Origin of the sequence: Streptomyces sp. NPDC005794 (assembly GCF_042871445.1) — a bacterium.
Taxonomy (GTDB): Bacteria; Actinomycetota; Actinomycetes; order Streptomycetales; family Streptomycetaceae; genus Streptomyces.
In genome coordinates this window covers 115111-172488 of the sequence record NZ_JBIAIN010000005.1, presented here as the reverse complement: position 1 = coordinate 172488, position 57378 = coordinate 115111, and the positions used below count along the sequence as shown (strand labels likewise).

Here is a 57378-nt window from a genome sequence, read left to right as displayed (position 1 = left end):
CGGCGGGCTCACCGGTAGAGGGCGTCGACCTCGGCCGAGTAGGCCGTCTCGATCGCCTTCCGCTTCAGCTTCAGTGACGGGGTCAGCAGGCCGTGCTCCTCGGTGAACTGGTGCGCCAGGATGCGGAAGGTGCGGATGGACTCCGCCTGGGAGACCGCCGTGTTCGCGGCCACCACCGCCCGGCGCACCTCCATCTCCAGATCGGGGTCGCGCACCAGGTCCGCGGCGGACATCGGCGTACGGCCCTGCATGGCGAGCCAGTGCTCCACCGCCTCGTGGTCCACGGTGACCAGCGCCGCGATGTAGGGGCGGTCGTTCCCCACGGCGATGCACTGCGCGACCAGCGGATGCGCGCGTACCCGTTCCTCCAGGCCGGTCGGGGCCACGCTCTTGCCCCCGGAGGTCACCAGGATCTCCTTCTTGCGTCCGGTGATGGTCAGATAGCCGTCCTCGTCGAGCGCGCCCAGGTCGCCGGTGGCGAGCCATCCGTCGTGCAGGACGGAGTCCGTGGCCTTGGGATCGCCCAGGTACCCGGAGAACACGTTGGCGCCGTGCACCCAGATCTCGCCGTCCCGGGCGATGTGCACCGAGGTTCCGGGGATCGGCTGGCCGACGGTGCCGTAGCGGGTGCGCTCGGGCGGATTGGCCGTGGCGGCGGCGGTCGTCTCGGTGAGTCCGTAGCCCTCGTAGACCGTGACGCCCGCACCCGCGAAGAACAGCCCGAGCTGCCGGTTCATGCCGGAGCCGCCCGTCATGGCGTGCCGCACCCGGCCGCCCATCGCGTCCCGGAGCTTGCGGTAGACGACCTTGTCGAAGAACTGGTGCTGCATGCGCAGCCCTGCGGACGGTCCGGGGCCGGTCCCGAAGGCCCGTTCCTCCGTCGCCTCCGCGTACTTCACCGCGATCTCGACGGCCTTGTCGAACGCCCCGACGCGGCCTTCCGCCTCCGCCTTGCGCCGCGCGCCGTTGAAGACCTTCTCGAAGATGTACGGCACCGCCAGGATGAAGGTGGGCCGGAAGGACACCAGGTCCGGCATCAGCGCCTTCGCGGACAGCTCCGGCTGGTGCCCCAGCTTCACCTGGCCGCGGAGCGCCGCGACCTCCACCATGCGGCCGAAGACATGCGCGAGGGGCAGGAAGAGCAGCGTCGCCGTCTCCTCGCCGGGTTTGGAGAGGAACACCGGACGCCAGCGGCTGACCATCGTGTCGGCCTCGAACATGAAGTTGGCATGGGTGATCACACAGCCCTTGGGGCGCCCCGTCGTGCCTGAGGTGTAGATCAGGGTGGCCACCGAATCGGGAGTGACCGCGCGGCGGTGCCGGTGGACGACCTCGTCGTCGACCGGTGCCCCGGCGTGGACGAGTTCGGACACCGCGTCGGCGTCCAGCTGCCAGAGCCGGTGCAGATGCGGCAGCCGGTCGATCACCGAACCGATCGTCATCGCGTGGTCCTCGTGCTCGACCATGACGGCCGCGACCTCGGCGTCGTGCAGCATCCACAGGACCTGCTCGGCCGACGACGTCGGGTAGATCGGCACGGACTGGGCGCCCACGGACCAGAGGGCGTAGTCGAAGAGGGTCCACTCGTAGCGCGTACGGGACATCAGGGCCACCCGGTCGCCGAAACGCACCCCCTGCGCGATGAGTCCCTTGGCGAGAGCGAGCACCTCGTCGCGGAAGGTGGCTGCGGACACGTCCTGCCACCGCCCCTCCGCGTCCTTGCGGCCGAGGGCGATCCGGTGGGGATCCTCCTCCGCGAAGTCGAACACGGTATCGGCAAGACCGCCGACTTGAGGGGCAGCGGCCAGGGGTGGGACAGTGAACTCGCGCAATGACCTGCTCCTTGTGGCGCTCCGCACGGCGCCGCGACGCTACCTCACCGCACGACACCGCGGGAGGGCCCGAAGTCTCCGGAAAACGCGGCATCTGGCCGGACAGACCGGGGAAACCGGGCCAGATGGGCAAGGCTCGGGCGAACTTCTGACCGCCGGGTAAGTAGGCCGGGCGGGAATCTCCACCGAATCTGTACGCTGCGGTTACGCGGTGATCCGCTCGCTGCGGCGCCCCTGGCCGTTACGCCGGATCCGGGTGCGCGGGCATGACCGGGCCGCGGTGCAGCCGGTCGCCGCCCGCCAGGATCGCCGCCGCCAAGGCGTCCGCCGCCTCCTGGGCGGTGTCCCTGCGGCGCCCGTGCAGCAACACGAAGTCCACGTCTCCGAGCTCCGGCAGACCCGCCCGGGACGGCACCGGCACGAGCCCCGGCGGGATGAGCCCACGGGTGTGCGCCATCACCCCCAGGCCCGCACGGGCTGCTGCGACGAGTGCGCTCAGGCTCGCACTCGTGCACGCGAAGCGCCAGGACCTGCCGTGCTCCTCCAGCACCTCCAGGGCGCGTGCCCGGGTGATGCCGGGAGGTGGGAAGGCGATCAGCGGGAGGGGACGCTCGGGATCGATCCGCAGCTGCGGGGCCCCGATCCAGGTCAGGGTGTCGTGCCAGACCAGCTCCCCGTGGGTGTCCCCGGCACGGCGCTTGGCCAGCACCAGGTCGAGCCGGCCCGCCGCGAGCTGCCGGTGCAGCGCCCCGGACAGCTCCACCGTCAGCTCCAGCTCGACCTCCGGATGCTCCCGCCGGAAGGACTCCAGGATCTCCGGCAGCCGGGTCAGCACGAAGTCCTCGGACGCCCCGAAGCGCAGCCGCCCACGTAGCCGGGTGCCCGTGAAGAACGCCGCCGCCCGCTCGTTGGCCTGCAGGATCGTCCGGGCGAAGCCCAGCATGGCCTCGCCGTCCTCGGTGAGATCGACCCGGTGCGTGTCCCGGCTGAACAACTGCCGGCCGGCTTCGGACTCCAGTCGGCGGACGTGCTGGCTGACCGTGGACTGCCGGACACCGAGCCGGCGTGCCGCCTGGGTGAAGCTCAGGGTCTGCGCGACGGCCAGGAAGGTGCGGAGCTGGACGGGGTCGTACATGAGCCGAGGCTATCGCGAATCGTGATGACAGTCAGTTCGGTATACCGGATTCCCGATCGCGGTGATCAGGAGCACGATAAGGAGGGCACGATTCCACCGAGAGAGCACGGAGCACATGAACCACCGCACCAGCCGCCGTACCCCCACGCTGCCGTCCTGGCTGCGGGTCGACCCCTACATCCTGGCGCTGATCGGCACGGTGGTACTCGCGGCGCTGCTGCCCGTGTCCGGGACCGGCGCCGAGGTGGCGGGCGGCGCCTCGACCGGAGCGGTGGCCCTGCTCTTCTTCCTCTACGGAGCGCGACTCTCGACCGCCGAGGCGCTCGACGGCCTGAAGCACTGGCGGCTCCACCTCACCGTCCTGGCCTGCACCTTCCTGGTGTTCCCGCTGTTCGGGCTCGCCAGCCACGGCCTGGTGCCGTACGTGCTGACCCCACAGCTCCAGGACGGCTTCCTCTTCCTGTGCCTGGTGCCCTCCACCATCCAGTCGTCGATCGCCTTCACCTCGATGGCCCGTGGCAACGTGCCGGCCGCCATCTGCGCCGGTTCCTTCTCCAGCATCGCCGGGATCCTGATGACCCCGCTGCTGGCCGCCGTACTGCTCGGCGGCAGCGGGGGAGGGTTCTCCGCCGACTCCCTGCTGAAGATCGTCCTCCAGCTGCTGGCGCCCTTCCTCGCCGGTCAGCTGCTGCGCCGCTGGGTCGGAGGTTTCATCGGTCGCCACCGCAAGGCGCTGGGCTACGTCGACCGAGGCTCCATCCTGCTCGTCGTCTACACGGCGTTCAGCGAGGGCATGGTGGCCGGGATCTGGCACCAGATCACCCCGCTCCGGTTCGGAGCGCTGCTCGGCGCCGAGGCCGTGCTGCTGGCCCTCATGCTCGCGGTGAGCTGGTACGGCGCGAAGCGGCTGGGCTTCGGTCGGGAGGACCGGATCGCGATCCAGTTCGCCGGGTCGAAGAAGAGCCTGGCGGCGGGGCTGCCGATGGCGACCGTCCTCTTCGGCGCGCACGCGAGCCTCGCGGTGCTGCCGCTGATGCTCTTCCACCAGATGCAACTGATGGTCTGCGCGGTGATCGCCAAGCGCCGCTCCCGGGACCCGCTGCCGGGTGATGCCCCGGTCAGGCCTGCTCCGGCGGAGGCGCTGAACTGACGTTCCGCTGAGGCCTGCGAGCCCTCGTCCGGCGGCTTCGGTCCGTGGCCGCGGCCCGACGCTCGGAGGCGACGTCCGGTTCGACGTCTTCCGAATGGCTGCCGGGCTTGCCCTCAAGTCGATGTAACAATTAGAGTTACATCCAGCGAACGGCAGGTAGGGAGTGGCATGAGCGCGAACAGCAGGCTGACCATCGCGGCGCATGCCCTGACGTGGATCGGGCTGTACCAGCGTCGAGGGCATGAGGTCGCGACGTCCGGGCAGATCGCGACGAGCGCCAACACCAACCCGGTCGTCATCCGCCGCCTGCTGGCGGAGCTGCGTGCCGGGGGCCTCGTCGAATCCCGGCGGGGCGCCGGGGCGGGATGGGTGCTCTCGCGGGGCCTGGGGGAGATCACCTTGCTCGACGTCCATGAGGCGATCGGGTCGGGCCCGATGTTCGCTCTTCACCGTTCCGATCCGGACCCCGAGTGTGTCGTGGGGCAGGGAATCGGCCCCGCGATGGCCGCTGCGTACGGCGGAGTCGAGGCCGCCCTTCGCGAGGAACTCGCGAAGACCACCCTTGAGCAGATCCTTCAGGACGTGCTCAGGGCATCCTGATTTCGCCGCTGATGGCGACTAGGTGCTCTTTCGGGCCCTCAATGTAACCGAAAATGTTACTTCAAGATTCGGAGAATCCCATGGGACAGCTTGACGAGAAGGTCGCGCTCGTGACCGGAGCGTCTACCGGCATCGGCCTGGCGATCGCCCGCCGGTTCGCGGCCGAAGGTGCGACGGTCTACCTGACCGGTCGGCGTAAGCCCGAGCTGGACGCCGCTGTGGCGCAGGTCGGAGAGCGCGGCATCGGCATCCAGGGCGACGCGTCGAACCTCCCGGACCTCGATCGGCTCTTCGCCGAGATCGCCGAGCGGAGCGGGCGTCTCGATGTCGTCGTGGCGAACGCCGGAGTCGGCGACTACGAGCCGCTGGGGGAGATCACGGAGGAGGGGTACGAGCGCGTCACCTCCATCAATCTGAAGGGCACCGTGTTCACCGTGCAAAAGGCGCTCCCTCTGCTGAGGCAAGGGGCCTCGGTGATCCTGCTGTCCTCCAGTGCGGCCTCGCGGGCCGTCCCGGGGCTCAGCGTCTACGCCGCGACCAAGGCCGCGATCCGCAGCCTTGCCCGCACCTGGGCTGCTGAGCTGTCCGGCCGGGGCATCCGTGTCAACGCCCTGACTCCGGGCCCCGTCGAGACCCCGGGCGCTGAAGAACTCCTGGCATCGTTCCCCGGGGCTGACCAGCCGCCGACAGCGGGGACGGCCGCGCCGACTCCGCTCGGCCGCGCCGGCCGCCCCGAAGAGGTTGCGGCCACTGCGCTCCATCTGGCCGGGAACCAGAGCTCCTTCACCACCGGCGCTGAACTCTTCGTCGACGGCGGAGTCACCCAGCTGTGAGCGAGCCGCGCGGCGAGCGGGTGCTGCGTCACCAGGCGGGCAGTTCCTTCGCCGTCCGTGGCTGAGGGCAAGTCGGACCGGATACGTCACGAAGGGCGGGGCAGCGGGTCCCGCCCTTCGGGCACTTATCGTGCCCCGTCGCTTCCTTACTCGGCGCGATTGATGCGTTTGGATCTCGGAGTGAGCCTCTGGACTTCCCTCGAGGCATGGTGGCCGGAATCTGACACCAGGTCACCCCGCTCCGGGCTTCGGCTGGGCGCGCTCCTCGGCGTGCACGCGAGTCTCGCAGTGCTGCCGTGAGCCGGCCGATGGGGTGAGGCTGGTGCGGTCGAACGGGCCACCGTGCGCGGCGGCGTACGCGATGGCGTCGTTGACGGCATCCAGGCGGAACGACCGGACTCGTTCGGGGCCGAGATCCACAGCACCCGATGCGAGGAGCCGGATGATGCCGACATTGGCCGTGCGCGGGTACATCCACTGCCCGCGCACAGTGATCGAGTTGCGCATGATCCATGGGTACGGGAGTGAGAGGTCGTCGCCGCCGAGCATGCCGACGCCGCCCATGAGGACGACGCGGCCGTACTCGCGCACGGTCATGGCCGCCGCGCGCGACGCCGAGCTGGGTGCGCTCGGCGGGAGCAAGTCGATCACCATGTCGATCGGACCGTCGGCCGCCGCGGACATCGCCGCGCGGTCGGTGGCCTCGTCTCCGGTCAGCGGGACCGGGCGCAGACGCGGACCGAACCGGTCGGCGAGGAGGTCGAGCGCGCTCTGGTTGCGGCCCGGGGCGACCACGCGGCCCGCTCCCATCGCGAGTGCGACCGCGACCGTGCTGCTGCCGAGGTTGCCGGTGGCCCCGCTGACGAGCAGCGTCTCGCCGGCTGCGAGCCCACCTGCCAGCAGCCCGCCGTAGGAGATGGCGTGCACGGTGAGTGCGGCCCAGCGGGCCGGATCGTCCGCTGCCGCGACGGGCAGCAGGAAGACGTTCTCCGTCGGGATCCGCATGAGCTCGGCGAACGAACCGTCGTGCAGATACCGGGCGAGCCGCGCGCCGCCCTCACCGCGCGAGCTCCAGCCCTGGAGCGTGATGTCGGGCGTCAGGGCGTCGTCCCGCGAGCGCACCGTCGAGTCGCACCACACCAGGTCGCCGACGCGCAGCCGGGTGGCGTCCGGGCCGACGTGGACGATCCGTCCCACACCGCCGACACCCGGCACGACAGGAGGAACAAGGGGGTAGTTCCGTCTGCCACCGAAGACCTCGGCCGCGTACGGCGCCACGCCGGCGGCGAGGACCTCGACCACCACCTCACCGCCCCCGGCCTCGGGATCGGGCACCTCCCGCACCGTGAGCGGGGCGCCGAACCGCGTCAGAACTGCTGCTCGCATGTGATGACCTCCGTGTTCGTCCGTGCTTGTGGGATCGACGCTAGGAGCTGGGTGAGCATGTGGGAAGCGATGGTCTGGCATCCGTGGTATGCGTATGTCGCATGGACATCTCCAGTGCGGGACTTCGGGTCCTGAAGCAGATCGCTGAGTCAGGCAGCTTCACCGCAGCGGCTGCCCGACTCGGCTACACGCAGTCGGCCGTCTCACGCCAGGCCGCAGCCCTCGAACGCAGCGCCGACACCACCCTGTTCGAGCGCCGCCCGGACGGGGTACGTCTCACCCCTTCCGGCTTGATCCTGCTGCGGCACGCCCACACGGTCCTGGCCTCGCTCTCAGCGGCCGAGCGTGAGCTCACCGGCACCGTTCCGCGGACCGAACCGGTGCGACTCGGGGTGGTCCCGAGCGCGGGCGCGGCGATCCTGCCCGCCGCACTCGCACACCTCGCGGCGGCCGGCCCGCAGATCACTGTCACCACCCGCGAGGGCACCACGCCCACCCTGATCCGGGCGCTGCGCGCGGGCTCGCTCGACCTCGCCGTACTGACGTCCCGACCGCCCCACCGGCCCTTCGACGGCGACTCGCCGCGCCTCCACGTCGAGACCGTCGCGGACACCGAACTGGTCGTGGCGGCGCCCTCGACCGGAGAGTTCGCCGGACGCACCACGGTGCACGTCGACGAGTTGGTCGACGCCGCGTGGATCGCCACCCCGTCATCGAGCTCGGAGTCGCTGCTCGGCGTCTGGCCAGGCCTGCCCGGACGGCCGCGCATCATCCACTCCGCGCGCGACTGGCTGACGAAGCTCCAGCTGGTCGCCGGCGGCTTCGGCGTGACGACGGTACCGTCCGGGCTCTCACCGGTGCTGCCGCCCGGGGTGAGCCTGCTGCGGGTCGACGGCGCACCCCCCGAGATCCGCAGGGTGCTCGTGGCACGGCTCCCCGGCCACCCCGCCCCGGCGATCACGACCGTCACCCGGGCGATCGCTTCGACCGCCTGAACCACCGCCAGGGCCGTGCACGATCGCGTGGAGCCGCGCCGCCGCATGTCGGGGAAGTTCTACGGATCGTGCCCTGTCAGCCCTTCAGCGGTCGCTTCGCGGTCTCGGGCAGGACCAGGTAGAAGCAAGCGGATACGAGGCACAGTCCTGCCACGTACCAGGGAAATCCTCCGGCGTGACCGGCTTCCTTGAACCAGGTGCCGACATAGGGAGCTGTACCGCCGAACAGGGCCACCGTCAGCGAGTAGGGAAAGCCGATCCCCGCGGCCCGCACGCGTGCGGGAAAGATCTCGGCGTTCACGGCCGCCGCCACAGAGGTGTAGCCGGTGAGCAGGACCATGCCCGCGCACTGCACCAGGAGCAGGGAGACGAAAGTGTCGGTGACCGAATTGAGCAGGGGAACGACGAGCGCCGCGAAGCCGATCGCGAAGAAGAGCAGGAGCGGCTTACGGCCGATCCGGTCGGACAGCATGCCGCCCAGGGGCTGGAGCAGCGCGAAGAAGGCGAGGGAGATGGTGCTGACGACCAGCGCGTCCCCCTTGTCGAAGTCCGCGTTCACCTGGGCGTAGGTGGGCAGGTAAGTCGTCCACGTGTAGTAGGCGATGGTGCCGCCCGCGGTGATGCCACAGATCAGGAAGGACTCGCGGGGGTGGCGTCGCAGGGCCTCGAAGAGACCGGGGCGGGCGCCGCTCCGCTGTTCCGCGGGGCGGGTCTCGTGGGCTCCTCGGCGGATCCAGAGGCCGACGAGGCTGAAGAGCGCGCCGATCAGGAAGGGAACGCGCCAGCCCCAGTCGTTCATCCGGTCGTTGGTGAGGAGAAGCACGAGAAGAGCGGCGACGCCGGATGCCATGAGCTGGCCGATGGTGGTGGAAATGTACTGGAAGCTGGAGAAGAGTCCGCGCCTGCCAGGACCGGCCGACTCGACGAGAAAGGTCGTCGAGGCGGCGAACTCGCCGCCCACCGACAGCCCCTGGACCAGCCGTGCGACGACGAGAACGATGGGAGCGAGGACGCCGACGGAGTGGTAAGTGGGAGTCAGGGCAACGAGAAGACTGCCAGCGCCCATCAGGAGAATAGTCGCGGTGAGGGCAGTGCGTCGGCCATGGCGGTCGGCGACGGCTCCCATGAGCAGGCCGCCGATGGGCCGCATGAAGAAGCCGACAGCGAAGACGGCGAAGGTGGAAAGCAGAGGGACCAGGGAGTTACTCGCGCTTTCAGGAAAGACCTGGTCGGCGATGTAGACGGCGAGGAACGAGTACGCGTACCAGTCGTACCATTCGACCGCGTTGCCGATGGAGGCAGCGGCCAGCTGACGCGCGGACGAGCCTGGTGCCGTCCCTGGGGGCTTGTTGTGATCGTTCGCGACATGATCGGTACTCGTCATGATCCGCTACTCCCCAGACGCGGCAGTCCACTAACCCGACACGTCGTGGACGACACGAAGCCGAAGCATTCTCTTGAGCCGGCGGGGCCGCCCGTCCCCACACCGTACAAGGCACCGCTCCGGCGTACCGGCTTCTCCCACCTGGCTCGGACTGCTCGCCGCTGTCGCCCCTCCTGTCCTGCGGCGTGGCATGGGCCTCGCTGCGCCGTCATCAAGTGTCGTACCCGGCCCGGCCGGTGTGCGGGGAGCCCCGCATGTCGCCGAGTCCGAGGCCGGTGCGGCTGCGGGCATTGGCCTCGGCGACGCGGGCGCTCAGCAGCTCGGCGGGGGCGAGTGGCCGGAGGCGGGCCGGGTCCGCGTCCCACTCCCGGCCCCCGCCCCCGCCGAGCGGGTGGAGCTGGAGGTAGGGACCTTCGTGGCCCGTCACCAGGCCCACCCGGCCGCTTTCGTTGTCGTGCACGGCCGCCCCGACGCGGAGGGCACCGTCATCGGGCACCTGCCGCTCCGGTCCTGATCACCGTAGCGAGGGCATGCGCCACGGGAGCGGAGCAGACGCCGAGGTGGACGAGCGGGCTCATTGGTAATGGCTCCGATTCAGTCCAATACCGGTGCCGTATGCCTGCGATCACCCCATAGGATTATGTGCTGCGCTGTGACGTGCTGACAACTGCGGGGGGATGTGTGTCGTTCGATGAGGAATGGGCAAGTCTGAAGTCCGAGGCGCTGGCCCGCCGGGCTGCCGGTATGCAGCTCAACCAGCTACCGGCCGACCGAGGCGGCGGCCCCGGAGGTGCGCCCGCCGGTGGCACGCTCGACTACAACAGTGCGTCCATAAATGGAAACGCCAACCTGCTGATCGAGATAGCGGGCTTTCTGCACGAGGGGCGGCCGGACGGCGACCTGTGCACCATGGCACGGGAACCGAGGGCGCATGGGGACGTGGCCGCGCAGGTAGAACGCTTCGGCAGGTTCGCTGACGATCAGTACCAGGACGCGGTTGCGCTCTTCGCGGCTCTTGCCATGAAGCTCAAGAGCACCGGGACGGATTTCGTGACCGTGGACGATGGCAGTGCTCAGCAGTTCCTGGAAACGATCCTGCGCGACGGCAGCTACGTAGCGCCGGAGGCGAAGTGAGCCAGCTGAGCCACCGCAGTGACGTCGAGTTCCTGGAGGGTTGCAACCCGGCCCTTGTGGAGCGGAACGCCGATGAATTCCTGCGCATACGCAACATGCTGGCGGAGGCTGACGAGCCCGCCGAGCGGGCTGAGAAGAAGACGCACTGAGCCACTACTCCAACGGCAAGGCCGATGAGCAGGCCCTGGCTGCACTGATCGCCACGAAGGGAACCGCGATCACGCGTGAGGCACAGGACGCGGAGCCGATGCGCCAGTGGGAGGACATGCGTGGCACAACGGGTGTGCTCGACTTCTTCGCTGAGCTGGCCATGGATGTCGACGACATCAAGAATGAGGCGAACCGGTTACATGATGCCGCTGGGGGCAATTTTCACCTCGCCAGGAAAACGGAGAAGGAAGCGCGGAATATATGCGTACACGAAATGAAGCAGGCTTACGACCTGCTGCCTGAATTTCGATTGCGGAATGTCCCGCGCGTAGACATTGTCTCAGCCATTGCCGCCATGCAGCGCGAGGCCCACGAGGCCCGCAGCAACCCTCTGACCCAGCTGCCCGGCAGTGGACCGAAACAGGGCTACACGGCAGAGGTTGGCAGCGCTCCGATCTCGCCGACGCTTCGTGACATCAGAACGCAGGTCGCCAACCTGCCTCAGGCGAAGGACGGTTACTGGCTTCCTCCAACCTCGGACCAGGAGAAGAAGGAGTGGATCGCGGCGAACAAGGAGATCATTCAGGCTGCGGCGAAGAACTCCGGACTGCCTCCGGACATGCTCGCGGGCATCGCGTGGCAGGAGGTCGCAGGCCAGCCGGGGTACGCGGACGACGTGGTCGATACGATCCGTGAGCAGGCCGACGCACCCTGGGGGCTGAGCCCCATCTCGCCGGAGAATTTGCCGGACCGTCTCGGGGGCAGCCCCGATGAGACCTCCTTCGGTCCCATCGCGATCCAGGTCCGACGTGGTGCTGAGGTGCTCGGCTATGATCCGGACAACCTGACCGAACACCAGCGCGCCGTCGTGGAAGAGTCCCTCCAGGACCCCGGGCAGAATATTTTCATCGCGTCCGAATACCTGGCGCAACTCAAGGCGGAGAGTGAGTTCGCCAATGTGTCAGCGGCGGACATGACATCCGCCCAGTACCAAGAACTTGCCGCGCGGTACAACGGCGGTCCCTACTGGGAAGGGGACCAGGCCCAGGCGTACGGCCGGGGATTCAACAACGACCTCGAGAACGCCAGGGAAGCACTTCGCTGATGTCCGACCAGCTCGAAACCACACCCATGCCCGGAGACGACAGTGGCTGCCTTCGACGGGTCATGGCAGTGCCGCTGACGATCCTCTACGCGATTGCTGCCTTCTGCTGTTACACAGCCCTGATCACCCGCCCCTCCGGGAACTGGGACCAGGACGCGTACGGCGCGATCGCGTTGATGTGCTTTCTCGCCATCGCAGTCAGCGCGCTCGGGGTGCTTGTCACCGTCGTCCCTCCCACTGTGCGCCGTGCCATGGGTCCCTGGTGGCTGACGCCGCCGCTGATCCTCAGCACGATCGCGGTGGCCCGGTGGGTTCTGGGCGGTTGACGGCTGTCCGGAGGTCGCGGCCGTGCAGTCCACCGGAGCAGATTCGGGCCTTGCCTGCCGACCGCAGTCGGCTACATAGCCGGTTGGGGTGCGCCCCCGACGCAAGCAGTTGGTGAAGGCGTCCCCAAAGGGCTTCGCTGTGCTGTCATCGGGCGTCGCCCTCGGACCGCTCGGCGTGCGGGGAGCCCCGTATGTCGCCGAGACCGAGGCCGGTGCGGCTGCGGGCGTTGGCCTCGGCGACCCGGGCGCTCAGCAACTCGGCCGGGCCTAGCGGCCGTAGGCGGTCCGGGTCCGCGTCCCACTCGCGGCCACCGCCGAGCGGGCGGAGCTGGAGGTACGGCCCTACGTGGCCCATCACCAGGCCCACCCGACCGCTGCCACCGTCGTGCACGGCTGTCCCGACGCGCGGGACACCGGCATCGGTCACCGGGTCGCTCCGTTCCTGATCACCGCGGCCAGGGCGTGCGCGACGGGGGCGGAGCAGACGCCGAGGTGGACGAGGGCGTGGCGGGTCTGCCGTGTGCTGCCGTCGTCCTCGGTGTCCGGCCACGGGGTACGGACATCCATCGCGGGCAGTTGGATACCGGCGCCGCTCAGCGCGGCGGCGAGGGCGTCGCGCGCATCGACTGCCTCCTGGATCCTGGCCGTTGGCGTGTGCACCACCTGGCGTGTCCTGCGGGGGAGGGGCGGCTTCTGCGGCTGCGTCATGGGTGTCTTCCTTCGGGTGTTCTTTCGCGGATTCCTCTGTCCGGCCACACGCCAGGAATTACGTTGCGTGAGGGGATCGTTACGAGAATGGCCCAGGTCAGGGCTGTGACACACCGAGGGCGGGGTGTGCCTCTCCGGCGGGCCCCGCACGTTCCACACGTTCCACGGAGGACACGATGCCGACGAGGCGAGCGGTCACAGGCCGCAGCAGGGAACCACGCGCACGGTTTGCGGAGGAGCTACGGCGCCTGCGCGCCGAGCGCGGCGACAGTCTGCGGCAGCTCGGCGAACGGCTGGGCTGGGACTGGTCGTTGTTCGGGAAGATGGAGAAGGGCGAGACGGTCGGCGGGCCTGAGGTCGTGGAGGCCCTGGACCAGCACTACGGGACGCCGGGTCTGCTGCTGGCGCTGTGGGAACTGGCGATCAGTGATCAGACGCAGTTCAAGGAGCGGTACCGGCGCTACATGGCCCTTGAGGCGGAGGCGACCAGCCTGTGGCACTTCGCGGTGAGCGTGCTGCCGGGGTTGTTGCAGACCTCAGGCTATGCGCGAGAGCTTCTCTCAGCGGGTGGTCTCAAGGGGGACGCCTTGGACCAGCAGGTCGAGGCACGGATGGGGCGACGGGAACTGCTTGCCGGTGAAGAACCACCGCAGTTCCGGACCATTCTGTCGGAGGCCGTGCTGAGGACGCCGTTGCGCGATCCGCAGCAGTGGCGGCAGCAGTTGGAGTATCTGCGAGAGGTGGGAGAGCGGGACGACGCCACTGTGCAGGTGGCACCGTTCAGTGCAGGGTTGCACGGCCTCACCAACGCTGACGTGATGTTTCTCCGCCTGCCCGATGGACGTACCGTTGCCTACGCCGAGAACGGGTACAGGGGCGAACTCGTCGAGGAAACTGCGTCGGTTGAACGGCTGCAACGTGCGTACGATTCGGTGCGCGACCTAGCTCTGTCACCACCCGACTCGCGGAAGTTCATTCTGCGCATCCTGGAGGACGTATCGTGCGATCCCTCGATCTGACCGCTGCCGTCTGGCAGAAGAGCAGCTACAGCAACCAGGACGGCGGCCAGTGCCTTGAGGTTGCGGGCGGCTTCACCGCCGTGATTCCCGTGCGTGACAGCAAGAACCCTCACGGCCCCGCGCTCACCTTCGCGGCACACGGCTGGTCGTCGTTCGTGTCCGCCGTCAAGGACGGCGCCGTGGGCGCCTGACACGCGTCGCCCACGAGAGGGCCCGGCCGGCGCAGGGGGCGCTCCCCGCCGGCCGGACCCCTGCCCCGTGCAGCGGGCGGGCCGGATCAGCCCTGGGCCACCGTCGCATCAAGGGCGATGCGGTGGTCTCCCGCGTACACGTTCATGGACTGCCCCCGCAGGAAGCCGACGAGGGTCAGTCCGCTCTCGGCCGCCAGATCCACGGCCAGCGACGACGGCGCCGAGACCGCCGCCAGCATCGGGATCCCCGCCATCACCGCCTTCTGCGCCAGCTCGAAGGAGGCCCGCCCCGACACCAGCAGGATCGCCTGCGAGAGCGGCAGGCGGTCGTCCGTGAGGGCGCGGCCCACGAGCTTGTCGACCGCGTTGTGGCGGCCGACGTCCTCCCGGATGTCCAGCAGCTCTCCCTCCGGCGAGAACAGCGCCGCCGCGTGCAGGCCCCCGGTCCGGTCGAACACCCGCTGCGCCTCGCGCAGCCGGTCGGGGAGGGCCGAGAGCAGCGCGGGCGTCACCCGGACCGGGGGAGTATCCGCGACGGGATGGCGGGTCGTGGTGCGGACCGCGTCGAGGCTCGCCTTGCCGCACAGCCCGCAGGACGAGGTGGTGTAGACGTTGCGCTCCAGCGTGATGTCGGGGACCACGACGCCGGGCGCGAGCTTCACGTCCACCACGTTGTACGTGTTCACACCGTCGGCGGTCGCCCCGGCGCAGTACACGATGGACTGCACCTCGGAGCCCTCACCGATCACGCCCTCGCTCACCAGGAAGCCCGCCGCCAGGGCGAAGTCGTCGCCCGGGGTACGCATCGTGATGGCGAGCGGCTTGCCGTTCAGCCTGATCTCCAGGGGCTCCTCGGCGACGAGGGTGTCGGGGCGGGTCGTGACCGCCCCGTCCCGGATGCGGATGGTGCGGCGACGCTCGGTGACCCGTCCCATAGCCGTCAATCCCGATTCTGTACGTGTTGGAAGCCGAAACGGCCCTTGATACAGAGGTTGCCATGGGTCACGGGGTTGTCGTGCGGCGAGGTGACCTTGACGATCTCGTTGTCCTGCACGTGGAGGGTCACGTTGCAGCCCACGCCGCAGTAGGCACAGATGGTCGTGGTCTGCGTCTGCGCGGGCTCGTCCCACGTCCCCGCCGCCCGCATGCCGAACTCCGTGCTGAACGAGAGCGCGCCGGTCGGGCACACCTCGATGCAGTTCCCGCAGAAGACACAGGCCGAGTCGGGGAGCGCGGCGTCGTGCTCGGTGGAGATGCGGGCGTCGAAACCGCGCCCCGAGACGGCGATGGCGAACGTGTTCTGCCACTGCTCACCGCAGGCGTCGACGCACTTGTAGCAGAGGATGCACTTGTCGTAGTCGCGGACGTACAGCTCGTTGTCGATCTTCGGCTGTTCATTCATCCGGGCGGCTTCCGCGCCGAAGCGGTCCGGCTTCGCCTCGTACTCCTTGATCCACTCCTCGGCCCGTGGGGTCGTCGACAGGTCCGTCGACGAGGCCAGCAGCTCCAGGACCACCTTCCTGCTGTGCCGGGCCCGCTCGGTGTCGGTGCGGACCGTCATGCCCGGCTCGGCGCGGCGGGAGCAGGCCGGGGCGAGCGTGCGGGCACCCTCCACCTCGACCACGCACACCCGGCAGGCGTTCTTCGGGGTGAGCGTGTCCCCCTGGCACAGGGTCGGGATGTCCTTGCCCGCCGTCCGGCAGGCGTCCAGGAGCGTCGAGCCCTCCGGGACCCGGGTCTCCTCGCCGTCCAGCGTGAACGAGACGAGCCGGCGCGGCGGCTGAAGCGGCACAGCGGTCACTTGTAGACCCCCAGACGGTCGATGGCGGACTCCACGGCGTTCCACGCGGTCTGGCCGAGACCGCAGATCGAGGCGTCCCGCATGGCCTGCCCCACCTCTCTCATGAGCGCGATGTCCTCGGCGGCGCCGGCGCCCGTACGGTCCACGATCCGGTGCAGCGCCTCCTCCTGGCGGACCGTGCCCACCCGGCAGGGCACGCACTGGCCGCACGACTCGTCCCGGAAGAACTCCGCGATGCGCAGCAGCACACGGGGGAGCTCCACCGAGCCGTCCAGGACCAGGACCACGCCCGAACCCAGCGTCGTCCCGGCAGCCCGGGTGCCCTCGAAGGTGAGCGGGATGTCCAGCTCGTCGGGGCGGACGAAACCGCCCGCCGCACCGCCGAGGAGTACCGCCCGCATGTCCTCGGGCGGGCCCGCGAGGGCCAGCAGCTCACGCAGGTTCGCGCCGAAGGGCAGTTCGTAGACGCCCGGGCGGGCCACCTGCCCGGAGACGCAGAACAGCTTGGTGCCGGTGGACGTCTCCGTGCCGGTCGCGGCGTACGCGGCGGCGCCGTGCTCCAGGATCGGCAGCACGTTCACCAGCGTCTCGACGTTGTTGACCGCGGTCGGCTTGCCGAAGAGACCCTTCTCCACCGGGAAGGGCGGTTTGGAGCGCGGTTCGCCGCGCTGCCCCTCGATCGAGTTGAAGATCGCGGTCTCCTCGCCGCAGATGTACGCACCCGCGCCGCGCCGGATCTCGATGTCGAACGCGTACCCCTGCCCGAGGACGTCGGGGCCGAGCAGTCCGCGGGTGCGGGCGCTCGTCAACGCGTGGCTGAGCCGTTCGTACACCCGGGGGTACTCGCCGCGCAGGTAGATGTAGCCCTGGTGGGCGCCGATGGCATACCCGGCGATCGTCATCGCCTCGATCAGGGCGTACGGATCACCCTCCATCAGCACCCGGTCCTTGAAGGTGCCGGGTTCGCTCTCGTCGGCGTTGCACACCAGGTAGTGCGGGCCGTCGGCCTGCTGGGCGGTGGCCTGCCACTTGCGTCCGGTGGGGAAGGCGGCGCCGCCCCGGCCGACGAGCCCAGCGTCCAGCACCTCGCGGATGACCCCGGCGGGGCCGAGCGCGAAGGCGCGGCGCAGCGCGGTGTAGCCGCCGGTGGAGCGGTAGTCGTCGAGCGAGGCGGGATCCACGGTGCCGATGCGCCTGAGCAGCACGAGGGTGGGGGCGCCGGCCTGGGGGACGGCCGCGCCGGCCGGGGGCTCGGCGGGGGCCGACTCGGGAGCGCGGGTGGCTGCGACGAGGGCGGGCGCGGTGGCTGGGGCGAGCACGGCGGAGCGGCGGGGGGCGCCTGCGGTGGGCTCTTCGGGGGCTCCGCCCCCGGACCCCCGCTCCTCGAACTCCCCCGGACTCCGTCCGGGGGGACCCCCAAGGGGCTGGATTTGCCTGAAGTTCCGGAGGTCTGGATTCGCCCCCGCCTGCAGCAGGAGCGCCGCCGGGGCCCTTTCGCACAGGCCCAGGCAGGGGCTCTCCTGCCAGACCGCGCCCTCCGCCGGGGTGCCCGGCGCGCCCAGGCGTTCGGTGAGGTCCGCGCACACGGCCGCCGAGCCACGAGCCGCGCAAGCGAGGTCCGTGCAGACGTGCAGCACCTTCGCCGGGCGGGGCCGCACCGAGAACATCGCGTAGAAGGTCGCGACGCCGTACGCCTCCGCGGGGGGCACGGTCAGCCGTCGGCAGATGTAGTCCAGTGCGCCCTCGCTGATCCAGCCCACCCGGTCGTTCACCGCGTGCAGCGCGGGCAGCAGCTGGTCGCGGCGGTCCTTGGCCGCCGCGGCGCCGCCCTTCGCCCAGCGCAGATCCTCGTCCGTGCGCTCGGCGGCACCCTCCCAGCCGGACGGTGGAGGTCCCAACAGGGTGTCCACCGCTTCCCGTTCGGCGTCGGAGGGGGCGGCGTCGGTGTACCTCAGGTCCATGCGGGCACCAGCTTCTCTATCCGTACGGCGGAGGCCTTGAACTCGGCGGTGCCGGCGATCGGGCAGTTCGCCTCGATGGTCAGCTGGTTGGTGTCGACCTCGTCCGGGAAGTGCATCGTCATGAAGGCCAGCCCCGGCCGCAGCCCCGGGTCGATCCAGACGGGCGCAGTGACACTGCCCCGCCGGGACGCCACCCGCACCTCCTCGCCCACGGCGACACCGTAGGACTCCGCGTCCTCCGGGCAGAGCTCGATGTACTCGCCCCGGCGCAGCGGAGACGCGTAACTCCCGCTCTGGACGCCGGTGTTGTACGAGTCCAGGCGCCGCCCGGTCGTGAGTCGCAGCGGGTAGGACTCGTCCGTGAGGTCGACCGGCGGGTCGTGCTGCACCAGGCCGAACGCCGCTGCCGGACCGCGCCGCGCCGGATCGGTCTCCCAGAGCCGGGCGTGCAGGAAGCTGGAGGGCAGCTTCTCCGTGTCGGGGCAGGGCCACTGCAGCCCCTGGTGCTCCGCGAGCCGCTCGTACGTCATCCCGAAGTGGTCGGGGGAGAGGGAGCGCAGTTCGTTCCAGACGGTCTCGGCGTCCTCGAACTTCCAGTCGTGGCCCAGCCGTCCGGCCATGGCACAGATGATGTCGATGTCCTCGCGGGCCTCGCCCGGCGGTACGAGCGCGGCCCGGACCCGCTGGACGCGCCGTTCGCTGCTGGTCGTCGTGCCGTCGGTCTCGGCCCAGGCGGCGGTGGCGGGCAGGACGACGTCGGCCAGTTGGGCGGTCCTGGTCAGGAAGATGTCCTGCACCACCAGATGGTCCAGGGCCTCCAGCCGGCGCACCGCCTGGTCGCTGTCCGCCTCCGACTGTGCGGGGTTCTCCCCGATGCAGTACACCGCGCGCAGTTCGCCGGTATCCATCGCCTCGAACATCTCGGTCAGGGTCTTGCCGTAGCGCGGCTGGATGACGGTGTCCCAGGACCGTTCGAACTTCTGCCGGACGGGCGGGTCGAGGATGTCCTGGAAGCCGGGCAGTTTGTTGGGGATGGCTCCCATGTCGCCGCCGCCCTGCACGTTGTTCTGCCCGCGCAGGGGCTGGACCCCGGAGCCGTACCGTCCGACATGGCCGGTGAGCAGGCAGAGGTTGATCAGCGCCCGGACGTTGTCGGTGCCGTTGTGGTGCTCGGTGATGCCCAGGGTCCAGCAGAGCTGGGCGCGTTCGGCTGTGGCGTAGGCGTGGGCGAGGTCCCGGATCGCTTCGGCCGGGACTCCGGTCACCTTCTCGGCGGCGGTCAGGGTCCAGGGTTCGACGAGCGCCGCGTACTCCTCGTACCCGCTGGTCGCGCGGTCCACGAAGGCCCGGTTGGCCAGTCCCGCGTGGATGATCTCGCGGCCGATGGCGTGGGCGAGCGGGATGTCGGTGCCGACATCGAGGCCGAGCCAGCTCTCCGCCCATTCGGCGGTCGAGGTGCGGCGGGGGTCGACGGCGTGCATGCGGGCCCCGTTGTGGATGCCCTTCAGCACGTGCTGGAAGAAGATCGGGTGCGCGAAACGGGCGTTGGAGCCCCACATCACGATCATGTCGGTGTGCTCCACCTCCTCGTACGAGGAGGTGCCGCCGCCGGAGCCGAAGGCGGCCGAGAGTCCGGCGACGCTGGGGGCGTGGCAGGTGCGGTTGCAGGAGTCGACGTTGTTGGTGCCCATCACGACGCGGGTGAACTTCTGGGCCACGTAGTTCATCTCGTTGGTGGCCCGGGCGCAGGACAGCATCGCGAAGGCGTCGGGGCCGTACGTCTCGCGGGTCTGCCGGAATCCGGCAGCGGCCCGCGTCAGTGCCTCGTCCCAGCCGGCCCGGCGCAGCACGCCGTCCTCCGCGCGGACGAGGGGATGGGTGAGGCGTTCGTACGTCTTGGGCTGCCGGCCCTTACGGTTCCTGCCGCCGGTGCGTTCGGTGTTCATGGTGCGCTCCCTGCCGGTGCCGAGGACGTGGTGGCGAGGAGATCGGCGAGCGCGTGCACGGCGCGCAGCGTCGGTACGGGCGTTCCGGCCAGCTCGGCCAGCTCGACGACGGCCGCGAGCAGCACGTCGAGTTCGAGGGGTTTGCCCTTCTCCAGGTCCTGGAGGGTGGATGTCTTGTGATCGCCGACGCGCTCCGCGCCGGCGATGCGCCGCTCCACGGAGATCTCGGGACGGCAGCCGACGGCCGCCGCCACTTGGAGGGTTTCGCGCATCATCGACTCGACGAGTGCGCGGGTGTCCGGATGGCGGCAGATCTGGCCCATGGTGGCGCGGGCCAGCGCGCTGATCGGGTTGAAGGAGATGTTGCCGAGCAGTTTGATCCAGATGTCGTTGCGGAGATCGGACTCCACGGGGCACTTGAGTCCGCCCGCGACCATGGCCTCGCTGAAGTCCAGACAGCGTCGGGACACCGACCGGTCCGGCTCGCCGATGGAGAACCGGGTGCCTTCGAGGTGGCGTACGACGCCCGGTGCCTCGATCTCGGTGGCGGCGTAGACCACGCATCCGATGGCGCGTTCGGGCGGGAGGGCGGCGCTCACCGAGCCCGCAGGGTCGACACTGTCGAGCCGGCGGCCGGTGTACGGGCCTGCCAGGCCGTGGAAGTACCACCAGGGGATGCCGTTCTGGGCGGCTATCACCGCGGTGTCCTGGTGCATCAGCGGATGGACCAGTGGTCCCGACAGGGCGTACGAGTTGGCCTTGAGGCCGAGGAACACGTAGTCGACGGGCCCGACGTCGGACGGGTCGTCGGTGGCGGCGGGTCGTGCGGTGAAGTCACCGCGCGGGCTCAGCACGCGCACGCCGTCGCGGCGCATGGCCGCCAGATGCGGGCCCCGGGCGATGAGATGGACCTCGGCGCCTGCGCGGTGGAGCGCGGCCCCGACATAGGCGCCGATGGCTCCGGCGCCGACAACTGCGACTTTCACGGGGCTCTCCGTTCGGTGAGAGGACCGAGCGAGGGTGTCAAGTCGACAGAATATTGTCTACAGTATGCCTTCGTGGAGGGTCAATACTCGTGACAGCGTGTGGCTGGTCCGTTCGCGACTCCGGCGTGGTCGCCGGGTTCTCCGTGAGAGTTCCCGGGAAGCTGTTCGAGACGCTCCAAGCTCGGGCCCGGAATCCTGTGGGGTTACGTGCCCTTGTACCGATCGGTAGCAACCAAGACTGGATAGTTCCTGCCAGACGTAGCGAGGGGAACCCGTACATGACCGGCTCACGTGTCGTGGCGCTCGGCCACTATCAGCCTGCCAAGGTCCTCACCAACGACGATCTGGCGGCTCTGGTCGACACCAGCGACGAGTGGATCACCAGTCGGGTCGGCATCAAGACCCGGCACGTGGGCGGCCCTGACGAGCCCGTGGACGAACTGGCCGCGCACGCGGCGGCCAAGGCGCTCGCCTCGGCCGGGCTGCAGCCCGCGGACATCGACATGGTCCTCGTCGCCACCTCCACGGCCATCGACCGCTCGCCGAGCATGTCCGCCAGGGTCGCCGCCCGCCTGGGAATGGGTTCGCCGGCCGTCATGGACATCAACGTGGTCTGTTCCGGGTTCACCCACGCGCTGGCCACCGCCGACCACGCCATCCGGGCCGGAGCCGCCACCCGGGCCCTCGTCATCGGCGCCGACAAGATGGGTGACATCGTCGACTGGACGGACCGCTCCACCTGCGTCCTGATGGGCGACGGAGCGGGGGCCGCCGTGGTCACCGCCGACCCCGACGCGGGTGACAGGCCCGGGATCGGGCCCGTCCTGTGGGGTTCGGTGCCGGAGATGGGTAATGCCGTACGGATCGAGGGCACGCCCCCGCGGTTCTCGCAGGAAGGGCAGTCCGTCTACCGCTGGGCCACCACGCAGCTGCCGCCGATCGCCCGCAAGGTCTGCGAGCGGGCCGGCGTCACACCCGAGGACCTCGCCGCGGTGGTGCTGCACCAGGCCAACCTGAGGATCATCGAACCCGTCGCCCGGAAGATCGGTGCCGTCAACGCGGTCATCGCCCGGGACGTCGTGCATTCCGGCAACACCTCGGCCGCGTCGATCCCGATGGCCCTGTCCAAACTGGTGGAGCGGGGTGAGGTCGAGAGTGGTGCGCCGGCCCTGCTCTTCGGCTTCGGCGGGAATCTTTCGTATGCGGGTCAGGTGATCCGCTGCCCCTGACGCCCCCGCCATGGCATTGTGCTCGGTAGACTGTAGACGATAAGCACTTGCCGGGCGCCCGGAGGGGGACCGCGATGTTGTCCGCAGGACTGCCGCAAGGAACGGTGCCGAAGCTGGAGCGGCCCGGGCCGTTGCGCGAGCGCGTCTACGAGGCGCTTCTCGAGCTGATCACCACGCGCGCCCTCAGCCCCGGCCAGCACCTGGTCGAAAGTGAACTGGCCGGGCATCTGGGGGTGTCGCGGCAGCCGGTGCGCGAGGCGCTCCAGCGGCTGAACACCGAGGGCTGGGTCGATCTGCGCCCCGCCCAGGGCGCGTTCGTCCACGAGCCCACCGAGGAGGAGGCGGACCAGCTGCTCTCGGTCCGTACCCTGCTGGAGGCCGAGGCCGCACGGCTGGCCGCCGCCCACTCCGGCCGGCCGGGCATCGAAGCCCTGGAGGAGTTGTGCTCCCAGGGGGAGCGGGCCGTCGCAGCCGACGACGTGGACCTCGCCGTCGCCACGAACGCCGCGTTCCACGCCAAGGTCATGGAGCTGGCCGGCAACGTGGTCCTGTCCGAGCTCGCCGCGCAGGTGGACCGCAGGGTCCGCTGGTACTACACGCCGGTGGCCCGTCAGCGCGGCACGCAGTCCTGGATCGAACACCGGGAGCTGATCGAGGCGATCGCCTCCAGGGACGAACAGCGGGCGACCGAGATCATGCGGGCGCACACCGAGCACACCCGCAAGACGTACCACGAGCGTGACCAGGGCTGAATCATCGCCTGACGAAGGCCGGGGCCGGTGCGCCCCGGCCTTTTCGCGTCGGCGTACGGCCGGCCGGCGGCTCCGGCCAGGCCGCCGTGGGGCGCATCTTTGTCCTGAGTGTGGAGAAAGTTGGGGCGGATTCCTGCTCAACTTCTTCCCACCCCGGTAAACCGCTGCTACGTTCCCCTCGAAAGCCCGACGGACTGGCCGATGTGGCGGGGAGGGACGTGTGAGACGCATGACGGCTCGACCCGCGAACACGCACCAGGCGCGACTGCTCCGGCTGTTGCGTGACGGAGGGCCCAACTCCCGTGCACAGCTGGGCGATCAGGTAGACCTCTCACGCTCCAAGCTCGCCGTCGAGGTGGACCGGCTCCTGGAGACCGGGCTCGTCGTGGCCGACGGACTCGCCGCCTCCCGCGGTGGCCGTCGCTCCCACAACATCCGGCTCGCCCCCGGACTGCGCTTCCTCGGCGTCGACATCGGCGCCACCTCCGTCGATGTGGCCGTCACCAACGCCGAGTTGGAGGTACTGGGACACCTCAACCACCCGATGGACGTACGGGAAGGACCCGTCGCCATCTTCGAACAGGTGCTGGCGATGGCGGCCAAGCTCCGGGCCTCCGGACTCGCCGAAGGATTCGACGGCGCCGGTATCGGCGTACCGGGACCGGTCCGTTTCCCCGAGGGCGTACCGGTCGCGCCGCCGATCATGCCCGGCTGGGACGGCTTCCCCGTACGGGAGGCACTCAGCCAGGAACTCGGCTGCCCCGTCATGGTCGACAACGATGTGAACCTGATGGCGCTGGGGGAGCAGCACGCGGGCGTCGCCCGTTCCGTGGGCGACTTCCTCTGCGTCAAGATCGGTACGGGTATCGGCTGCGGCATCGTGGTGGGCGGCGAGGTCTACCGCGGCACGACGGGCAGCGCCGGGGACATCGGCCACATCCAGGTGGAACCGGACGGGCGTGCCTGCGCCTGCGGCAACCGGGGCTGCCTGGAGGCGCACTTCAGCGGCGCGGCACTCGCCCGCGACGCCGAGGACGCGGCCCGCGCCGGCCGGTCACCTGAGCTGGCGGCCCGGCTGGACAAGGCCGGAAAGCTCACGGCCGTCGATGTGGCGGCCGCCGCGGCGGCCGGAGATCCCACAGCGCTGGACCTGATCCGCCAGGGCGGCAACCGGGTCGGTCAGGTCATCGCCGGACTCGTCAGCTTCTTCAACCCGGGCCTCGTCGTGATCGGCGGCGGGGTGACCGGGCTCGGCCACAACCTGCTGGCCAGTGTCCGTACCCAGGTCTACCGGCAGTCCCTGCCGCTGGCCACGGGCAACCTCCCCATCGTCCTCGGTGAACTGGGGCCCGTCGCCGGAGTGACCGGCGCGGCCAGGCTCATCAGCGACCACCTGTTCTCGCCGGCCTGATGTCCGGGACGGCGCGCCGTCCGGCACGCCCTTCGCCTCCACCTCCGTAAGAAGCCTGTCCAGAGCTCCGCCCGCAGGACCGCACCGCACGAGCACCCCGCACCGCACCGCACCGCACGAACACAGCGATACCACCCAGCAGTTCCGTCAGCAGTACGGCACCGCCGGCACTGCGCCCTGCCCGCTCACCGGCCCTCCCCGCGCTCTCGGATTCGAGCAGGGGGGACCCACCCGCCGAGGGGAATCGTCATGGCACCTGAACCACCTCTGCTCACGATGTCCGGCATCACCAAGTCGTTCCCCGGTGTGCGCGCCCTCGACGGCGTGGACCTGGAGGTGCTGGCCGGTGAAGTCCACTGCCTCCTCGGCCAGAACGGCGCCGGCAAGTCCACGCTCATCAAAGTGCTGGCAGGGGCCCACCAGCCCGACGACGGCGCCATCACCTGGCGCGGCGAGCCCGTCCAGCTCTCCTCGCCGATCACCGCCATGCGCCTGGGCATCGCCACCATCTACCAGGAACTCGACCTGGTGGAGGGCCTGTCGGTCGCGGAGAACGTCTTCCTCGGACACGAACCGACCAGCGCGGGCTTCGTCGTGCGGACCCGCGTGGCCCGCACCGAGGCCGCAGCCCTCCTGAAGCGCCTCGGGCACCCGGAGATCGACCCGGCCCGCCTGGTCGGAGACCTCTCCGCCGCCCACCAGCAGATCGTCTCCATGGCGCGGGCGCTCTCCCACGACGTACGGCTCATCGTGATGGACGAGCCGTCCGCGGCCCTGGACCCCGACGAGGTCGACAACCTCTTCCGCATCGTCGACGGGCTCACCGCCGACGGGGTGGCCGTCGTCTACATCTCCCACCGGCTGGAAGAGATCCGCCGCATCGGCGACCGGGTGACGGTCCTCAAGGACGGCAGGGCCGTCGCCGTCGGACTCCCCGCCCAGTCCACCCCCACGCGCGACATCGTTGCCATGATGACCGGCCGCAACGTGGAGTACGTCTTCCCCGAGCGGCCCGCGCCCGGCGCCCGGGCCTCGGCCGATCCGGTACTGAAGGTCGAAGGGCTGTGCCGCAAGGGTGAGTTCGAGCCCGTCGACCTGGAGCTGAGGCCCGGCGAGATCGTCGGCCTGGCCGGACTCGTCGGCTCCGGACGCTCCGAGATCCTGGAGACCGTCTACGGCGCCCGCAAACCGACCGCGGGCCGCGTCCTCGTCGACGGCACACCGCTGCGCGCCGGCAGCGTCCAGGCCGCCGTGGCCGCCGGAATCGGCCTGGCTCCCGAGGAACGCAAGGCGCAGGCCCTGCTGTTGACGGAATCCGTCACCCGGAACGTCTCGGTCTCCTCGCTGTCCCGCTTCTCCCGCGCCGGCTGGCTCGACCGGGGCGCCGAGCGCGAGGCCGCCAGGACCGCGACCCGTGATCTCTCCCTGCGGCCCGACAACCCGGACGCCGCCGTCCGCACCCTGTCCGGCGGCAACCAGCAGAAGGCGGTCCTGGCCCGCTGGCTGCTGCGCGGCTGCCGGGTCCTCCTGCTCGACGAACCGACCCGCGGTGTCGACATCGGCGCCCGCGCCGAGCTCTACGCCGTGATCCGCCGGCTGGCCGACGAAGGCCTCGCCGTACTACTCGTCTCCAGCGAAGTGCCCGAAGTGCTGGGCCTCGCCGACCGGGTGCTGGTGCTCCGGGAAGGCCGTGTCGTGCACACGGCCGACGCCCGGGAGCTCGACGAGCACCGTGTCCTCGACCTCGTCATGGAAGGGAGCCCGACGTCATGACACAGCCCGCACCGTCGGCGCAGCACCACGGGCCGGAGAAGGGGACCGTGACCGGCCCCCCTGCCGCGCCGCCATCGAAGCAGGGCGGCGGTGGCCGGCGCGCACTCGGCCTGCGCTTCGACGTCCGTAACCTGTCGCTGCTCGGCGTACTCGCCGTCCTGATAGCCGTCGGCGGCCTCACCGAACCGGACGCGTTCCTGGACACCGGGAACCTTCAGCTGATCCTGACGCAGTCCTCCGTCATCGGGGTCGTCACCGTCGGTATGACCCTGGTCATCATCGGCGGCGGCATCGACCTGTCGGTCGGCGCGATGGTGGCCCTCGCCTCGGTCTGGGCGACGACGCTCGCCACCCAGGACTTCGGCTTCGCGGGCATCCTCTTCACCGCCGTGATCGTCGGGCTGGCCGCCGGACTCGTCAACGGGGTCCTGATCGCCTACGGGCGCATGGTCCCCTTCATCGCGACGCTCGCCATGCTCGCCTCGGCCCGCGGGCTCGCCCTGCAGATCACCGACGGCAAGACACAGATCGTCACCGTCCAGTCCGTCCTCGACCTGGGCCTGCCCGACGCCTACGTCCTGGGCATCCCGCCCCTGGTCCTGGTCTTCGCCGCGGTCACCGTCGTCGGCTGGCTGATCCTGAACAGGACGACGTTCGGACGGCGTACGGTCGCCATCGGCGGCAACGCGGAAGCGGCCAGGCTCGCCGGCATCGACGTACGCCGCCAGCGGCTCTACCTCTACCTGCTCTCCGGCCTGTGCTGCGGCATCGCCGCGTTCATGCTGATCATCCTGGCCGGCTCCGGCCAGAACACCAACGGCAATCTGTACGAACTCGACGCCATCGCCGCCGCCATCATCGGAGGCACTCTCCTGAGCGGCGGCCGGGGCACCATCGTCGGCTCCGTGCTCGGCGTCCTGGTCTTCACCACGATCACCAACATCTTCGCGCTCAACAACCTCCAGAGCGACGTCCAGCAGATCGCCAAGGGCGCGATCATCGTCGCCGCCGTCCTGGTCCAGCGCCGCACGCTCCGCAACGGCGAGACCTGACCTCTCCGCGTCACCGATCACCCACCCGCAGTTCCGTAGGCAAGACACCGGATGAAGGGTTTGACAGCCATGCCAGAAACCAGCCGCAGAGGACTGCTCTTCGGCACCGCGGCCGTCTCCGCGGGGGCCTTCCTCACCGCCTGCACCAGCAACGAGCCCAAGGAGGCGGCGGCCGCGCAGAGCAACCAGCCCGCCGCCGACGACAAGCCCGGCAAGCCCGTCACCATCGGCTTCGCCGGCCCCCAGGCCGACCACGGATGGCTCAACGCCATCAACGTCCAGGCCAAGGCGCGGGCGGAGAAGTACTCCGAGGTGACCCTGGAGACCACCGAGGGCTCCAACGACACCGCCGCCCAGATCGGCCAGGTCAAGACCCTCATCAACAAGAAGGTCGACGTCCTCGTCGTCCTCCCCGCCGACGGCAAGGCGCTCACCCAGGTCGGCCTGGAAGCCATGAGGGCCGGCATCCCGGTCGTCAACCTGGACCGCGTCTTCGCCTCCCCGCAGGCCTACCGCTGCTGGGTCGGCGGCGACAACTACGGGATGGGCCTCAACGCCGGGCACTACATCGGCGAGCAGCTCAAGGACAAGGCGAACGCGAAGGTCGTCGAGCTCGCCGGCATCGACAACCTGGAACTCACCAAGCAGCGCAGCAAGGGCTTCGCCGACGCCCTGAAGAACTACTCCAATGTCGAGCTGGTGGCCCGTCAGGCCGCCGACTTCACCGTGGAGTCGGGCCAGGCCAAGATGGCACAGCTCCTCCAGGCGCAGAAGCAGTTCGACGCCCTGTGGAACCACGACGACGACCAGGGCGTGGGCGCGCTGCGGGCCATCCAGCAGGCGGGCCGTGACGAGTTCATCATGGTCGGCGGGGCGGGTGCGAAGTCCGCGATGGACGCCATCAAGGCCGACAACAGCGTCCTGAAGGCCACCGTGCTCTACCCGCCCACGATGGCCGCCTCGGCGATCGACCTGGCACGCGCCCTGGGACAGAGCAAGGGCATCGCGGGTCTCTCCGAGATGGAGATCCCGACCTCGCTGACCCTGTACTCGGCCGTGGTCACGAAGGAGAACATCGACCAGTACCTGCCGACGGGCTTCAGCTGATCGCGCACCGCCGCAGCCACCGAACCACCGACGAGGAGGAAGCCCGCATGGCCCGTAGGGAAGAATCGGAGCAGGAGACCGAGGGACCGCCGCCACCCACGACACTCGGCGTCGGCATGGTCGGATACGCCTTCATGGGTGCCGCCCATTCCCAGGGATGGCGTACCGCGGGACATGTCTTCGACCTGCCGGTGAGACCGGCTCTCGCCGCGATCTGCGGACGCGACCGCGCGGCCGTGGAGGCGGCCGCGGAGCGCCACGGATGGGCTGCCGCGGAGACCGACTGGCGTGCCCTGATCGCCCGGGACGATGTCCAGCTGGTCGACATCTGCACCCCCGGGGACAGCCATGCGGAGATCGCCATCGCCGCGCTCGAGGCGGGCAAGCACGTGCTCTGCGAGAAACCGCTCGCCAACACGGTCGCCGAGGCGGAAGCCATGGCGGAGGCCGCGGAGCGGGCGGCCGCCCGCGGCCAGGTGGCGATCGTGGGCTTCAACTACCGCAAGGTGCCCGCCCTCACCTACGCCCGCACGATGATCGAGGAGGGCAGGCTGGGCGCCCTGCGGCACGTGCGGGCCACCTACCTCCAGGACTGGCTCGTCGACCCCGCGTCGCCGCTCACCTGGCGGCTCGACCGCGAGCGCGCCGGATCCGGCGCGCTCGGCGACCTCGGGGCGCACATCGTCGACCTCGCCCAGTACCTGGCGGGGGAGCCGCTGGTCGGGGTGTCGGCGGTGAGCGAGACCTTCGTACGAGAGAGGCCCGTGCTCGCCGGCGCCGCAGCCGGACTCTCGGGAGCCGCGGACGGCACCGCACGGGGGGCCGTCACCGTCGACGACGCGACCCTGTTCACCGGGCGGCTGGCGTCGGGAGCCCTCGCCTCCTTCGAGGCGACCAGGATGGCGGCCGGGCGCAAGAACGCCCTGCGGCTGGAGATCAACGGAGAGCTCGGGTCGATCGCCTTCGACCTGGAACGGCTCAACGAACTCTCCTTCCACGACCACACCGAGCCCGCCACCCGTGCCGGCTTCCGCCGGATCCTCGTCACCGAGCCGCAGCACCCCTACCTGGAGGCGTGGTGGCCGCCGGGCCACGGTCTGGGCTACGAGCACACCTTCGTCCACCAGGCCCGTGACGTGGTGCGCACGATCGTCGAAGGGCGGCCCCCCGTACCGTCGTTCGCCGACGGGCTCCAGGTGCAGCGGGTGCTCGCCGCCGTCGAGGAGAGCGCAGCCAAGAACTCCGTACACACCCCGGTCCCCTTCTAGGAGGTTTCGCGCATGCCCCGTCCCTTCACTCTCTTCACCGGTCAATGGGCCGACCTGCCGCTGGAGGAGGTCTGCCGGCTCGCCCGGGACTTCGGCTACGACGGACTCGAACTCGCCTGCTGGGGCGACCACTTCGAGGTCGACAAGGCCCTGTCGGACCCCGGCTACCTCGACAGCCGGCGTCAGTTGCTCGACAAGTACGGCCTGAAGTGCTGGGCGGTCTCCAACCACCTGGTCGGCCAGGCCGTCTGCGACAGCCCGATCGACGAGCGTCACCAGGGCATCGTGCCCGCCCGCATCTGGGGGGACGGGGAGCCCGAGGGCGTACGCCGGAGGGCGGCCGAGGAGATCAAGAACACCGCCCGGGCGGCGGCCGCCTTCGGGGTCGACACGGTCATCGGCTTCACCGGGTCGTCGATCTGGCATCTGGTCGCCATGTTCCCGCCGGTCCCGCCGCACATGATCGAACGCGGCTACGAGGACTTCGCGGAGCGGTGGAACCCGATCCTCGACGTCTTCGACGCCGAGGGCGTCCGCTTCGCCCACGAGGTGCACCCGAGTGAGATCGCGTACGACTACTGGACCACGCAGCGGGCCCTGGAGGCGGTGGACCACCGGCCGGCGTTCGGGCTGAACTTCGACCCGAGCCACTTCGTGTGGCAGGACCTCGACCCGGTCGGCTTCCTGTACGACTTCCGGGACCGGATCTACCACGTGGACTGCAAGGAGGCCCGTAAGCGCCTCGACGGCCGCAACGGTCGTCTCGGCTCCCATCTGCCGTGGGGCGATCCACGGCGCGGCTGGGACTTCGTCTCGGCGGGGCACGGGGACGTCCCCTGGGAGGACGTGTTCAGGATGCTGCGGTCCATCGGGTACGAGGGGCCGGTCTCGGTGGAGTGGGAGGACGCGGGCATGGACCGGCTGACGGGGGCGCCGGAGGCGCTGGCCTCGCTGAAGCGGTTCGATTTCGACCCGCCGAGCGCGTCGTTCGACGCGGCGTTCGGCGGGGGCGACTAGGGCGGGTTTCGAAAGTCCCGCCCTCCGGGCGGACGGCGCTACTTCCGAAACACGAACTAGCCGTGGCGCGGAGCCCTTTCGGGGGCTCCGCGCCCGGAACCCCGCGCCTCGAACACCGGAGGGGTTCGAGCGGCCCGGCGCGCCATGACACGGCACCGGCCGAGCGCCGCGGGGCGATCCGGCCTGCCCGGACACCCTTTGTCCACCGGTGGGAAAAAGTTCGACGCAGCTGCTGCGCAAGGGCTTTCCGTGCCGGACGAACACAGCTACGGTCCCATACGTGTACACGACATGACTCGAGTCACCGGAGCCCCGTATGCGGTCCGGAGACGAGCGCGGCAGTCCCCGCGCGAACGGCATGACGCACCCGCCCGAACAACCGGCACTCCCCGGAGGACACACGTGCACAGAAGCAGCAGACGGCTCCGCGCCCGAAAATCACTCGCCCTCATCACCGGCGGACTGCTCGCCGCCGCGACCCTCACCCTGGGCTCCTCGCCCGCCGCCACCGCCGACGCCCCGCAGGCCTCGGCCGCGCAGGACGCCGCCGAGGACTTCCAGCAGGTCACCCTTGCCAAGGGCGCGGCCGAGACCGGCGAACCCATCTCGCTGGCGGTACTCCCCGACCGCAGTGTGCTGCACACCTCGCGCAGCGGAGAGCTGCGGATCACGGACGGCGCGGGCAACACGCGGATCTCCGGAACCATCCCCGTCTACTCGCACGACGAGGAAGGTCTCCAGGGAATCGGCGTCGACCCCGGTTTCGCCGAGAACCGCGCGATCTACCTCTACTACGCGCCTCCGCTGGACACCCCCGCCGGCGACGCCCCGGAGACCGGCACCGCCGCCGACTTCGCGAAGTTCGACGGCGTGAACCGCCTCTCCCGCTTCGTGCTCAACGAGGACGGCACCCTCGACAACGCCAGCGAGAAGAAGGTCCTCGACATCCCGGCCACGCGCGGCATGTGCTGCCACGTGGGCGGCGACATCGACTTCGACGCGCAGGGCAACCTCTACCTCTCGACGGGCGACGACTCCAACCCGTTCGCGTCCGACGGCTTCTCCCCGCTGGACGACCGGGCCGGCCGCAACCCGGCCTTCGACGCCCGCCGCACCGCAGGCAACACCAACGACCTCCGCGGCAAGATCCTCCGCATCAAGGTCGCCGAGGACGGCTCGTACACCGTCCCGGAGGGCAACCTCTTCGCCCCGGGCACGGACAAGACGCGTCCCGAGGTCTACGCGATGGGCCTTCGCAACCCCTTCCGCTTCAGCGTGGACAAGGCCACCGGCATCCTCTACGTCGGTGACTACGGCCCCGACGCCGGTGCCGCGGACCCGAACCGCGGACCGGCAGGGCAGGTGGAGTTCGCCCGGGTGACGAAGCCCGGCAACTTCGGCTGGCCCTACTGCACCGGCGACAACCAGGCCTACCGCGACTACGACTTCGCGACGCAGACCTCCGGACCGGCCTTCGACTGCGCCGCCCCGAAGAACGAGTCGGCGCACAACACCGGCCTGGTCGACCTGCCGCCCGCCGAGGCAGCCTGGATCCCGTACGACGGCGCGTCCGTGCCCGAGTTCGGCACCGGCTCCGAATCCCCGATGGGCGGACCCGTCTACCGCTACGACGCCGACCTCGACTCACCGGTGAAGTTCCCCGAGGAGTACGACGGGGACTTCTTCGCCGGAGAGTTCGGCCGGGAGTGGATCAAGCGCATCGAGCACGACGCCGACGGCACGGTCCAGTCCATCAACGACGTCCCGTGGACCGGGACACAGGTGATGGACATGGCGTTCGGGCCCGACGGAGCGCTGTACGTCCTGGACTACGGCCGCTCCTGGTTCGGCGGCGACGAGCACTCTGCGCTGTACCGCATCGAGAACGCCACCGGGGGCCGCTCACCGATCGCCGAGGCCTCCTCGGACAAGACCTCCGGGGTGTCACCGCTGAAGGTGAAGTTCTCCTCGGCCGGCACCACCGACGGTGACGGCGACGCCCTGACGTACGCCTGGGACTTCGGTGACGGCGGGAAGTCCACGGCCGCCAACCCGACGTACACGTACAAGAAGAACGGCACCTACACCGCCACCGTGACCGCCGAGGACCCGACGGGCCGCACCGGTTCGGCGAGCGTGCACGTGACGGTGGGCAACACCGCGCCCGTCGTCGACATGCGGTTCCCGACCGACGGACAGGTCTTCGAGTTCGGCGACGAGGTGCCCTTCGAGGTGACCGTCACCGACCCGGAGGACGGCACCGTCGACTGTTCCAAGGTCGAGGTCAAGTTCACCCTGGGCCATGACAGCCACGGGCACGACATCACCACCGAGCACGGCTGCGAAGGCACCATCAAGACCGCGATGGAGGGCGGGCACGACCCGAACGCCAACATCTACGGCGGCATCTCGGCGTCCTACACGGACGGCGGGGGCGGCGGTCAGGCCGCACTGACCGGCCGTGACCAGGCGAAGCTCCAGCCACGCCACCGGCAGGCCGAGCACTTCGACGACTCCTCCGGCATCACCACGCCGAGCAAGAGCAGCGCCCACGGCGGCAGGACCGTCGGCGACATCGACAACGACGACTGGATCTCCTTCGCCCCGTACATCCTCGACGGCTCCACGAAGCTCACCGCCCGTACCTCCTCGGCAGGAGCGGGAGGCTTCCTCGAAGTGCGGGCCGGATCGCCCACCGGCAAGATCCTCGGCTCCGCGCCCGTCCCGGTGACCGGCAGCTGGGACACGTTCCAGGACATCGACGTGCCGCTGCGCGGCGCACCGAAGAAGGCCACGGAACTCTTCCTCGTATTCAAGGGCGGAGCCGGAGCCCTGTACGACCTGGACGACTTCCAGCTCTCGAACAGCCCGGTCGACCGGACCGCGAAGCGGGTCCTCGTCTTCTCCAAGACGGGCGGCTTCCGGCACGACTCGATCCCCGAGGGCATCGCCGCGCTGAAGGAACTGGGCAAGGACACCAACATCACGGTCGATTCCACCGAGGAGGCCGGCCAGTTCACGACCAGCAACCTGGCGCGCTACGACGCCGTCGTCTTCCTGTCGACCACCGGTGACGTCCTGAACGCCGACCAGAAGAAGGCGTTCGAGAACTTCGTGTCCACCGGCGGCGGTTACATGGGCGTCCACGCCGCGGCCGACACGGAGTACGACTGGGAGTTCTACGGCGGGCTCGTCGGCGCGTACTTCGACTCGCACCCGAAGATCCAGCCCGCGACCGTCCGGGTGGAGAACCACGACCACCCGGCGACCGCACACCTGGACGAGGCCTGGGACCGCACCGACGAGTGGTACAACTACCGCACCAACCCCCGGGACAAGGCCCAGGTCCTCGCCACGCTGGACGAGACCACCTACACCGGCGGCACCATGAAGGGCGACCACCCGATCGCCTGGTGCCAGGCGTACCAGGGCGGCCGCTCCTTCTACACCGGCCTCGGCCACACCAAGGAGTCCTACGCCGAACCCGCCCTCCGTCAGCACCTGCTGGGCGGACTGCGCTACGCCGCCGGTCAGGTGAAGGCCAACTGCAAGCCGGACACCGGTTACCGGTCGATCTTCAACGGGAAGACCCTCGAAGGGTGGAAGCAGGCCGGCCCCGGGACGTTCGCCGTCGCCGACGGTGAGCTGCGCTCCGAGGGCGGCATGGGCCTGCTGACCTACCAGGCCAAGGAGCTGAACTCCTACTCGCTGAAGCTCGACTGGAAGATGACGGGCGACGACAACTCCGGTGTCTTCGTCGGCTTCCCCGAGTCGGACGACCCGTGGTCCGCGGTGAACAACGGCTACGAGGTCCAGATCGACGCCACCGACGCGGCGGACCGCACGACCGGCGCCGTCTACACCTTCAAATCCGCCAACATCAAGGCACGTGACCAGGTTCTGCGGCCGCCCGGCCAGTGGAACAGCTACGAGATCAAGGTCCAGGGCGAGCGGCTCCAGGTCTTCCTCAACGGGGTGAAGATCAACGACTTCACCAACACCGACCCGGTCCGCAGCCTCAAGGACGGTTACATCGGCCTCCAGAACCACGGAGCCGACGACCAGGTGTCCTTCCGCAACATCCAGCTGAAGGAGCTTCCCTCGGCGTAGGGCGGCCACCTCCTGCGCCGGCGGGGGGGGGGGGGGGCCCCCCCACCCCCCCCCCCCCCCCCCCCGCCCCACCACCCCTCTTCGTCCCCCCTGGGAGGCAGCCCGTGACCACCTATGCCGTTCGTACCGGAGTCTGGTTCATCGGAGCACGGGGCTCCGTCGCCACCACCGCCACCGCAGGGTGCGCGGCCATCGCGGCAGGGCTCCACCCACCGACCGGCATGGTCACCGAGACACCACCCTTCACCGACACCGGACTGCCACCGCTGACCTCCCTGGTCTTCGGCGGCCACGACACCCTCGACTGTCCCCTGCCCAAGCGGGCCGAGGCCCTCGCCGCCGGAGGAGTGCTCCCGTACGGACTGCCCCCGGCCGTCGAGGCCGAACTCACCACCGCCGACGCGGAGATACGCCCCGGCGGCCCGCTGCCGGGCGACACCCGCGGTGACGAGGAGCTCGTCGCCGCCTTCACCGCCGACATCGAGGACTTCGGCCGCCGCCACGGACTGGCCCGCACGGTCGTCATCAACGTCGCCTCGACCGAACCCGCCCCCGGCGAGGACGACTCCCGGCTGCCCGCCAGCTCCCTCTACGCGGCGGCCGCACTCCGCGCCGGCTGCCCGTACGTCAACTTCACCCCCTCCACCGGGCTGCACAGCCCCCACCTCCAGGACGCCGTCGACTCCTGCGGACTTCCCCACGCCGGACGCGACGGCAAGACAGGCCAGACGCTGCTCCGTTCCGTACTCGCGCCGATGTTCGTCCAGCGCGCCCTGCCGGTGCGGGCGTGGTCGGGCACGAACCTGCTGGGCGGCGGGGACGGGGCCGCGCTGGCCGATCCGGCGGCGGCGGCCGCCAAGAACGCGGGCAAGGAACGCGTACTCGCCGACACGCTCGGGGCCGCCCCGGAGGGCGAGGTCCACATCGACGACGTACCGGCGATGGGGGACTGGAAGACGGCGTGGGACCACATCGCCTTCGACGGCTTCCTCGGCTCGCGCATGATCCTCCAGACGATCTGGCAGGGCTGCGACTCCGCCCTCGCCGCACCGCTGGTCCTGGACCTGGCCAGGCTGCTGGCCCGCGCCCACGAGACCGGCCTGACGGGGCCACGGCCCGAACTGGGCTTCTACTTCAAGGACCCGGACGGCGGACCGGCCGCACTGCCCGAGCAGTACGCGGAACTGCTGGCCTTCGCCGCACGCCTGCGGGCCGCCCGGTGAAGCCGCTGCGGCTGTTCGCCGCCCTGGTGCCACGACCGGCGACGCCTGCCATGGCACTGGCAGCGGTGCCGGGACTGCTCGGCACCCGCCGGGCGGCACCCCCGTACCGCCTGTCCGGCGCGGGCGGGACTGCGCCCGCACCGGACAGGCCCGGCACCCGCGCACGCCTGCGAGCCTGGGCCGAACTGCTGCGCGTGTCCGCGCTGTTCAGCGTGCCCGGCGACGCCCTCGCCGGCGCGGCCGCCGTCGGCGTGCGCCCCGGCCGGGGCACGGCGCTCGCGGTCGGCACGTCGCTGTGCCTGTACGAGGCGGGCATGGCCCTCAACGACTGGGCGGACCGGGAGGAGGACGCCGTCGACCGCCCGCACCGTCCGATCCCCTCGGGCCGCGTCGCGCCGGGAGCCGCTCTGGCCGCGGCGGGCGCCCTGACGGCGGCGGGCCTGGCCCTGGCGGCCCGCGCGGGCCGCCCCGCCCTGGTGGTGGCATCCGGACTGGCGGCCACCGTCTGGGCCTACGACCTGCGCCTCAAGCACACGAAGCTGGGACCGGCCGCCATGGCCACCGCCCGCACCCTGGACCTGCTGCTCGGTGCGACGGCGACCGCGACGGCGGCCACTGCCGGGGGAGGGGCGGCCACGGCTCCCCGGTCCGCCACCGCCACCGGCGGCCCACCGGTCACCGCCCGCACCCCCGCCGCCGCGCTCCCCGCCGCCCTCGTGCTCGGCGCCCACACCTACGCCGTGACCGCCGTCTCCCGGCACGAGACGCAGGGCGGCTCGACCACCGCCCCGCTGGCGGCGCTGGCCGGTGTCGCCGGACTCGGAGCCACCGTCCTGCGCGGCCGGCCGATGCCGGGGGAGCCACCACGCACCACCGCCGGACGGCTGACGCTCGCCGTCTTCACCGGCGCCTACCTCCGCACCTCCGCGGTCCCGCTGTTCCACGCCGTCCTCCATCCGTCCCCGCCCCTCACCCAGCGCGCCGTCGGCGGCGGTATCCGGGCGATGATCCCGCTGCAGGCCGCACTCGCCGCCAGGGCCGGGGCACCCGCCGGTGGACTCGCGGTCATGGGGCTCGTCCCCCTCGCCCGCGCGCTCGCCCGGAAGGTGAGCCCCACATGACCCTCCGCCTCGGCTACGGCACCAACGGACTGACCGACCTCCGCCTCGACGACGCCCTCCGCCTCCTCGCCGACCTCGGCTACGACGGGGTCGGCCTGACCCTCGACCACATGCACCTCGACCCGCTCGCCCCGGACCTCGCCGCCCGCACCCGCCAGGTGGCCCGCAGGCTCACCGGACTGGGCCTCGGCGTCACCGTCGAAACCGGCGCGCGCTACGTCCTCGACCCCCGGCGCAAACACGGTCCGTCCCTCCTCGACCCCGACCCCGAGGCCCGTGCCGCCCGCACCGCGCTCCTCGTCCGGGCCGTGGAGGTGGCCGCCGACCTCGGCGCCCACGCGGTGCACTGCTTCAGCGGCATCACCCCGCCGGACACCACCACGGACACCGCGTGGCAGCGGCTGAGCGACGCCCTCGCCCCCGTGCTGGACGCCTCCGACCGCGCGGGTATCCCCCTCGCCATCGAACCGGAACCCGGCCACCTCCTCGCCACGCTCGCCGGCTTCCACCATCTCCGCACCCTCCTCGGCGACCCGGGCCCGCTCGGGCTCACGCTCGACATAGGCCACTGCCAGTGCCTGGAACCCGCCTCACCTGTCGACTGCGTGAAGGAAGCCGCCCCCTGGCTGCGCCACGTCCAGATCGAGGACATGCGCCGTGGGGTACACGAACACCTGCCGTTCGGTGACGGCGAGATCGACTTCCCGCCGGTGCTCGAAGCGCTCGCCTCCACCGGCTACGCCGGCCTCACCGTCGTCGAACTGCCCCGGCACTCCCACGCGGGCCCCGAACTCGCCCGCAGATCCATCGACTTCCTGCGCCGGGCCACCGGGACGACGAACGGAGCCGCGCCGTGCTGATCAGCCGCAAGGAACTCGACGACCAGCTCCGAGGGGCCGCCAGGGCCTGGCTCGACGAAGCGCTCGCCGAAGCCGCACACGCCGCGGACCACCCCGAGGCGGGCAACGGCAACCCACCCTGGGAGCTGAGGTTCGCCTCGGCGGGACGGCACTGCGGGCTGGAGCACGCCGACTCCGTACGCGCGCTGCTGCTGGTCGAAGCCCGTGCGGGGCTGCCCGCCGTGACCCGGCTCTACGAGCAGGGCACGGCCGCCGAACGACGCGCCGTCCTCCTCACCCTGCACCGGCTCGGCCTCGGCGCGACCGCGCTCCCGCTCGTCGAGGACGCCCTGCGCACCAACGACACCCGGCTGGTCGCCGCGGCCGTCGGCCCCTACGGCGCGGCCCACCTCGACGCGCACGGCTGGCGGCACGCCGTCCTCAAATGCCTCTTCACCGAGGTCCCCGTCGAGGCCCTCGACCGGCTCGGCGAACGTGCCCACGGGGACGCCGAACTCGCTCGCATGCTCGGCGACTTCGCCGCCGAGCGCACCGCGGCGGGGCGTGCCGTCCCCGCCGGCCTGCGGACCGTCCTCGACCTCACGGCCCCGGCGCCCGCCCCCACGGAGGAGTCCTGATGCGCATCTTCGACCCCCACATCCACATGACCTCCCGCACCACGGACGACTACCAGGCGATGTACGACGCCGGGGTCCGGGCAGTCGTCGAACCCTCCTTCTGGCTCGGCCAGCCCCGCACCTCGCCCGCCAGCTTCTTCGACTACTTCGACGCCCTCCTCGGCTGGGAGCCCTTCCGCGCCGCCCAGTACGGCATCGCCCACCACTGCACGCTCGCCCTCAACCCCAAGGAGGCGAACGACCCCCGCTGCACCCCCGTGCTGGACGCCCTGCCCCGCTACCTCGTCAAGGACTCCGTCGTCGCCGTCGGTGAGATCGGCTACGACTCGATGACCCCTGCCGAGGACACCGCCCTCACCACCCAACTGCAGCTCGCCGCCGACCACGGTCTTCCCGCGCTCGTCCACACCCCGCACCGCGACAAGCTCGCCGGCCTGCACCGCACCATCGACGTCATCCGCGAATCGGACCTCGCCCCGGAGCTGGTCCTGCTCGACCACCTCAACGAGACGACCGTGCGGGACGCCCTCGACAGCGGCTGCTGGGCCGGCTTCTCCATCTATCCGGACACCAAGATGGACGAGGACCGCATGATCACGGTCCTGCGGAACCACGGCACCGACAGGATCCTCGTCAACTCGGCCGCCGACTGGGGCAGGAGCGACCCGCTGAAGACCCGCAAGGTCGCCGACACCATGCTGAAAGCCGGATTCGACGAGGACGACGTCGACAAGGTGCTCTGGCGCAACCCCGTCTCCTTCTACGGGCAGAGCGGCCGGCTCCAGCTCGACACCGTCGCCCCCGGCCCGCTCCACGAGGGCAACTCCATTCTCCGCGGCGGGGAGTGAAGCATGCGCTTCCGCCACCCCGACGGCTCCACCGTCCACCTCGCCTACTGCACCAACGTGCACCCCGCCGAGACCCTCGAAGGAGTCCGCGCCCAGCTGCGCGACCACTGCGAGCCCGTACGCAGACGGCTCGGCCGGGACCGGCTCGGCATCGGCCTCTGGCTCGCCAAGGACGCCGCCCGCGCCCTGATCAACGACCCCGCCGCGCTGCGCTCGCTGCGCGGCGAGCTCGACCACCGCGGACTCGAAGTGGTCACCCTCAACGGCTTCCCCTACGAGGGCTTCGGAGCCCAGGAGGTCAAGTACCGCGTCTACACGCCGGACTGGACCGACCCCGAGCGGCTCGCCCACACCACCGACCTGGCCCGGCTGCTCGCCGCCCTGCTCCCCGACGACGTCGCCGAAGGCACCATCTCGACGCTGCCGATCGCCTGGCGCACCCCGTTCGCCGGCGATCCCACGGCGGCCGGAACCGCGCACAAGGCACTCACCACTCTCGCGCAGCGCCTCGACGCCCTCGCCGAACTGACCGGCAAATCCATCAGGATCGGCCTCGAACCCGAACCGGGCTGCACCGTGGAGACGACCGCCGACGCCATCGGCCCCCTCACCGCGGTCGGCCACGACCGCATCGGCATCTGCGTCGACACCTGCCACCTCGCCACCTCCTTCGAGGACCCTGACACCGCGCTCGACGCCCTGCACACGGCCGGGGTCCCCGTGACCAAGGCACAGCTCTCCGCGGCACTGCACGCCGAACACCCGCACCTGCCCGAGGTGCGCGCCGCCCTGGGCGCCTTCGCCGAACCCCGGTTCCTGCACCAGACCCGCACGCTCACCGCTTCGGGGCTGCGCGGGACCGACGACCTCGACGAGGCGGTCTCCGGCGGTGCACTTCCCGACAGCACACCCTGGCGCTCCCACTTCCACGTCCCCCTGCACGCACCGCCGGCGCCTCCCCTCACCTCCACACTGCCCGTACTGCAGACCGTGCTGAACCGGCTCGTCGGCGGTCCCGTGCCCCTCACCCGCCACCTCGAAGTCGAGACGTACACCTGGCAGGCGCTCCCCGCCGAGCTCCGGCCGCGCACCCGCACCCAGCTCGCCGACGGCATCGCCGCCGAACTCACCCTCGCCCGCGACCTCCTTGCCGACCTCGGACTGAAGGAGCTCCCTTGACCGCCCCCGCTCCCGTGACGGCCCTCGAAGCCGGTACGCGCCCCACCCCGCTCCTGGTCCTCGACGTCGTCGGCCTCACCCCCCAGCTGCTGCGGCACATGCCGAACCTGAGGACCATGGCCGGAGCCGGGGCACAGGCCCCCCTCTCCACCGTCCTGCCCGCCGTCACCTGCGCCGCCCAGTCCACCTTCCTCACCGGCACCACCCCCTCCGAGCACGGCATCGTCGCCAACGGCTGGTACTTCCGTGAGCTCGGCGACGTGCTCCTGTGGCGCCAGCACAACGGACTCGTCGCCGGCGACAAGCTCTGGGACGCCGCCCGGCGCGCACACCCCGGCTACACCGTCGCCAACATCTGCTGGTGGTACGCGATGGGAGCCGACACCGACTGGACCGTCACCCCCCGCCCCGTGTACTACGCCGACGGCCGCAAGGAACCCGACTGCTACACCAGGCCCCCGGACCTGCACGACGAGCTGACGGAGAAGCTCGGCACCTTCCCCCTCTTCCACTTCTGGGGCCCCGGCGCCGACCTCGTCTCCTCGCAGTGGATCATCGACGCCACCCGGCACATCCTCGCCACCCGCACCCCCGACCTGGCCCTCTGCTACCTCCCGCACCTCGACTACGACCTCCAGCGCTACGGCCCCGACGACCCCCGCTCCCACCGGGCCGCAGCCGACCTCGACCGGGCCGTGGCACCCCTGCTCGACGACGCCAGGGCCGAGGGCCGCACCGTCGTCGCCCTCTCCGAGTACGGCATCACCCGGGTCGACCGGCCCGTCGACATCAACCGCGCCCTGCGCCGGGCCGGCCTGCTGGAGGTCCACACCCAGGACGGCATGGAGTACCTCGACCCGATGGCCTCCCGCGCCTTCGCCGTCGCCGACCACCAGCTCGCCCACGTCTACGTACGCCGGCCCGAGGACCTCGAAGCGACCCGGGAAGCCCTGGCGGACCTCCCCGGCATCGACCAACTCCTCGACGACGAGGGCAAGAAGGCCCACCACCTGGACCACCCCCGCTCCGGCGAACTCGTCGCCGTGGCGGAGAAGGACGCCTGGTTCACGTACTACTACTGGCTCGACGACGACCGCGCACCCGACTTCGCGCAGCTCGTCGAGATCCACCGCAAACCGGGCTACGACCCGGTGGAGCTCTTCATGGATCCGCAGGACCCCTATGTCCGGGTCAGGGCCGCCTCCGCGGTCGCCCGCAAGAAGCTCGGGATGCGCTACCGCATGGCGGTCGTCCCCCTGGACCCCTCACCTATTCGAGGCAGCCACGGCCGCCTCCCCGCGAGCGACGACGAAGGTCCGCTCATCCTCTGCTCCACCCCCCACGCGTTCTCCGGCCGTGTCCAGGCCACCGAAGTGAAGTCCTTGCTGCTCCAGCTTGCCGGACTGCACTGACAATCCGCCCCGCCCGCACGTTCACAGGGAGATTCGTGATCATGAGCCGCACCCCGAAGGACCCCGAGCTCGCGCGCAGACTCAGCCGCCGCAACGTCCTGGGCGTCGCCGCCGGTGCCACGGCCGCCACGCTCCTCGGCGCCGCGACCGCCCAGGCGGCAGGCGACCCGGGCCGAGGACACGGCCACGGACAGGGCAAGGGCCGTGCCGTCCTGCCCCCCGGCCGCCTCGGCATCCAGCTCTACAGCCTCCGCGACAAGGTCTCCACCCTCGGCTTCGCCCCCGTCTTCGCCGAACTCGAGAAGTACGGCTACGACGAGATCGAGTTCGCCGGATACACCCAGGGCTCCGCCGGCGCCATCACCCTCGCCCAGCTGAAGAAGCTGGCCAAGGACCACGGGCTGAACCCCATCGGCAGCCACGTCGGCTACTACGACGACAACAACCCCGGCGCCTACACCTTCGCCCAGAACCTCACCAAGGTGCTCGACGAGGCACAGGCGCTCGGCCTCAAGCACATAGGCACCGCCTCCGGACCGTTCCGCTACGGCTCCACCGTGGACGGCTGGAAGAGGGCCGCCGAGGACTTCAACACCTACGGGGCAGCGGCCCGCAAGCGCGGCATGAAGTTCTACCAGCACAACCACGCGGAGGAGTTCTCCTTCGCCACCGACAAGCCGGGCGTACGCCTCTACGACGTCCTGCTCGCCGAGACCGACCCCGACCTGGTCTATCTCGAGATGGACATCTACTGGGCCTTCGCCGCGCAGTTCCGCTTCGGCAAGAAGGCCGACGGCACCCCCGCCCCCTTCAACCCCATCGACTACGTGCTCAAGCAGCCCGACCGCTACCCCCTGTTCCACGTCAAGGACGGCATCAGGGACGACGCCGCCCGCGACGGCTACCGCATGTCGGACGTCGGTGACGGCGACATCGACTACAAGACGTTCCTGAGCCGCGTCACCGAGCGCACCCACCGGGGCCGCACCTACCACCACTGGCAGACCGAGCACGACAACCCGGTCGAGTCGCTCGCCTTCGCCCGCAAGTCCAGCGAGCACCTGCACTCGCTCCGCGACAGCCGCTGCGGGGACTGACCCGTGACGGCACCGGACCCGCTCCCTGATCCGGGCTGATCCGGCCTGACCGAACGAAAGCCCCCACGCGTGGGGCCCGGTTCCTGGAACCGGGCCCCACGCGTGTCCTCCGGGTGTGCGGTCAGTCGGTCTCCCGTATCGGGGCCGGGGCGGCCTTCACCAGGAGGTCGCCCTTTCGGTCGCGACCGGGTGCCGCGAGGAACAGGGCGAGGAATCCCGCGAAGAACGAGATGCTGCCCGCCAGGATGAAGGCGCCGTTCAGCCCCCAGGCGTCGACGACCATGAAGCCCATCCCCGCTCCGAGTCCGGAGACGAGCTTGGAGCTGTACACCATGCCGTAGTTGGTGGCGTTGTTGTTCTCACCGAAGTAGTCCGCGGTCATCGCGGCGAACATCGGGAAGATGGCGCCGCCGCCGAAGCCGGAGATCGCGGAGAAGAGCAGGAACAGGGGCAGGGTCTTCATCTCGGCCGACCAGATGATGCCGAACTGAGCGAGCCCCAGGATGACGCAGACGTAGAGCAGGCACTTCTTGCGGCCGTAGAGGTCGGAGAGCCAGCCGATGACGCCGCGCCCGGTGCCGTTGACGATCGCCTTGAGCGACATGGCGGTGGCGACGATCCCGGCGGCGAAGCCCGCGTCCTGGCCGATGTCGACCTGGAAGGCGATACCGAAGATGTTCACACCGGAGGTACAGGCGAGGCAGCACCACATCAGCGCCACGCGGCCGGTCCTCCAGGCCTCGCCCGGGGAGTACTGCTTGACGGCCGGCGGGTTCTTCTCCAGCGCACGGCGGGCCCGCGGGTCCGCGGGCGGGTTGAGCGGGTCGATCCCGGCCGGCCACCAGTTCTTCGGCGGGTCCCGGAAGAAGAAGCCGGCGCAGGCCACCAGCGCGGCGAGGAAGACGCCCACCGACACCAGGACCCACCTGAAGTTGGTGACGTCCATGAATCCGGTGAAGATGAAGACGAACGGCACCGAACCGTAGGCGAAACCACCGTTGACGAAGCCCGTCTTGCCGCCCCTGCGCTCCGGGTACCACTTGCCGACCATGTTGACGCAGGTGGCGTACACCATGCCCGCGCCCATGCCGGAGAACACACTGAAGCCGAGGTACGCGACGATCACGTGCGGCGCGTACGCCAGTGACAGGTAGCCGAGGAGGGTGCCCGTCGCGCCGAGCATCATCGCCCAGCGGGCCGGCAGCCTGCCGGTCTCCCGCAGCCTGCCCGCGGGCATCGCGACCGCGGCCTGGAAGAACACCCAGACGGTCATCATCCAGTAGATGTGACCGCTGTCCCAGTTGTGCGCGTGGTGCAGCGTGTCCTCCGCCGACGCGAAGGCGTACTCGGCCGAGCTGATGCCCATCATGCCGACCCACGGCAGGATGACCATCCACTTGCGCTTGCGGCCCATGATGTCGATGTCGCTCTCGCCGAGCCGGTAGGTCCGGCCGTTGGCGTCCGTCACCTCCCTGAAGGGGACGGATGTGGAGAGGTCTGTTGTCGTCATAGTCGATCGAACCCCTTGCGTGGAAGAAGTCTGGCCGGCGCCCCCTGCCCGTTCTCACTTCTCGCAGGGGCCCGCGGCGGAGCGGTACGCCGCAGACCCCGTGGTTCGAGCCGCCGTCATCAGGTCATCGGCCACCGCCCAGCAACCCGGCGGCCCTGGCCCACCTGTACTTCGCGCCGAGCACGGCGACGGGCCGCTCCGTGGTGTACGGATAGGCGACGACGCCCCGCTCGAAGAGGTACGCGCACGCCTCCTCGACCTCCGTGTCACCCGCCAGCGACGCCACCACCGGCTTCTCGATGCCGCGCGCCCGGAACTCCTCCACCACCCGGGCCGTCAGCTCGGCGAAGACCATCGGAGGGGTGACGATCGTGTGCCAGTAACCCAGCACCAGAGCGTGGATCCGCGGATCCTCCATCCCCAGCCGGATCGTCGCCTCGTACGTCGACGGCGGCTCACCGCCCGTGATGTCGATCGGGTTCCCGGCCGCGCCGAACGGCGGGATGAACGCCTTGAACGCCGTGTCCAGGTCCGGCGGGATCTCCATCAGCGAGAGCCCGTTGTCGACGATCGCGTCCGACAGGAGCACCCCCGAGCCGCCCGCCCCCGTGATGATGACGACGTTGTCGCCCTTGGGCGCCGGCAGTACGGGCAGCGCCCGCGCGTACTCCAGCATGTCGTGCAGACCCGGGGCCCGTATCACCCCCGCCTGGCGCAGGATGTCGTCGTACACGGCGTCGTCCCCGGCCAGAGCGCCGGTGTGGGAGCCGGCCGCCCTGGCACCCGCACTCGTCCGCCCCGCCTTGAGGACCACGACGGGCTTCCTGGGCACGGTCGCCCGCGCCGCCTCCACGAACGCCCGCCCGTCCTTGAGGTCCTCCAGGTGCATCGCGATGCACTCGGTGTTCGGGTCCTCGCCGAACCAGGTCAGCAGGTCGTCCTCGTCGATGTCGGACTTGTTGCCGAGCCCGACGATCGCCGAGACACCCGTGTTCGTCGACCGCGCGAAGCCCAGGATCGCCATGCCGATGCCGCCCGACTGCGAGGTCAGCGCCACCGGGCCCTTGACGTCGTACGGGGTGCAGAACGTCGCGCAGAGGTTCTGCCAGGTCGAGTAGTAGCCGTAGATGTTCGGCCCGAGAAGGCGCACGCCGTACTGCTCGCCGATCGCCACGATCTCGTCCTGCAGGGCGTGTTCGCCCGTCTCGGCGAAGCCGGACGGAATGAGCACGGCGTTGGGGATTCCCTTGCGGCCCACCTCCTGGAGGGCCGACGCGACGAACATGGCGGGGATCGCGAAGACCGCCACATCCACCTCACCGGGAACGTCGGTGACACTCTTGTACGCCTTTCGGCCGAGAATGTCATCGGCCTTGGGGTTCACCGGGTGGATCTCGCCCGTGAAACCGCCGTCGATGAGGTTGCGCATCACCGAATTGCCGATCTTGCCCTGCTCGTTGGACGCGCCGATGACCGCCACGGAACGCGGCTCCATCAGCCGGCGCATCGACACGAGGATCTCCTCCCGGCTGTAGCGGCGCCGTACCTTCGCCTCCTCGGTCGTCAGCAGGATGCGGATGTCGGCGGCGACCGCCCCGTCCGGCGACGCGATGACGGGATTGAGGTCCACCTCGGCGATCCCGGGGAAGTCGGTGACCAGCCGGGAGACCCGGCGGATCTGCTCCGCCAGCGCCCACCGGTCCACGGCCGGCGCCCCCCGCACCCCCTTCAGGAGCTCCGCCGCTCCGATCGAGTCGAGCATCGACTGCGCCTCGTCCGCGGTCACCGGCGCCAGCCGGAAGGTGATGTCCTTGAGCACCTCGACGAGGACCCCGCCGAGGCCGAACGCCACCACCTTGCCGAACGTCGGGTCGGTGACCGCCCCGACGATGACCTCCTGGCCGGGCGGCACCAGTTGCTGCACCTGCACGCCCTCGATCCGCGCGTCCGCCGCGTAGGCCTTGGCGTTCTTCACGATGGTGCAGAACGCCGCGCGCACCTCCTGCGCGCCCGACACCCCGACCACGACGCCGCCCGCATCCGTCTTGTGCAGGATGTCGGGGGAGACGATCTTGAGGACGACCGGCCCGCCGAGCCGGTCGGCCAGTGCCACCGCCTCGTCGACGTCGCGGGCCAGGCCCTCGCCCGGCACCGTGATCCCGTACGCGTCGGCGACGATCTTCCCCTCCGGGGCGGTGAGCGCGCTGCGCCCCTCGCCCCGGACACGGTCGAGCAGCGCCCTGACCTGTTCCTGCTCCTGTGTCTCGACTGTTCCGGCCATGCTCAGATGACTCCGTTCGTCTTCAGCAGCCGCAGTTCCTCGTCGCCCAGGCCCAGTTCGCCGACGTAGACCTCCGCGTTGTGCTCACCGAGCAGCGGGGAGGTGACGATGTCGACGGGGGAGTCGGACAGCTTCAGCGGGCTGCCGACCGTGGTGAAGGTGCCGCGCTCGGGGTGCTCGACGCGGACCACCATCTCGTTGGCGGCGAGGGACTCGTCCTCGACGATCTCCTTGGTGGAGAGGATCGGGCCGCACGGGATGTTGTGCGCGTTGAGCTGTTCCAGGACGTCCCACTTGGGGAGCGTCGCCGACCACTCCTCGATCAGCTGGAACATCTTGCCGAGCTTCGGCAGCCGGGACTCCGGCGTCGCCCACTCGGGGTCGTCGGCCAGTTCGGGCCGGCCGATCAGCGTGGACAGGGGCTTCCAGCCGACCGGCTGCACGATGACGTACACGTAGTCGTTGGGCCCGCCCGGCGCGCACTTCACCGCCCATCCCGGCTGGCCGCCGCCGCTGGCGTTGCCGCTGCGCGGCACCTCGTCGGCGTCGGCCGTGTCCTGGGCGTTCGGATACTCGGCGAGCGGGCCGTGCGCCAGCCGCTGCTGGTCCCGGAGCTTGACCCGGCAGAGGTTGAGCACCGCGTGCTGCATCGCCACGTTCACCCGCTGCCCGCGCCCGGTGTTCTCGCGCTGGAACAGGGCCGCCAGGATGCCGGCCACCGCGTGGATCCCCGTACCCGAGTCACCGATCTGGGCACCGGTCGCGAGCGGCGGCCCGTCGGCGAACCCGGTGGTCGACATCGATCCGCCCATGGCCTGCGCGACGACCTCGTACGCCTTGAAGTTGGTGTACGGGCCTTCGCCGAACCCCTTGATGGAGGCGTAGACGATCCGGGGGTTGATCTCCTGGATCCGCTCCCAGGTGAACCCCATGCGGTCCACGGCGCCCGGGCCGAAGTTCTCCACCATCACGTCGCTGCGGCGGATGAGCTCGGTCAGGATCTCCTTGCCGCGCTCGCTCTTGGTGTTGAGGGTGATGCTCCGCTTGTTGCAGTTGAGCATCGTGAAGTAGAGGGAGTCGACGTCGGGCAGATCCCGCAACTGCTTGCGGGTGATGTCGCCGCTCGGCGCCTCCAGCTTGACCACGTCCGCCCCGAGCCAGCCGAGCAACTGGGTGGCGGAAGGGCCGGACTGTACGTGCGTCATGTCGAGGACGCGCACGCCCTCAAGAGCTTTGGTCATGCCAACGGCTCCTCTGCTACTTGTACATGGTCTGGTTCATCGTTCCGGGGGCGTACGCGTCCGGGTCGACCCAGACGTTGATCAGCGAGGGCAGCCCCGACTCCCGCGCCCGCCGCAACGCGGGTGCGATGTCCGCGGGATCGCGCACCTCTTCGCCGTAACCGCCCAGCATCTGGGCGAACTTGTCGTAGTGGACGTCCCCCAGGGTGTTGCCGACCCGCTCGCGCTCGTCGCCGTACTTGGCCTTCTGGCCGTAACGGATCTGGTTCATCGAGGAGTTGTTGCCGACTATCCCGACGAAGGGGAGGTTGTAGCGGACCAGCGTCTCGAAGTCCCATCCGGTGAGGGAGAACGCGCCGTCGCCGAAGAGCGCCACCACTTCCTTGTCGGGCCTGGCCTGCTTGGCGGCCAGCACGAACGGCACCCCCACCCCGAGCGTGCCGAGCGGGCCCGGGTCCATCCAGTGGCCGGGGGTGCGGGGCTGGACGACCTGCCCGGAGAAGGTGACGATGTCACCGCCGTCCCCTATGTAGATGGAGTCCTCGGTCAGGAAGTCGTTGATCTCGCCCACCAGCCGGTACGGGTGGATGGGCGAGGCGTCCGACTTCAGCTGGGGCAGCCGCTTCTCGATCGCCGTCTGCTCGGCGGCGCGCAGTTCGTCCAGCCACGCCTTGCGCAGAGCCGATCCGCCGTTGATCCGCCCGCTCGCGGCCTCCGTCACCGCCTTCAGCACGATCGAGGCGTCACCGACGATGCCGAGGTCGATGTCGCGGTTCTTGCCCACGGTGCGGTAGTCGAGGTCGATCTGGACGACGGTGGCGTCCGGCGAGAGCCGCTTGCCGTAGCCCATCCGGAAGTCGAAGGGGGTTCCCACGATCACGATCAGGTCGGCGTTGGAGAACGCGTAGCGCCGCGAGAGCTGGAAGTGGTGCGGATCGCCGGGCGGCAGGGTGCCGCGGCCCGCGCCGTTCATGTAGGCGGGGATGTTGAGGGTCCGTACGAGCTCGGTGGCCGAATCCGTGGCCCGCGTCGTCCAGACCTGACTGCCCAGGAGGATGGCGGGCTTCTCGGCGTGGACGAGCAGATCGGCGAGCTTCTCGATGTCGGCCGGATCGCCTCCCGAGTGGGTGGACGCGCGGTAGCGGCCGGCGTCCGGGACCCGCGCCCTGCCCACCGGCACCTTGGCGTCGAGCACATCGCGCGGGATCTCCAGGAACGAGGGCCCGGGCGCCCCGTGGAAGCACTCCCGGAAGGCCATCGACACCATGTCCGCAGCGCGCGCGGTGTCCGGCACGGTGGCCGCGAACTTGGTGATCGGCGTCATCATGTCCACGTGCGGCAGGTCCTGGAGCGAGCCCATCTTGTGCTGGGTGTGCGCTCCCTGACCGCCGATCAGGAGCATCGGTGACTCGGCGCGGAAGGCGTTGGCGACACCGGTGACGGCGTCGGTCGTCCCGGGGCCCGCGGTGACGACGGCGCACCCCGGCTTCCCGGTGATCCGTGCGTAGCCGTCGGCCGCGTGGGCGGCCACCTGCTCGTGCCGTACGTCCACGACTTCGATGCCCTCGTCGACGCAGCCGTCGTAGATGTCGATGATGTGGCCGCCGCAGAGGGTGTAGATGCGTTCCACCCCCTCCGCCTTGAGTGCCTTGGCGACCAAGTGCCCACCGGAGATGAGGTTCTGGCTGTCCTGGCTGTCCTCGGGCATGGCGATGTCCTGTCCCTTCGTAGGGGATGCGGGAGCCGCTCCGCCGCTCTCGCGGTACATTGCATACAGTCGACGAATACTGTATGAATCTTGTTATCCCGCATCCGGTGGGTGGTGTCCAGGGGGCGTGCGGCACTTTCACAATCGGCACGATCGGGAGTGGCTATGGATCTGTACGAGCACCAGGCAAGGCAGGTCACCACGATGGACGGCGCAGCCGACCGGGCAGCCCGACTGGCTCTGGGAGGTCACTGACCATGGCTGTTTTCCTCAGCAAGGAGAGCAAGGTCCTCGTCCAGGGCATGACCGGCGCCGAGGGCATGAAGCACACCGGACGGATGCTCGCGGCGGGCACCCGGATCGTCGGCGGCGTCAACCCGCGCAAGGCGGGCCGCACGGTGGACCTCGACGACCGTACGGTCCCGGTCTTCGGCTCCGTACGTGACGGAATGGCCGCCACCGGCGCCGACGTCACCGTCGTGTTCGTCCCGCCGCCGTTCGCCGGGGCGGCCGTCGTCGAGGCGGCGGACGCGGGCATCGGTCTGGCCGTGGTCATCACGGAGGGCATCCCCGTCCATGACGCGGTCGCCTTCCACGCCCACGCCAAGGCGCGCGGCACACGTGTCCTCGGGCCCAACTGTCCCGGGGTGATCAGCCCGGGACAGTCGAACGCGGGCATCATCCCCGCCGACATCGCGACGAAGCCCGGCCGCGTCGGCCTGGTCTCCAAGTCGGGCACGCTCACCTACCAGCTGATGCACGAACTCCGCGAGACCGGCTTCTCGACCGCGGTGGGCATCGGCGGCGATCCGGTGATCGGTACCACGCACATCGACTGTCTGACGGCGTTCGAGAACGATCCGGACACCGAACTGATCGTCCTCATCGGCGAAATCGGCGGCGACGCGGAGGAACGCGCCGCGGCGCACATCGCCCGGCACATCACCAAGCCGGTGGTCGGCTACATCGCGGGCTTCACCGCCCCGGAGGGCAGGACGATGGGCCATGCGGGAGCGATCGTCTCGGGCTCCTCGGGCACGGCGTCGGCGAAGAAGGCGGCGCTGGAAGCGGCGGGCGTCGCCGTGGGCGCCAGCCCCACGGAAACGGCCCGCCTGGCGCAGGACAGGCTGCGCGGCTGAGCCCCGGTTACGAGAAGGGGCGGGCAGGGGAAACAGGCCCGCCCCACCCACCCCGCTCCCCTCACCCGCACCCGGCACCCGGCACCCCAGAGCGGAGACCCCATGACACAGACCCCCGCACCGCCGCCCGCCGCCCCCCTCACCCTCAAACCAGGTACCGCCTGGCAGGACGCCTGGCACCGCTGCCTCGCCACCGCCCCCGAGGCCTTCCAGGACGACCAGGCCCGCAACCTCTGGGCCGCCACCTGGCACCGGGACGGCCGCCCCCTCCCCGCCACCAGCCCCGTCGACAACACCCCCGTCACCGGCCCGCCCCGCCTGGACGCGGCCACCGCCCGGCAGGCGGTACGAGCATCCCTCGACGCCCACCGCGCCTGGCGCCACATCCCGCTCCCCGAACGCCGCGCCCGCGTCTCGGCCGCCCTCGACTCCCTGACCGAGCACCGTGAGCTCCTCGCCCTGCTCCTGGTCTGGGAGATCGGCAAACCCTGGCGCCTCGCCCAGGCGGACGTGGACCGAGCCGTCGACGGGGTCCGCTGGTACGTCGACCAGAGCGACCGCCTCCTGGCCGGCCGCACCCCTCTCGCAGGCCCCGTCTCCAACATCGCCAGCTGGAACTACCCCATGTCCGTGCTGGTGCACGCGATGCTCGTACAGGCCCTGGCCGGCAACGCGGTGATCGCCAAGACCCCCACCGACGGCGGCGTCTCCTGCCTCACGCTGGCCTGCGCGCTCGCCGCCCGCGAGGGCATTCCGCTCACCCTGCTCAGCGGCAGCGGGAGCGAACTGTCCGAGCCCCTGGTCCGGTCGGCGGAGATCGGCTGCGTCTCCTTCGTCGGCGGCCGGGACACCGGCGCCCGCATCGCTACCGCCGTCGCCGACCTCGGTAAGCGGCACATCCTCGAACAGGAAGGCCTCAACACCTGGGGCGTCTGGAACCACACGGACTGGCCGTCCCTCACCGCCGTCATCCCGAAGCTCTTCGACTACGGCAAGCAGCGCTGCACCGCCTACCCCCGGTTCGTCGTCCAGCGCACCCTCTTCGCGGACTTCCTTGCGGCCTACCTCCCCGCCGTGCGCTCCCTCCGGACCGGACACCCTCTCGCGGTGGAGCACCCCTCCGACCCGCTCCCGGTCCTGGACTTCGGCCCGCTGATCAACGCCACCAAGGCCAAGGAACTCCACGACCAGGTCACCGAGGCGATCGACCGTGGGGCTGTCCCCCTCCATCAGGGGTCGGCGGCGGACGCCCGCTTCCTCCCCGGACAGGACACCAGCGCCTACCTCCACCCGGTCACGCTGCTGAACCCGCCCCCGTCCTCGCCGCTCCACCATGCGGAACCCTTCGGCCCGGTCGACACGATCGTCCTGGTCGACACCGAGGCCGAACTCCTCGCCGCCATGAACGCGTCGAACGGGGCCCTGGTCGCGACCCTGTCCACCGACGACCCGGCGACGTACGAGCGACTGGCCCCGCAGATCCGCGCCTTCAAGACCGGGCACAACAAGCCACGTTCCCGGGGTGACCGCGAGGAGCTCTTCGGCGGCTTCGGTGCCTCCTGGCGCGGCGCGTTCGTCGGCGGTGAACTGCTCGTACGGGCCGTCACCGACGGCCCCGGGGAGGAGAGGCTGCCGGGCAACTTCCCGGACCACCACCTCATGCCCTAGAACCGCGACAGGTGGTGGGCCCCCCGCAGCGCGAGGGCCCACCACCCGGCGGCGGTTACAGCACGCCCGCCTCCCGTGCCGTCCACACCGACGGGATCAGGGGGCGGTAACCCAGTTCGTGACGGATGCGGGTCGTCGACATCACGCTGTGCCAGGCGTCCGGGACGTCCCTGTCGAGCGCCTCCTGCGGCACCGGCAGGCCATGGAACTGGAAGAGGTCGACCATGGTGACCGGGGCGTCGTCGGCGATGTTGTAGACGCCGTGCGCCCCGGGTGCGTACAGCAGTGCCCGCAGGCCCTGCGCCACGTCCATGTGGTGGCCCATGTGCAGGCGCTGCATGGCGGGCCAGTTCGGCGCCCACTTCATCACGTCGGTGAGATGCGGGTCTCCGTCGCCGTACACGAACGGCAGCCGTGCGATGCGGAGGTCGTTCAGGCCGTCCAAGGCTCCGAGCGCACGCTCCGCCTCCCACTTGGACTCCGGATAGGCGCCCCACAGGTGAGTGCCCGGCACCGTCTCGTCGCTCTCCACCAGCGCCCTGCCCCGCCCCGCGCCGTACACGAGCCCGGTGCTGACCTGCACGAACCGCCGCACCCCGGAGACCACCGCGGCCCGGCCGAGCTCGATGGCCGCGTCGCGGTTCACTGCCCGCGCCTCCTCGTCCGGCACCCCGCGGAACGCGGCGGCGACGTTCACCACCGCGTCCACGCCGGCCGTCGCCCTGCCGAGCGCCTCCGCGTCGCGCAGATCGCCGACCAGCACCTGGGCGCCGAGCTCGGCGAACCGCGCGCCGCGCGCCGCGTCCCGCACCAGGACCCGCACCTCGTCGCCGGCCGCCGCGCTCTGCAGCAGCCGCGGCACGAACCGTCGCCCGACCTGGCCCGTCGCTCCTGTCACCAATGTCAGCATGGCGGCCTCCTCGTTGTCGTAGCCATGTCCGAAGCGTGCGGGAGCGGCGGCGACGGCGGGAGAGACGCGTCTGTCCACGGACCGGCACTCCCTGGATACGCGTCCGGATCCGGGGGATCCTGGAACCGTGGACCGAACCGAACTCGCCGACTTCCTGCGACGCGCCCGTACCCGCCTGGCCCCCAGCGACGTCGGCCTGAGCGCGGGCCTGCGGCGCCGCACCCCGGGCCTGCGCCGCGAGGAGGTGGCGCAGCTCGCCGGGATGTCCACGGACTACTACACGCGGCTGGAACAGCGACGTGGCTCCCATCCGTCGCGACAGTTGCTCGCCGCCCTCGCCCGTGCCCTGCGGCTCACGGACGCGGAGCGTGACCACCTGTTCCACCTGGCGGGCGAGGAGCCGCCCCGGCCGGGCGGCTCCTCGGATCACGTCCGCCCGGGACTGCTGCTGATCCTGGACCGGTTGCACGACCTCCCGGCGTCGGTCGTGAGCGACTGGGGCGAGATGCTCGCGCAGAACACCATGGCAGTGGCTCTGGCAGGTGACCACACCGGCACGAATCTGATCCGCCGCTGGTTCACGGTGCCGGGCGCACGGGTCCTGTCCCCGCCCGAGAACCACGAACAGCATGCCCGCGCGCACGTGGCGAGCCTGCGGGCGGTAGCCGGGGCCCGCCCCGACGACCCCGGCCCGGCCGCTCTCGTGGCCGAACTCCGTTCCACGTCGCAGGAGTTCGAGGAGCTGTGGAAGTCGCACGACGTCGTGGTGCGCCGCCCGTCGCCGAAGCGCTTCCTGCACCCGGTGGTCGGCCTCCTCGACCTCGACTGCGAAGTGCTGCTCAGCGACGGCCACAGTCAGCAGCTCGTCGTGCACTCGGCGCGGCCGGGCACACCGACGTACGAGCGGCTCGAGCTGCTGCGGGTCGTCGGCCTCCAGGACCTGAGTCCCAGCTCACAGGAGAGGCCGCGGTGATCTTCGGCGCCGCCCGCCCGGCCGGCAGCATGCCCGCGACGGCAGCCCGGGAGCACGCCGCGTACGCGGCACGCCACGGAACGTACGCAAGGCGGCGTCGGACCCGCCCGAAGGGGTCCGCACCGCACTGACCACCGAAAACGCAGGTGAGAGGCACCCCGAACCCCTGGTATTGTTTTCTTTGTCGCCACGGGGAGGACCCCGGGACGACAGACACCTTGTCCGGGTGGCGGAATGGCAGACGCGCTAGCTTGAGGTGCTAGTGCCCTTTATCGGGCGTGGGGGTTCAAGTCCCCCCTCGGACACCAGAAAGAACCCCACTTCGGTGGGGTTCTTTTGCGTGGTGGATGCGTGGTCCGACGGGGAAGCCCCGGCCGCAAGCCTGGAGGCTTGCGGCCGGGACTTCCACGCGTCAGCCGGAGGTGACTTCCACCTTGGCCGGTCCGGTCAGTTGCACGGGCTCCGTGCCGGGAGAGCTGTGCCGTGCCGCCCAGTTCTCCAGCGCCGTACGGCAGGCGTGGTCCAGGTGGTGCAGGCCGGAGAGGTCCAGCTCGACGGGCCGGTCCTGGGGCAGTTCCTCCAGGCTGTCGAGGATCTTCGGCAGCCGCAGGAAGGTCGCGTTCCCCGACAGGTACGCCTGGACGGGGCCCGCTCCCTTGTCGATGACCTCCAGGTTGATGTGCGAGGCGTCCCAGGCCGTCTTGGCCACGGAGAGCGCCAGGCCGATCAGGACGCCCTCGAACATGTTCACCGTGACGATGGCCACCGCCGTCGCCACCAGGATGAGTGCCTCACCCCGGTGTGCGCGCCACAGTGCCGCGATGGTGCGCAGCGGAATCAGCTTCCAGCCCGCGTGGATGAGGATCCCGGCCAGGGCCGGCAGCGGGATGAGCCCGAGGGCCGACGGCAGCAGAGCCGCGAAGAGCAGCAGCCACACACCGTGCAGGACCCGGGACGCCTTGGTCTTCGCTCCCGCCTGGACGTTGGCGGAGCTGCGTACGATGACCGCGGTCATCGGCAGGGCGCCCAGCAGCCCGCACACGGTGTTTCCGGTGCCCTGGGCCATCAGTTCCTTGTCGTACTGCGTGCGCGGCCCGTCGTGGAGCCGGTCCACGGCAGCCGCGCTGAACAGGCTCTCGGCGGAGGCGATCAGCGTGAAGGCCAGCACCGTCCCGACCATGCTCACGCTCGCGAGCGCGCTGAACGCGTCGAGCCCGGGCAGCTGGACGGCACCGAGGAGCCCCTGTACCTCGACCACGGCGACCGGCAGGCTGAACACGAAGGAGGCGAGCGTGGCCAGAGCGACTGCGGCGAGGGCACCCGGCACCGCCCTCACCCGCTCGGGCATGCGCTTCCACAGCACCATCACCGCGATGGTGCCGGCGCCGACCGCGAGGGACGCGAGCGCCTCGGTGTCGACGGCGGCCTCCACGAGGGCCTCGGGAAGTCCGGCCAGCTTGCCCAGGCCGGATGCCGGGGCCTCCATGCCCGCCGCAGCGTAGAGCTGGCCCGCGATGAGCACGAGCCCGATGCCGGCGAGCATGCCTTCGACGACCGAGACCGAGATGGCCCGGAACCAGCGCCCGAGCTTCAGGGCGCCCATGGCGAGTTGCAGCAGCCCGGAGGCGAGCACGATCACTCCGAGTGCGGCGACCCCGAAGGTCTGCACGGCCTCGAAGACCAGCACGGTCAGACCGGCGGCCGGCCCCGACACCTGAAGGCTGCTGCCCCGCATGAAGCCCGTGACGAGACCGCCCACGATGCCGGTGATCAGCCCCAGCTCCGCCGGCACGCCGGAGGCCACGGCGACGCCCACGCACAGGGGCAGCGCGACGAGGAAGACGACGATCGAGGCGGTGAAGTCCTGCCTCAGATGGGGAAAGGTGGTTCGGCGGTCCATGCCGGCCCTCACAGCGTCTGGAAGGTGTCGGAGGCCACGTCGTGCGACAGCACGGTTCCCGTGTGCACCTCGTAGAACCAGCCGTGCAGCCGTATTTGTCCCCCGGCCAGGCGCTTTTCGACGCACGGGTAGGAGCGCAGCCTCAGCAACTGCGTCAGCACGTGGTTCTTCACGGCTTCGGCTACGGCCGGGTCTGCCACCGCCCCTTCAGGGCGGGAAGTCGAGTGCGCGAGCCAATCGCGCACGGCGGGTACGGCTGTCAGGTCGTCGCCGCGCACCAGCGCGCCGACGGCGCCGCAGTGCGAGTGGCCGCAGACGATGATGTCGGAGACCCCGAGCACCTCCACCGCGTACTCCACGGTGGCTGCCTCGCTCGTGGGCTGCCCGGAGACGTACGGGGGGACGATGTTTCCGGCGGTTCGCAGTTCGAAGAGTTCACCGGGGCGGGCGCCGGTGATGAGGGCGGGGACGACCCGGGAGTCCGAGCAGGTGATGAACAGGACCTGCGGGGACTGGCCTTGGGCCAGTTGGGCGAACTCCTCAGGACGCTCCGTGGACCGCTCGCGGAAGGATCGGGCGTGATCGATGAGGGGTTGCATACCAGTTGTTCCTCCTGGCGCGCGGTTGAGTGCGCGTCGGCGTACGTACGAGAACGGGGGTGCTGGCGAGCATGAAGACATGACCGCACGTCACCGCTCATACGGTGCGGAGCGTGCGGGAGAGGTCTGTGTGAGCCGACGATCGGCTCAGCAGCGGAACACCTGAAGTACGGCAGGCGAATGTGAGGCCGAGGATCTCGGCAGGGGATACGCGTGGGCCGGTGTGACGGGTGCCGCGGCCGGGGGCCGGCCCGCGGTGCCGCCTGTCACGAGGCAGCGCGAGAGCGTATCGGGGGTGGACTGGACCACCGTGCGGTGCCGGTCACGGGTGTTCAACAGGCCGTTCGGGTCCCCCTCGGGAGCCGGCGGACTGCACGGGGCGTACTCCGGCCCGGCCTGGGGCGTGCCCCGGCTCTCGGCGTCGGCCGTGTACGTGTCCGGAGAGCCGGGGGAGGACTCCTGGGTGTGAGCGGCGCTGCCGGCGGACGCGAAGGGCGCGATGGGGGCCGGAAGGAGAAAGGCCAACAGGATCGCGGTCAGGACCAAGAGTATGAACCGGGACGTCCCATGTCGCACCTTGCACCTCCTCCCGCACCTTTTCTCTGCCTGACGCATACGCTAACAGGCGGATATTCCTGCAGGGTTAACCAGATGTGAAGAGTGTGGAAGTTGGGGATTGAAGAAGTGAAATCACCTGTGCCGAATAGCCATTGAGGGGGAGAGGTGCCCAT

50 protein-coding genes and 1 tRNA gene are annotated in these 57378 nt (G+C 70.4%); 32 read left to right on the top strand and 19 right to left on the bottom strand.

Features of this window, described 5'->3' with window-relative positions; all coding sequences use genetic code 11:
• Window positions 1–8 precede the first annotated feature (8 nt).
• Both ACFYQ5_RS10050 and ACFYQ5_RS10045 read right to left on the bottom strand, forming a co-directional pair.
• A complete protein-coding gene (locus ACFYQ5_RS10050) occupies window positions 9–1808 on the bottom strand; it encodes an AMP-dependent synthetase/ligase (RefSeq protein ID WP_389196412.1) in 1800 nt (599 codons plus the stop codon).
• A 265-nt stretch (window positions 1809–2073) separates the two neighbouring features.
• Window positions 2074–2967, bottom strand: a complete 894-nt coding sequence (locus ACFYQ5_RS10045; RefSeq protein WP_389195787.1) for a LysR substrate-binding domain-containing protein — start codon at window positions 2965–2967, stop codon at window positions 2074–2076.
• Between the two features lie 115 nt (window positions 2968–3082).
• On the opposite strand from ACFYQ5_RS10045, the gene ACFYQ5_RS10040 reads away from it, so the two are divergent.
• The 3 genes from ACFYQ5_RS10040 to ACFYQ5_RS10030 all read left to right on the top strand — a co-directional run bounded on the left by ACFYQ5_RS10040 (window position 3083) and on the right by ACFYQ5_RS10030 (window position 5550).
• Window positions 3083–4117: a bile acid:sodium symporter family protein gene (locus tag ACFYQ5_RS10040; RefSeq protein ID WP_389195784.1), complete on the top strand. Its 1035-nt coding sequence runs from the start codon at window positions 3083–3085 to the stop codon at window positions 4115–4117.
• 168 nt (window positions 4118–4285) lie between these two features.
• Window positions 4286–4717 carry an Rrf2 family transcriptional regulator gene (locus ACFYQ5_RS10035; RefSeq protein ID WP_389195781.1) on the top strand — a complete coding sequence of 144 codons (432 nt, stop codon included), beginning with the start codon at window positions 4286–4288 and terminating at the stop codon, window positions 4715–4717.
• 80 nt (window positions 4718–4797) lie between these two features.
• Window positions 4798–5550: an SDR family NAD(P)-dependent oxidoreductase gene (locus ACFYQ5_RS10030; protein ID WP_389195778.1), complete on the top strand. Its 753-nt coding sequence runs from the start codon at window positions 4798–4800 to the stop codon at window positions 5548–5550.
• A gap of 231 nt (window positions 5551–5781) precedes the next feature.
• On the opposite strand, the gene ACFYQ5_RS10025 is transcribed toward ACFYQ5_RS10030, so the two are convergent.
• Complete coding sequence (locus ACFYQ5_RS10025; RefSeq protein ID WP_389195775.1) at window positions 5782–6936, bottom strand: alcohol dehydrogenase catalytic domain-containing protein; 1155 nt, start codon at window positions 6934–6936, stop codon at window positions 5782–5784.
• Window positions 6937–7037: 101 nt separating this feature from the next.
• On the opposite strand from ACFYQ5_RS10025, the gene ACFYQ5_RS10020 reads away from it, so the two are divergent.
• Entirely contained in the window at window positions 7038–7931 is an 894-nt protein-coding gene (locus ACFYQ5_RS10020) for a LysR family transcriptional regulator (RefSeq protein WP_389195772.1), read from the top strand.
• A 76-nt stretch (window positions 7932–8007) separates the two neighbouring features.
• Here ACFYQ5_RS10020 and ACFYQ5_RS10015 read toward each other — a convergent pair whose 3' ends face one another.
• Together ACFYQ5_RS10015 and ACFYQ5_RS10010 are read right to left on the bottom strand one after the other, a co-directional pair.
• Entirely contained in the window at window positions 8008–9315 is a 1308-nt protein-coding gene (locus ACFYQ5_RS10015; RefSeq protein ID WP_389195769.1) for an MFS transporter, read from the bottom strand.
• A 211-nt stretch (window positions 9316–9526) separates the two neighbouring features.
• On the bottom strand, window positions 9527–9811 hold the full coding sequence (locus ACFYQ5_RS10010) for a hypothetical protein (protein WP_389195766.1): 285 nt from the start codon (window positions 9809–9811) through the stop codon (window positions 9527–9529).
• Between the two features lie 185 nt (window positions 9812–9996).
• On the opposite strand from ACFYQ5_RS10010, the gene ACFYQ5_RS10005 reads away from it, so the two are divergent.
• The 4 genes from ACFYQ5_RS10005 to ACFYQ5_RS09990 all read left to right on the top strand — a co-directional run bounded on the left by ACFYQ5_RS10005 (window position 9997) and on the right by ACFYQ5_RS09990 (window position 12030).
• Window positions 9997–10449 (top strand): hypothetical protein, encoded by a 453-nt coding sequence (locus tag ACFYQ5_RS10005; RefSeq protein WP_389195763.1) that lies wholly within the window; start codon window positions 9997–9999, stop codon window positions 10447–10449.
• Complete coding sequence (locus tag ACFYQ5_RS10000) at window positions 10446–10598, top strand: hypothetical protein (protein WP_389195760.1); 153 nt, start codon at window positions 10446–10448, stop codon at window positions 10596–10598. Before ACFYQ5_RS10005 ends, ACFYQ5_RS10000 begins: the two co-directional genes overlap by 4 nt.
• A 98-nt stretch (window positions 10599–10696) precedes the next feature.
• Complete coding sequence (locus tag ACFYQ5_RS09995; protein ID WP_389195758.1) at window positions 10697–11704, top strand: hypothetical protein; 1008 nt, start codon at window positions 10697–10699, stop codon at window positions 11702–11704.
• Entirely contained in the window at window positions 11704–12030 is a 327-nt protein-coding gene (locus ACFYQ5_RS09990; protein WP_389195755.1) for a hypothetical protein, read from the top strand. The genes ACFYQ5_RS09995 and ACFYQ5_RS09990 overlap by 1 nt, the downstream gene beginning before the upstream one ends.
• A 145-nt stretch (window positions 12031–12175) precedes the next feature.
• Here the strand turns inward: ACFYQ5_RS09990 and ACFYQ5_RS09985 are convergent, their stop codons facing one another.
• Both ACFYQ5_RS09985 and ACFYQ5_RS09980 read right to left on the bottom strand, forming a co-directional pair.
• Complete coding sequence (locus tag ACFYQ5_RS09985; RefSeq protein WP_389195752.1) at window positions 12176–12457, bottom strand: hypothetical protein; 282 nt, start codon at window positions 12455–12457, stop codon at window positions 12176–12178.
• Window positions 12454–12738 (bottom strand): hypothetical protein, encoded by a 285-nt coding sequence (locus ACFYQ5_RS09980; RefSeq protein WP_389195749.1) that lies wholly within the window; start codon window positions 12736–12738, stop codon window positions 12454–12456. The genes ACFYQ5_RS09985 and ACFYQ5_RS09980 overlap by 4 nt, the downstream gene beginning before the upstream one ends.
• A gap of 176 nt (window positions 12739–12914) precedes the next feature.
• On the opposite strand from ACFYQ5_RS09980, the gene ACFYQ5_RS09975 reads away from it, so the two are divergent.
• The gene (locus ACFYQ5_RS09975) at window positions 12915–13757 is read left to right on the top strand and encodes a helix-turn-helix domain-containing protein (RefSeq protein ID WP_389195746.1); all 843 of its coding nucleotides are present in this window, start codon (window positions 12915–12917) and stop codon (window positions 13755–13757) included.
• On the top strand, window positions 13739–13948 hold the full coding sequence (locus ACFYQ5_RS09970) for a DUF397 domain-containing protein (protein WP_389195743.1): 210 nt from the start codon (window positions 13739–13741) through the stop codon (window positions 13946–13948). Before ACFYQ5_RS09975 ends, ACFYQ5_RS09970 begins: the two co-directional genes overlap by 19 nt.
• Window positions 13949–14034: 86 nt before the next feature.
• Here ACFYQ5_RS09970 and fdhD read toward each other — a convergent pair whose 3' ends face one another.
• From fdhD to ACFYQ5_RS09945, 5 genes are read right to left on the bottom strand one after another with little or no spacing between them, the layout of a single operon-like run.
• Window positions 14035–14883, bottom strand: a complete 849-nt coding sequence (gene fdhD / locus ACFYQ5_RS09965; RefSeq protein WP_389195740.1) for a formate dehydrogenase accessory sulfurtransferase FdhD — start codon at window positions 14881–14883, stop codon at window positions 14035–14037.
• A gap of 5 nt (window positions 14884–14888) precedes the next feature.
• The gene (locus tag ACFYQ5_RS09960) at window positions 14889–15749 is read right to left on the bottom strand and encodes a 2Fe-2S iron-sulfur cluster-binding protein (RefSeq protein ID WP_389195737.1); all 861 of its coding nucleotides are present in this window, start codon (window positions 15747–15749) and stop codon (window positions 14889–14891) included.
• Complete coding sequence (locus ACFYQ5_RS09955; protein ID WP_389195734.1) at window positions 15746–17710, bottom strand: NAD(P)H-dependent oxidoreductase subunit E; 1965 nt, start codon at window positions 17708–17710, stop codon at window positions 15746–15748. The genes ACFYQ5_RS09960 and ACFYQ5_RS09955 overlap by 4 nt, the downstream gene beginning before the upstream one ends.
• Window positions 17701–19656, bottom strand: coding sequence for a molybdopterin oxidoreductase family protein (locus ACFYQ5_RS09950; RefSeq protein WP_389195731.1), 1956 nt, complete (start codon window positions 19654–19656; stop codon window positions 17701–17703). The genes ACFYQ5_RS09955 and ACFYQ5_RS09950 overlap by 10 nt, the downstream gene beginning before the upstream one ends.
• Window positions 19653–20642 (bottom strand): 2-dehydropantoate 2-reductase, encoded by a 990-nt coding sequence (locus tag ACFYQ5_RS09945; protein ID WP_389195728.1) that lies wholly within the window; start codon window positions 20640–20642, stop codon window positions 19653–19655. The genes ACFYQ5_RS09950 and ACFYQ5_RS09945 overlap by 4 nt, the downstream gene beginning before the upstream one ends.
• A gap of 278 nt (window positions 20643–20920) precedes the next feature.
• Here ACFYQ5_RS09945 and ACFYQ5_RS09940 point away from each other — a divergent pair, with 278 nt between their 5' ends.
• The 17 genes from ACFYQ5_RS09940 (at window position 20921) to ACFYQ5_RS09860 (ending at window position 42718) form a co-directional block, all read left to right on the top strand.
• Window positions 20921–21871: a beta-ketoacyl-ACP synthase III gene (locus tag ACFYQ5_RS09940; RefSeq protein WP_389195725.1), complete on the top strand. Its 951-nt coding sequence runs from the start codon at window positions 20921–20923 to the stop codon at window positions 21869–21871.
• A gap of 74 nt (window positions 21872–21945) precedes the next feature.
• A complete protein-coding gene (locus ACFYQ5_RS09935; RefSeq protein ID WP_389195722.1) occupies window positions 21946–22623 on the top strand; it encodes a GntR family transcriptional regulator in 678 nt (225 codons plus the stop codon).
• A 229-nt stretch (window positions 22624–22852) separates the two neighbouring features.
• Window positions 22853–24034: an ROK family protein gene (locus ACFYQ5_RS09930; RefSeq protein WP_389195719.1), complete on the top strand. Its 1182-nt coding sequence runs from the start codon at window positions 22853–22855 to the stop codon at window positions 24032–24034.
• A 249-nt stretch (window positions 24035–24283) separates the two neighbouring features.
• A complete protein-coding gene (locus ACFYQ5_RS09925; RefSeq protein ID WP_389195716.1) occupies window positions 24284–25807 on the top strand; it encodes a sugar ABC transporter ATP-binding protein in 1524 nt (507 codons plus the stop codon).
• A complete protein-coding gene (locus tag ACFYQ5_RS09920) occupies window positions 25804–26859 on the top strand; it encodes an ABC transporter permease (protein ID WP_389195713.1) in 1056 nt (351 codons plus the stop codon). The genes ACFYQ5_RS09925 and ACFYQ5_RS09920 overlap by 4 nt, the downstream gene beginning before the upstream one ends.
• A 69-nt stretch (window positions 26860–26928) precedes the next feature.
• On the top strand, window positions 26929–27966 hold the full coding sequence (locus tag ACFYQ5_RS09915; RefSeq protein WP_389195710.1) for a substrate-binding domain-containing protein: 1038 nt from the start codon (window positions 26929–26931) through the stop codon (window positions 27964–27966).
• A gap of 47 nt (window positions 27967–28013) precedes the next feature.
• The gene (locus ACFYQ5_RS09910; RefSeq protein ID WP_389195707.1) at window positions 28014–29234 is read left to right on the top strand and encodes a Gfo/Idh/MocA family protein; all 1221 of its coding nucleotides are present in this window, start codon (window positions 28014–28016) and stop codon (window positions 29232–29234) included.
• A gap of 12 nt (window positions 29235–29246) precedes the next feature.
• A complete protein-coding gene (locus tag ACFYQ5_RS09905; RefSeq protein WP_389195704.1) occupies window positions 29247–30251 on the top strand; it encodes a sugar phosphate isomerase/epimerase family protein in 1005 nt (334 codons plus the stop codon).
• A gap of 402 nt (window positions 30252–30653) precedes the next feature.
• Window positions 30654–34361, top strand: coding sequence for a ThuA domain-containing protein (locus tag ACFYQ5_RS09900; protein ID WP_389195701.1), 3708 nt, complete (start codon window positions 30654–30656; stop codon window positions 34359–34361).
• Between the two features lie 104 nt (window positions 34362–34465).
• Window positions 34466–35584 (top strand): inositol-3-phosphate synthase, encoded by a 1119-nt coding sequence (locus ACFYQ5_RS09895; RefSeq protein WP_389195698.1) that lies wholly within the window; start codon window positions 34466–34468, stop codon window positions 35582–35584.
• Window positions 35581–36705, top strand: a complete 1125-nt coding sequence (locus tag ACFYQ5_RS09890; protein ID WP_389195695.1) for an SCO3242 family prenyltransferase — start codon at window positions 35581–35583, stop codon at window positions 36703–36705. The genes ACFYQ5_RS09895 and ACFYQ5_RS09890 overlap by 4 nt, the downstream gene beginning before the upstream one ends.
• Entirely contained in the window at window positions 36702–37565 is an 864-nt protein-coding gene (locus tag ACFYQ5_RS09885; protein WP_389195692.1) for a sugar phosphate isomerase/epimerase family protein, read from the top strand. The genes ACFYQ5_RS09890 and ACFYQ5_RS09885 overlap by 4 nt, the downstream gene beginning before the upstream one ends.
• On the top strand, window positions 37559–38182 hold the full coding sequence (locus ACFYQ5_RS09880) for an EboA domain-containing protein (protein WP_389195689.1): 624 nt from the start codon (window positions 37559–37561) through the stop codon (window positions 38180–38182). Before ACFYQ5_RS09885 ends, ACFYQ5_RS09880 begins: the two co-directional genes overlap by 7 nt.
• Window positions 38182–39030, top strand: a complete 849-nt coding sequence (locus ACFYQ5_RS09875) for a TatD family hydrolase (RefSeq protein WP_389195686.1) — start codon at window positions 38182–38184, stop codon at window positions 39028–39030. The genes ACFYQ5_RS09880 and ACFYQ5_RS09875 overlap by 1 nt, the downstream gene beginning before the upstream one ends.
• A gap of 3 nt (window positions 39031–39033) precedes the next feature.
• On the top strand, window positions 39034–40209 hold the full coding sequence (gene eboE / locus ACFYQ5_RS09870; RefSeq protein ID WP_389195683.1) for a metabolite traffic protein EboE: 1176 nt from the start codon (window positions 39034–39036) through the stop codon (window positions 40207–40209).
• A 14-nt stretch (window positions 40210–40223) separates the two neighbouring features.
• Entirely contained in the window at window positions 40224–41621 is a 1398-nt protein-coding gene (locus ACFYQ5_RS09865; protein WP_389196410.1) for an alkaline phosphatase family protein, read from the top strand.
• A 41-nt stretch (window positions 41622–41662) separates the two neighbouring features.
• A complete protein-coding gene (locus ACFYQ5_RS09860; RefSeq protein ID WP_389195680.1) occupies window positions 41663–42718 on the top strand; it encodes a sugar phosphate isomerase/epimerase family protein in 1056 nt (351 codons plus the stop codon).
• A gap of 121 nt (window positions 42719–42839) precedes the next feature.
• On the opposite strand, the gene ACFYQ5_RS09855 is transcribed toward ACFYQ5_RS09860, so the two are convergent.
• From ACFYQ5_RS09855 to ACFYQ5_RS09840, 4 genes are all read right to left on the bottom strand, one after another.
• Window positions 42840–44228 carry an OFA family MFS transporter gene (locus ACFYQ5_RS09855; protein WP_389195677.1) on the bottom strand — a complete coding sequence of 463 codons (1389 nt, stop codon included), beginning with the start codon at window positions 44226–44228 and terminating at the stop codon, window positions 42840–42842.
• Between the two features lie 124 nt (window positions 44229–44352).
• Complete coding sequence (locus tag ACFYQ5_RS09850; RefSeq protein WP_389195674.1) at window positions 44353–46509, bottom strand: acetate--CoA ligase family protein; 2157 nt, start codon at window positions 46507–46509, stop codon at window positions 44353–44355.
• A 2-nt stretch (window positions 46510–46511) separates the two neighbouring features.
• Complete coding sequence (gene frc / locus ACFYQ5_RS09845) at window positions 46512–47750, bottom strand: formyl-CoA transferase (protein WP_389195669.1); 1239 nt, start codon at window positions 47748–47750, stop codon at window positions 46512–46514.
• Window positions 47751–47766: 16 nt separating this feature from the next.
• Complete coding sequence (locus tag ACFYQ5_RS09840) at window positions 47767–49458, bottom strand: thiamine pyrophosphate-binding protein (RefSeq protein ID WP_389195666.1); 1692 nt, start codon at window positions 49456–49458, stop codon at window positions 47767–47769.
• 257 nt (window positions 49459–49715) lie between these two features.
• Here ACFYQ5_RS09840 and sucD point away from each other — a divergent pair, with 257 nt between their 5' ends.
• Together sucD and ACFYQ5_RS09830 are read left to right on the top strand one after the other, a co-directional pair.
• Window positions 49716–50597 carry a succinate--CoA ligase subunit alpha gene (gene sucD, locus ACFYQ5_RS09835; protein ID WP_389195663.1) on the top strand — a complete coding sequence of 294 codons (882 nt, stop codon included), beginning with the start codon at window positions 49716–49718 and terminating at the stop codon, window positions 50595–50597.
• Between the two features lie 102 nt (window positions 50598–50699).
• A complete protein-coding gene (locus tag ACFYQ5_RS09830; RefSeq protein ID WP_389195660.1) occupies window positions 50700–52265 on the top strand; it encodes an aldehyde dehydrogenase family protein in 1566 nt (521 codons plus the stop codon).
• A 55-nt stretch (window positions 52266–52320) separates the two neighbouring features.
• Here the strand turns inward: ACFYQ5_RS09830 and ACFYQ5_RS09825 are convergent, their stop codons facing one another.
• Window positions 52321–53175, bottom strand: coding sequence for an NAD-dependent epimerase/dehydratase family protein (locus ACFYQ5_RS09825; protein ID WP_389196408.1), 855 nt, complete (start codon window positions 53173–53175; stop codon window positions 52321–52323).
• Window positions 53176–53302: 127 nt separating this feature from the next.
• On the opposite strand from ACFYQ5_RS09825, the gene ACFYQ5_RS09820 reads away from it, so the two are divergent.
• Complete coding sequence (locus ACFYQ5_RS09820; protein ID WP_389195657.1) at window positions 53303–54148, top strand: helix-turn-helix transcriptional regulator; 846 nt, start codon at window positions 53303–53305, stop codon at window positions 54146–54148.
• 220 nt (window positions 54149–54368) lie between these two features.
• A tRNA-Leu gene (locus ACFYQ5_RS09815) sits at window positions 54369–54456 on the top strand.
• Between the two features lie 104 nt (window positions 54457–54560).
• On the opposite strand, the gene ACFYQ5_RS09810 is transcribed toward ACFYQ5_RS09815, so the two are convergent.
• Entirely contained in the window at window positions 54561–56048 is a 1488-nt protein-coding gene (locus ACFYQ5_RS09810) for a SulP family inorganic anion transporter (RefSeq protein ID WP_389195654.1), read from the bottom strand.
• 8 nt (window positions 56049–56056) lie between these two features.
• Window positions 56057–56647, bottom strand: coding sequence for a carbonic anhydrase (locus tag ACFYQ5_RS09805; protein ID WP_389195651.1), 591 nt, complete (start codon window positions 56645–56647; stop codon window positions 56057–56059).
• Between the two features lie 295 nt (window positions 56648–56942).
• Here ACFYQ5_RS09805 and ACFYQ5_RS09800 point away from each other — a divergent pair, with 295 nt between their 5' ends.
• Entirely contained in the window at window positions 56943–57116 is a 174-nt protein-coding gene (locus ACFYQ5_RS09800; RefSeq protein ID WP_389195648.1) for a hypothetical protein, read from the top strand.
• Window positions 57117–57378: the final 262 nt, after the last annotated feature.

Coding starts and splice junctions, on each gene's coding strand:
- ACFYQ5_RS09990 (WP_389195755.1), top strand. CDS start 11,704: ATGTCCGACCAGCTCGAAACCACACCCATGCCCGGAGACGACAGTGGC.
- ACFYQ5_RS09875 (WP_389195686.1), top strand. CDS start 38,182: ATGCGCATCTTCGACCCCCACATCCACATGACCTCCCGCACCACGGAC.
- ACFYQ5_RS10040 (WP_389195784.1), top strand. CDS start 3,083: ATGAACCACCGCACCAGCCGCCGTACCCCCACGCTGCCGTCCTGGCTG.
- ACFYQ5_RS09850 (WP_389195674.1), bottom strand. CDS start 46,509: ATGGCCGGAACAGTCGAGACACAGGAGCAGGAACAGGTCAGGGCGCTG.
- ACFYQ5_RS09855 (WP_389195677.1), bottom strand. CDS start 44,228: ATGACGACAACAGACCTCTCCACATCCGTCCCCTTCAGGGAGGTGACG.
- ACFYQ5_RS09920 (WP_389195713.1), top strand. CDS start 25,804: ATGACACAGCCCGCACCGTCGGCGCAGCACCACGGGCCGGAGAAGGGG.
- ACFYQ5_RS10035 (WP_389195781.1), top strand. CDS start 4,286: ATGAGCGCGAACAGCAGGCTGACCATCGCGGCGCATGCCCTGACGTGG.
- ACFYQ5_RS09930 (WP_389195719.1), top strand. CDS start 22,853: ATGACGGCTCGACCCGCGAACACGCACCAGGCGCGACTGCTCCGGCTG.
- ACFYQ5_RS10045 (WP_389195787.1), bottom strand. CDS start 2,967: ATGTACGACCCCGTCCAGCTCCGCACCTTCCTGGCCGTCGCGCAGACC.
- ACFYQ5_RS09810 (WP_389195654.1), bottom strand. CDS start 56,048: ATGGACCGCCGAACCACCTTTCCCCATCTGAGGCAGGACTTCACCGCC.
- ACFYQ5_RS09975 (WP_389195746.1), top strand. CDS start 12,915: ATGCCGACGAGGCGAGCGGTCACAGGCCGCAGCAGGGAACCACGCGCA.
- ACFYQ5_RS09830 (WP_389195660.1), top strand. CDS start 50,700: ATGACACAGACCCCCGCACCGCCGCCCGCCGCCCCCCTCACCCTCAAA.
- ACFYQ5_RS09910 (WP_389195707.1), top strand. CDS start 28,014: ATGGCCCGTAGGGAAGAATCGGAGCAGGAGACCGAGGGACCGCCGCCA.
- ACFYQ5_RS09905 (WP_389195704.1), top strand. CDS start 29,247: ATGCCCCGTCCCTTCACTCTCTTCACCGGTCAATGGGCCGACCTGCCG.
- sucD (WP_389195663.1), top strand. CDS start 49,716: ATGGCTGTTTTCCTCAGCAAGGAGAGCAAGGTCCTCGTCCAGGGCATG.
- ACFYQ5_RS09915 (WP_389195710.1), top strand. CDS start 26,929: ATGCCAGAAACCAGCCGCAGAGGACTGCTCTTCGGCACCGCGGCCGTC.
- ACFYQ5_RS09980 (WP_389195749.1), bottom strand. CDS start 12,738: ATGACGCAGCCGCAGAAGCCGCCCCTCCCCCGCAGGACACGCCAGGTG.
- ACFYQ5_RS10015 (WP_389195769.1), bottom strand. CDS start 9,315: ATGACGAGTACCGATCATGTCGCGAACGATCACAACAAGCCCCCAGGG.
- ACFYQ5_RS10030 (WP_389195778.1), top strand. CDS start 4,798: ATGGGACAGCTTGACGAGAAGGTCGCGCTCGTGACCGGAGCGTCTACC.
- ACFYQ5_RS09935 (WP_389195722.1), top strand. CDS start 21,946: ATGTTGTCCGCAGGACTGCCGCAAGGAACGGTGCCGAAGCTGGAGCGG.
- ACFYQ5_RS09825 (WP_389196408.1), bottom strand. CDS start 53,175: ATGCTGACATTGGTGACAGGAGCGACGGGCCAGGTCGGGCGACGGTTC.
- frc (WP_389195669.1), bottom strand. CDS start 47,750: ATGACCAAAGCTCTTGAGGGCGTGCGCGTCCTCGACATGACGCACGTA.
- ACFYQ5_RS10020 (WP_389195772.1), top strand. CDS start 7,038: ATGGACATCTCCAGTGCGGGACTTCGGGTCCTGAAGCAGATCGCTGAG.
- ACFYQ5_RS09925 (WP_389195716.1), top strand. CDS start 24,284: ATGGCACCTGAACCACCTCTGCTCACGATGTCCGGCATCACCAAGTCG.
- ACFYQ5_RS09805 (WP_389195651.1), bottom strand. CDS start 56,647: ATGCAACCCCTCATCGATCACGCCCGATCCTTCCGCGAGCGGTCCACG.
- ACFYQ5_RS09885 (WP_389195692.1), top strand. CDS start 36,702: ATGACCCTCCGCCTCGGCTACGGCACCAACGGACTGACCGACCTCCGC.
- eboE (WP_389195683.1), top strand. CDS start 39,034: ATGCGCTTCCGCCACCCCGACGGCTCCACCGTCCACCTCGCCTACTGC.
- ACFYQ5_RS10025 (WP_389195775.1), bottom strand. CDS start 6,936: ATGCGAGCAGCAGTTCTGACGCGGTTCGGCGCCCCGCTCACGGTGCGG.
- ACFYQ5_RS09940 (WP_389195725.1), top strand. CDS start 20,921: ATGACCGGCTCACGTGTCGTGGCGCTCGGCCACTATCAGCCTGCCAAG.
- ACFYQ5_RS09995 (WP_389195758.1), top strand. CDS start 10,697: ATGCGCCAGTGGGAGGACATGCGTGGCACAACGGGTGTGCTCGACTTC.
- ACFYQ5_RS09860 (WP_389195680.1), top strand. CDS start 41,663: ATGAGCCGCACCCCGAAGGACCCCGAGCTCGCGCGCAGACTCAGCCGC.
- fdhD (WP_389195740.1), bottom strand. CDS start 14,883: ATGGGACGGGTCACCGAGCGTCGCCGCACCATCCGCATCCGGGACGGG.
- ACFYQ5_RS09840 (WP_389195666.1), bottom strand. CDS start 49,458: ATGCCCGAGGACAGCCAGGACAGCCAGAACCTCATCTCCGGTGGGCAC.
- ACFYQ5_RS09950 (WP_389195731.1), bottom strand. CDS start 19,656: ATGAACACCGAACGCACCGGCGGCAGGAACCGTAAGGGCCGGCAGCCC.
- ACFYQ5_RS09955 (WP_389195734.1), bottom strand. CDS start 17,710: ATGGACCTGAGGTACACCGACGCCGCCCCCTCCGACGCCGAACGGGAA.